At 72.2% G+C, this 48,270-nt stretch carries 33 protein-coding genes and 1 tRNA gene; 27 read left to right on the top strand and 7 right to left on the bottom strand.

Annotated features, from left to right (window positions below; genetic code table 11):
- Nucleotides 1-148: 148 nt before the first annotated feature.
- Nucleotides 149-2,626: a SulP family inorganic anion transporter gene (locus tag ACIQZO_RS38140; protein ID WP_403635683.1), complete on the bottom strand. Its 2,478-nt coding sequence runs from the start codon at nt 2,624-2,626 to the stop codon at nt 149-151.
- 235 nt (nt 2,627-2,861) lie between these two features.
- Here ACIQZO_RS38140 and ACIQZO_RS38135 point away from each other — a divergent pair, with 235 nt between their 5' ends.
- A complete protein-coding gene (locus ACIQZO_RS38135; protein ID WP_403635682.1) occupies nt 2,862-4,169 on the top strand; it encodes a hypothetical protein in 1,308 nt (435 codons plus the stop codon).
- On the opposite strand, the gene ACIQZO_RS38130 is transcribed toward ACIQZO_RS38135, so the two are convergent.
- On the bottom strand, nt 4,123-5,145 hold the full coding sequence (locus ACIQZO_RS38130; protein ID WP_403635680.1) for an ATP-binding protein: 1,023 nt from the start codon (nt 5,143-5,145) through the stop codon (nt 4,123-4,125). The two genes, ACIQZO_RS38135 and ACIQZO_RS38130, sit on opposite strands and share 47 nt — an antisense overlap.
- 109 nt (nt 5,146-5,254) lie before the next feature.
- Between ACIQZO_RS38130 and ACIQZO_RS38125 the strand changes: the two genes are divergently transcribed.
- A complete protein-coding gene (locus ACIQZO_RS38125) occupies nt 5,255-6,076 on the top strand; it encodes an oxidoreductase (protein ID WP_403635679.1) in 822 nt (273 codons plus the stop codon).
- Nucleotides 6,077-6,500: 424 nt separating this feature from the next.
- Here the strand turns inward: ACIQZO_RS38125 and ACIQZO_RS38120 are convergent, their stop codons facing one another.
- Complete coding sequence (locus tag ACIQZO_RS38120) at nt 6,501-7,376, bottom strand: HAD family hydrolase (protein WP_403635677.1); 876 nt, start codon at nt 7,374-7,376, stop codon at nt 6,501-6,503.
- A gap of 539 nt (nt 7,377-7,915) precedes the next feature.
- Between ACIQZO_RS38120 and ssd the strand changes: the two genes are divergently transcribed.
- The 7 genes from ssd to ACIQZO_RS38085 are packed head-to-tail and all read left to right on the top strand — an operon-like array spanning nt 7,916 to nt 12,833.
- Nucleotides 7,916-9,058 carry a septum site-determining protein Ssd gene (gene ssd, locus ACIQZO_RS38115; RefSeq protein ID WP_403635676.1) on the top strand — a complete coding sequence of 381 codons (1,143 nt, stop codon included), beginning with the start codon at nt 7,916-7,918 and terminating at the stop codon, nt 9,056-9,058.
- Entirely contained in the window at nt 9,055-10,203 is a 1,149-nt protein-coding gene (locus ACIQZO_RS38110; protein WP_403635675.1) for a TadA family conjugal transfer-associated ATPase, read from the top strand. Before ssd ends, ACIQZO_RS38110 begins: the two co-directional genes overlap by 4 nt.
- Nucleotides 10,200-11,084 (top strand): type II secretion system F family protein, encoded by an 885-nt coding sequence (locus ACIQZO_RS38105; protein WP_403635673.1) that lies wholly within the window; start codon nt 10,200-10,202, stop codon nt 11,082-11,084. Before ACIQZO_RS38110 ends, ACIQZO_RS38105 begins: the two co-directional genes overlap by 4 nt.
- A complete protein-coding gene (locus ACIQZO_RS38100; protein WP_403635672.1) occupies nt 11,084-11,866 on the top strand; it encodes a type II secretion system F family protein in 783 nt (260 codons plus the stop codon). The genes ACIQZO_RS38105 and ACIQZO_RS38100 overlap by 1 nt, the downstream gene beginning before the upstream one ends.
- A 49-nt stretch (nt 11,867-11,915) precedes the next feature.
- Nucleotides 11,916-12,113 carry a DUF4244 domain-containing protein gene (locus ACIQZO_RS38095; protein WP_403635670.1) on the top strand — a complete coding sequence of 66 codons (198 nt, stop codon included), beginning with the start codon at nt 11,916-11,918 and terminating at the stop codon, nt 12,111-12,113.
- Entirely contained in the window at nt 12,100-12,486 is a 387-nt protein-coding gene (locus ACIQZO_RS38090; RefSeq protein WP_403635668.1) for a TadE family type IV pilus minor pilin, read from the top strand. Before ACIQZO_RS38095 ends, ACIQZO_RS38090 begins: the two co-directional genes overlap by 14 nt.
- Entirely contained in the window at nt 12,483-12,833 is a 351-nt protein-coding gene (locus ACIQZO_RS38085; RefSeq protein ID WP_403635666.1) for an Rv3654c family TadE-like protein, read from the top strand. Before ACIQZO_RS38090 ends, ACIQZO_RS38085 begins: the two co-directional genes overlap by 4 nt.
- A 6-nt stretch (nt 12,834-12,839) precedes the next feature.
- Here the strand turns inward: ACIQZO_RS38085 and ACIQZO_RS38080 are convergent, their stop codons facing one another.
- Nucleotides 12,840-15,383 (bottom strand): DEAD/DEAH box helicase, encoded by a 2,544-nt coding sequence (locus tag ACIQZO_RS38080; RefSeq protein ID WP_403635664.1) that lies wholly within the window; start codon nt 15,381-15,383, stop codon nt 12,840-12,842.
- A gap of 70 nt (nt 15,384-15,453) precedes the next feature.
- Here ACIQZO_RS38080 and bldG point away from each other — a divergent pair, with 70 nt between their 5' ends.
- The 16 genes from bldG (at nt 15,454) to ACIQZO_RS38000 (ending at nt 43,474) form a co-directional block, all read left to right on the top strand.
- Entirely contained in the window at nt 15,454-15,795 is a 342-nt protein-coding gene (gene bldG / locus ACIQZO_RS38075; RefSeq protein WP_008743037.1) for an anti-sigma factor antagonist BldG, read from the top strand.
- 122 nt (nt 15,796-15,917) lie between these two features.
- Nucleotides 15,918-16,358: an ATP-binding protein gene (locus ACIQZO_RS38070; protein ID WP_403635663.1), complete on the top strand. Its 441-nt coding sequence runs from the start codon at nt 15,918-15,920 to the stop codon at nt 16,356-16,358.
- A 276-nt stretch (nt 16,359-16,634) separates the two neighbouring features.
- Entirely contained in the window at nt 16,635-19,037 is a 2,403-nt protein-coding gene (locus ACIQZO_RS38065) for a sodium-translocating pyrophosphatase (RefSeq protein WP_403635661.1), read from the top strand.
- A gap of 164 nt (nt 19,038-19,201) precedes the next feature.
- Entirely contained in the window at nt 19,202-19,762 is a 561-nt protein-coding gene (locus tag ACIQZO_RS38060) for a small secreted protein (RefSeq protein ID WP_403635660.1), read from the top strand.
- Nucleotides 19,763-19,904: 142 nt separating this feature from the next.
- The gene (locus ACIQZO_RS38055; protein WP_403635658.1) at nt 19,905-21,419 is read left to right on the top strand and encodes a methyltransferase; all 1,515 of its coding nucleotides are present in this window, start codon (nt 19,905-19,907) and stop codon (nt 21,417-21,419) included.
- Nucleotides 21,420-22,028: 609 nt separating this feature from the next.
- Nucleotides 22,029-24,833 (top strand): type I DNA topoisomerase, encoded by a 2,805-nt coding sequence (gene topA / locus ACIQZO_RS38050; RefSeq protein ID WP_403635656.1) that lies wholly within the window; start codon nt 22,029-22,031, stop codon nt 24,831-24,833.
- A 219-nt stretch (nt 24,834-25,052) separates the two neighbouring features.
- Complete coding sequence (tmk, locus tag ACIQZO_RS38045) at nt 25,053-28,298, top strand: dTMP kinase (RefSeq protein WP_403635655.1); 3,246 nt, start codon at nt 25,053-25,055, stop codon at nt 28,296-28,298.
- A gap of 113 nt (nt 28,299-28,411) precedes the next feature.
- Nucleotides 28,412-29,623 (top strand): DNA polymerase III subunit delta', encoded by a 1,212-nt coding sequence (locus ACIQZO_RS38040; protein WP_403635654.1) that lies wholly within the window; start codon nt 28,412-28,414, stop codon nt 29,621-29,623.
- Between the two features lie 173 nt (nt 29,624-29,796).
- Nucleotides 29,797-31,365, top strand: a complete 1,569-nt coding sequence (locus ACIQZO_RS38035; RefSeq protein ID WP_403635652.1) for an alpha/beta hydrolase — start codon at nt 29,797-29,799, stop codon at nt 31,363-31,365.
- A 486-nt stretch (nt 31,366-31,851) separates the two neighbouring features.
- Nucleotides 31,852-31,925 (top strand) — tRNA-Thr (locus ACIQZO_RS38030).
- Between the two features lie 394 nt (nt 31,926-32,319).
- On the top strand, nt 32,320-33,855 hold the full coding sequence (locus ACIQZO_RS38025; RefSeq protein ID WP_403635650.1) for a TIGR02677 family protein: 1,536 nt from the start codon (nt 32,320-32,322) through the stop codon (nt 33,853-33,855).
- The gene (locus ACIQZO_RS38020) at nt 33,852-35,327 is read left to right on the top strand and encodes a TIGR02678 family protein (protein ID WP_403635648.1); all 1,476 of its coding nucleotides are present in this window, start codon (nt 33,852-33,854) and stop codon (nt 35,325-35,327) included. Before ACIQZO_RS38025 ends, ACIQZO_RS38020 begins: the two co-directional genes overlap by 4 nt.
- Nucleotides 35,324-39,442 (top strand): TIGR02680 family protein, encoded by a 4,119-nt coding sequence (locus ACIQZO_RS38015; protein WP_403635646.1) that lies wholly within the window; start codon nt 35,324-35,326, stop codon nt 39,440-39,442. Before ACIQZO_RS38020 ends, ACIQZO_RS38015 begins: the two co-directional genes overlap by 4 nt.
- On the top strand, nt 39,432-40,706 hold the full coding sequence (locus ACIQZO_RS38010) for a TIGR02679 family protein (RefSeq protein WP_403635645.1): 1,275 nt from the start codon (nt 39,432-39,434) through the stop codon (nt 40,704-40,706). The genes ACIQZO_RS38015 and ACIQZO_RS38010 overlap by 11 nt, the downstream gene beginning before the upstream one ends.
- 127 nt (nt 40,707-40,833) lie before the next feature.
- Nucleotides 40,834-41,400 carry a Uma2 family endonuclease gene (locus tag ACIQZO_RS38005; RefSeq protein ID WP_403635643.1) on the top strand — a complete coding sequence of 189 codons (567 nt, stop codon included), beginning with the start codon at nt 40,834-40,836 and terminating at the stop codon, nt 41,398-41,400.
- Between the two features lie 805 nt (nt 41,401-42,205).
- Nucleotides 42,206-43,474, top strand: coding sequence for a hypothetical protein (locus tag ACIQZO_RS38000; protein ID WP_403635641.1), 1,269 nt, complete (start codon nt 42,206-42,208; stop codon nt 43,472-43,474).
- Between the two features lie 7 nt (nt 43,475-43,481).
- Here ACIQZO_RS38000 and ACIQZO_RS37995 read toward each other — a convergent pair whose 3' ends face one another.
- Nucleotides 43,482-44,180: a hypothetical protein gene (locus ACIQZO_RS37995; RefSeq protein WP_403635640.1), complete on the bottom strand. Its 699-nt coding sequence runs from the start codon at nt 44,178-44,180 to the stop codon at nt 43,482-43,484.
- A 135-nt stretch (nt 44,181-44,315) separates the two neighbouring features.
- Between ACIQZO_RS37995 and ACIQZO_RS37990 the strand changes: the two genes are divergently transcribed.
- Together ACIQZO_RS37990 and ACIQZO_RS37985 are read left to right on the top strand one after the other, a co-directional pair.
- A complete protein-coding gene (locus ACIQZO_RS37990) occupies nt 44,316-46,208 on the top strand; it encodes a 2OG-Fe(II) oxygenase (protein ID WP_403635638.1) in 1,893 nt (630 codons plus the stop codon).
- Nucleotides 46,193-46,633 carry a hypothetical protein gene (locus tag ACIQZO_RS37985; protein ID WP_403635637.1) on the top strand — a complete coding sequence of 147 codons (441 nt, stop codon included), beginning with the start codon at nt 46,193-46,195 and terminating at the stop codon, nt 46,631-46,633. Before ACIQZO_RS37990 ends, ACIQZO_RS37985 begins: the two co-directional genes overlap by 16 nt.
- 301 nt (nt 46,634-46,934) lie before the next feature.
- Here ACIQZO_RS37985 and ACIQZO_RS37980 read toward each other — a convergent pair whose 3' ends face one another.
- The gene (locus tag ACIQZO_RS37980; RefSeq protein WP_403635635.1) at nt 46,935-47,354 is read right to left on the bottom strand and encodes a PIN domain nuclease; all 420 of its coding nucleotides are present in this window, start codon (nt 47,352-47,354) and stop codon (nt 46,935-46,937) included.
- Nucleotides 47,354-47,596: a type II toxin-antitoxin system VapB family antitoxin gene (locus tag ACIQZO_RS37975; protein ID WP_214930449.1), complete on the bottom strand. Its 243-nt coding sequence runs from the start codon at nt 47,594-47,596 to the stop codon at nt 47,354-47,356. The genes ACIQZO_RS37980 and ACIQZO_RS37975 overlap by 1 nt, the downstream gene beginning before the upstream one ends.
- Nucleotides 47,597-48,270: the final 674 nt, after the last annotated feature.

Below are 48,270 nucleotides of genomic sequence, written 5' to 3'. Positions count from 1 at the left end.
CAACGCCTCGAAGAACCTCGCCTTCAACACCTCAAAATCCACGATCCCCGCAACTCCCTGAATCCAGGGTGTTGCGGGGATCGTTAGAACCCGCCCAGCGGGCGCGGGAAGGGGCCAAACGATTGCACGAATACGGGAGGGTATCGGTTCAGGCGTGCTGGCCGACGCTGTCGAAGACCCGGCAGTCGAAGAAGTCCTCGCCCTCGGACAGCAGATACGCCTGCGCCTCGCCCACGTGGAAGTACATCCCGTGCAGCTCCAGGGTGCCCTCGGCGAGTCGTCGGGCCACCGATTCGTGGGCCCGCAGGTGCTCCAGCTGCTGGACCACATTGGTCAGGCACAGCTGCTCCACGGCGTCCGCCGGGAGCCGGCCCGAGATCCGGGCCCAGGCACGGTGGCGGCTGGCCATCCGCTCCAGACTCGGCAGCCCGTGCTTCAGCCAGCGGCGCAGCGGGGTCATCGGGGCGCCGGGCGCGGAACTGAGCAGGGCCTGCATGGCCCCGCAGCCCGAGTGCCCGCACACGGTGATGCTGTCCACCTTCAGTACGTCCACGGCGTACTCGATGGCCGCGGCGACGGAGTCGTCAGTGGACTCCGCGCCGGGCAGCGGCACGAGATTGCCGACATTGCGGACCGTGAACAGGTCGCCGGGACCGCTGGCCGTGATCATGCTGGTCACCAGGCGGGAGTCCGCGCAGGTGAGGAAGAGCTGCGAGGGGCGCTGCCCCTCGCGGGCCAGCCGGGCCAGCTCGTCCCGCACGTGCGGTGCGGTGTCGCGCTGGAAGGCGCTGATCCCGCTCGCCAGTTGGCCCGCGCCGCGCCGCCGGGGCGCGGGAGAGGCGGCCTGCTCCGCGGCGGCCTCGGCCTCCGCCTCGGTGGCCACCGCGGCCGCCTTGGCCGCGGCCGAGGCCGTGACCGTACGGGCGCCCGAGGGGCGGTGGTCGCAGTGGTTCTGCCATGGCGTCCAGGGCCGGCAGCACTGGTGCACCCCGCGCTGCGGCGCGCGGCGGGACCGGTCGGCATGGTGGTTCCCGACGGCCGGACCGCCCGCGTCGGCCCCGTCGGCCTTGCCGGCTCCGTCGAACACGTCGAACACGTCGGACCCGTCGGCGGAAGTGGTGCCGGGCAGCCGCGCCGAGGATCCGGCCCGGCCGGTCACTTCCAGCGAACCCCCGTGCGCCAGGTGGGAGTCCTGCCAGTCGTGCAGCGTCTCGTAGGCCGCGTGGTCCATGAACGAGCCGTCCAGCTCGATCACCGCGTGCCCTTCGTGCGGAATCTGGTTCAGCACCCGGCTCAGCCGGGGTACGGCGAGGAAGGTCAACTGCCCGCGCGCCCGAACCCGGTGGACCCCGTCGTTCTGCTGCTCCACGGTGATCCGGGTGCGGGCGAGGCGGTGCAGGGCCAGTGCGACGGCCACCGCGATACCGATGGCCACACCCTCCAGGACCCCGCCGAGGACCACGGCCACGATGGTCGTGCCGTAGACCAGGATCTCCCGGTGCCGGGTGACGCTGCGCAGGTGCGTGATGCTGACCATCTGTACGCCGACCGCCATCACCAGGGCGGCCAGTGCGGCGAGCGGGATCAGGTCGAGGACCGGGACCAGCAGCCCTGCCGCGAGCAGCACCCAGAAGCCGTGCAGCATGGCTGATTTCCGGCTGACCGCACCGGACTTGACGTTCGCCACGCTGCGGACGGCCACGCCGGTGACGGGCAGTCCGCCCAGCGCTCCGGAGACGATGTTCGCCGCGCCCTGGCCCCGCAGCTCCCGGTTGAGGTCGGCGCGCGGCGGGCGGTAGCCCGTACGCCGCTCGGAGGCGATCAGCTTGTCGGTCGCGACGGCGGAGAGCAGCGACTCCACGCTGCCGACGAGGGTGATGGTCAGGACGGCGGCGATGAGGCCGAGTACCGGGCCCTCGGGCAGTTCCGGCAGGGCATGGCTGCGCCAGGACGGTAGGTCCACCCGGGGCAGGCTGAGCCCGGCCAGCGTGGCGACGGTGGTGGCCGTGGCCACGGCGGCGAGCGCCGCGGGCACCTTGCGCAGGCCGCGGCCCACCCGCCCGGGGAGCCGGGGCCAGCCGAGCAGGACGATCAGGGTCAGCACGCTGATGCCGAGTGCGACGGGGTGCAGGTCGGCCAACTGGCCGGGCAGCCCAAGGACGTTGGCCACGGCGTTGCTCTGGGGTGTGCCGCCGAGCACGATGTGCAGCTGAGCCAGCGCGATGGTCACGCCGATGCCCGCGAGCATGCCGTGCACGATGGCCGGGCTGACCATGAGCGCCGACCGCGCGGTGCGCAGTGCGGCGAGGCCGAGCTGGCACAGGCCGGCGAGCACCGTGATGGCGCAGGTGGTGCGCCAGCCGTAGTGCTGGATCAACTCCGCGGTGACCACGGTGAGTCCGGCGGCCGGCCCGCTCACTTGGAGCGGAGCGCCACCGAGCCGCCCGGCGACGATCCCGCCGACCGCCGCGGCCACCAGCCCGGCCTGGAGCGGGGCGCCGGTGGCCAGGGCGATGCCGAGCGAGAGCGGCAGGGCGATCAGGAAGACGGCGATGGAGGCGGAGAGGTCCGCCGGGAGGTCCTTGTGGATCTCCTTGGTCGTACGGGTGGGGGAGGTGACTGTCATGGGTTCCCGTCTCCTCGGGGGAGGGGTGAAGCGGCGGGAGTCTCAACACTCGGTAAATGGATGGTAATGGAGAGTAAAGGCAATCGGTGAATAATACGGGCAAATGGCCGACAAATTAGCACTCAAGAGTGATTAAGCATTTTGTCCGGCTTGTCATACCTTCCTTAAAGCGGACCGCATGGGACGTTGCGGCGCGGAAGTCCTGCGATGGAACTGCGAGGGAGAGGTGGGGCGGATGATCGCCGCCACGAAGAAGATCGCCGGCGGCCTGGTCGCCACGGCGCTGGTCCTGGGCGTCGCCGGGTGCAGCGCCTCGGAAACCGCCAAGTCCCCGGCTCCCGGGGCCCCGAACGCGCTGAAGGGGCCCGCCGCCCCGGAGGCGCCCGGCAGCGTGAACCGCCCCATCGGGGACGGCTCGACCGCGTACACCGGCATGCAACCGAACGTGCAGAAGCCGCAGAAGCTGAAGCCCGGCGAGAAGCCGCCGCAGTTCGTGGTGTTCTCGTGGGACGGGGCCGGCGAGGACAGCCAGAAGCTCTTCTCGCACTTTCGCGAGGTCGGCAAGAAGTACAACGCCCGCATGACGTACTTCCTCAGCGGCGTCTACATGCTCCCGGAGGAGAAGAGCTCGCTCTACACGGCGCCGCAGCACTCGCCCGGCCGCTCCGACATCGGCTTCGGCGACCTCCAGGGCATCAAGGACACCGCCACCCAGGTCCGTGCGGCCTGGCTGGAGGGCAATGAGATCGGCACCCACTTCAACGGGCATTTCTGCGGCCCCGACGGCGGTGTCGGCACCTGGTCCGTGGACGAGTGGAAGAGCGAGATCAACCAGGCGAAGTCCTTCGTCAAGAACTGGAAGACCAACTCCAGCCTGAAGGACATGCAGGCGCTGCCCTTCGACTACGACAAGGAACTCATCGGAGCCCGCACCCCCTGCCTCGAAGGCCAGAAGAACTTCATGCTGGCGGCGAAGGACATGGGCTTCCGCTACGACTCCAGCGGCATCAGCAAGCAGATCTGGCCCAAGAAGGCGGACGGTCTCTGGGACATCCCGCTCCAGCTGGTGCCCATGCCGGGGCGTGCCTTCGACACGCTGAGCATGGACTACAACTACATGGTCAACCAGTCCGGGACGACCTCCCAGGGCGACCCCTCGCAGCACGCGTACTGGGGCGAGCAGATGCGCGACGGCCTGAACCAGGCCTTCGACCGCGTGTACGAGGGCAACCGCGCGCCGCTGATCATCGGCAATCACTTCGAGTCCTGGAACGGCGGCACCTACATGCGCGCCGTCGAGGACTCCATCAAGACCATGTGCACCCAGAAGGAGGTCCGCTGCGTCCCGTTCCGCGAACTGGTGGACTGGCTGGACGCGCAGGACCCGAAGGCCCTGGAGTGGATGCGCACCCTCGACGTCGGTGAGACGCCGAAGGACGGCTGGTCGAAGTTCCTGACCGCGGGGCCGCCGGCGGCGCCGGCCGCCCCCACAGGCGTCAAGCCGGCTGCGGAGCCGGCACAGGAGAGTGCGGACGAGGGCTGACGAGCGCCTCGGCCCCTTCGCGCAGGACGAAATCGGGGTCGACCTGGTCCGCCAGGTCGACCCCGGTCTTGGTGTTGCCCCAGCTCTCCGCGTTCTTGAGGTGGAAGCTCACCATCTGCTCGGTGTAGCGGGCCCAGTCGCGGTGCGCGTACGAGTCGTCGGCCGCGTCCTGGAGCTCCTGGAGGGCGAACCGGTTGGACGCCTCCAGCAGCTCGAAGGGGGCCGGGCGCCCCTTCTCCATCGCCCGCACCCAGTCGGAGTGCCCCACGGTGACCAGCAGGTCCTCGCCCAGCTCGTCCTGGAGGAATTCGATGTCCTCGGGCCCCTGCACCTTGTTGCCGATGACCTTGAGCGTGACCCCGAAGTCCCGCGCGTACTCCTTGTACTGGCGGTAGACGGAGACGCCCTTGCGGGTCGGTTCGGCGACCAGGAAGGTCACGTCGAAGCGGGTGAACATGCCCGAGGCGAAAGAGTCCGAGCCGGCCGTCATATCGACCACCACGTACTCGTCCGGGCCGTCGACCAGGTGGTTGAGGCAGAGCTCGACCGCTCCGACCTTGGAGTGGTAGCAGGCCACACCCAGGTCGGCCTCGGTGAACGGGCCGGTGGCCATCAGGCGTACCGGCTCCCCGTCGAGCACGAGGGTGCGCGCGCAGGCCTCGTAGACCGGGTTGTCCTCGGTGACCCGCAGCAGCCGCGAGCCGCGGCCGGGTGGGGTCGTCTTGATCATCGTCTCGGCCGACGCGATGCGCGGATTGGAACCCCGCAGGTACTCCTTGATCAGGGGAAGCTGCGCGCCCAGGGCGGGCAGCTCGGCGGCCTCGTCCTCGGTGAGTCCGAGCGCGGCGCCCAGGTGCTGGTTGATGTCGGCGTCCACCGCGACGACAGGGGCTTCATTGGCTGCGAGGTGGCGGATGAAGAGGGAGGACAAGGTCGTCTTGCCGCTGCCGCCCTTTCCCACGAAAGCGATCTTCATGTTCACCAAGCGTAGTGGGTTGGTAGCAGGGTGTTGTCAAGGTGAGTGAAGAAGACCACCCCAAGGAGGGGTCGGTGCTATGGGTGAGCAGTGCGTAGGCTCCCTACTTATGAGTAGCGCTTCTGACCCGTTGGCCCCTTTGGCCGGTCTCCCGGGTGTCGCCGAGTCCGTGGATTCCGTACGCAAGGCCGTGGACCGGGTCTACGGGCACCGCGTGATGCGCCGTCGCAGCGGCGAGATCACCTCGGAGGCCGCCCTGCGCGGCGCCCGCGGGAGCGCGGCGCTCTCCGGCGCGGACTGGGCACTGGAGGAGGTGCGCCGCCGGACCGACTTCGGATCGGAGCCGGAGGCGCTCGCGGTGGGTGCGGCGCTGCGGCTCACGGCGGAGGCCGGACAACTGCTCAGCATCTGGCGCCAGTCGCCGCTGCGGGTCCTGGCGCGGCTGCACCTGGTGGCGTGCGGGTCGACGGCGGAGGGCGATGTGGTGGGCCGCCCCCGGCTGGCGGGCGAGCCGGTGGTGGAGCCCCTGGTGGAGCTGCCGCTGCCGAGTGCCGAGGAGGTCGCGGGCCGGCTGGACGGGCTCTCCCGGCTGATCATCGCGGGCGGCTCGGCCCCGGCCCTGATCACGGCGGCGGTGGTGCACGGCGAGCTGCTGGCCCTGCGCCCGTTCGCCTCGTACAACGGACTGGTCGCGCGGGCCGCCGAGCGGATCGTGTTGATCAACAGCGGTCTGGACCCGAAGGCGATCTGCCCGGCGGAGGTCGGCCACGCCGAGCAGGGCCGCGAGGCCTATCTCGCCGCCTTCGAGGGCTACGTCTCCGGGACCGCGGAGGGGATGGCCGCCTGGATCGCACACTGCGGCCGGGCGATCGGACTGGGTGCCCGCGAGTCGACGGCGGTCTGCGAGGCCCGGCAGCGCGGCGCGGCCTGAGCGGCCTGGTCGGCCCGGGTGGTCTGGTCGGCCCGGGTGGTCTGTCAGGGCCGCTGCCAGGGGTTTCGGGCCCCGGACATGGGTTGCGGCGACACCGTCTTGCTTTGGTGTCGCCGCTGGCACTTACGCCCAGTTACCAAGCGTCCTCGATATATGCCCATCAGGCCGGGGTCTTTGCCCGTTACCTGGTGCAGCTGGCCCGTAATCGACGGGTCGACGTCGCGTGGGTGCTCGGCGCTCATGCTTCGGTCCGTGGGCCTTACTGCGTTTTAAAGATGATCCTCTCGGATGTTCTTTGGTCTCGCGGGCCGTTGCTTTATTTGTACTCCGCTTCGGAGCCATGCGAAACCCCTGGCTCCAGTTTTTACTTTTCGGGACGACCGAGGGCGAATCGGACGGCCTTTATCCGTGCAGGTCAGGACAATCAGACCGAGCGTGTGGCGGCCAGCGCATGGGCGCGGCGCCGGCTCGCGTACCAGACCAGCCCCGCCGTGGCGGCTGCCGCGCCCACGGCCGCAGCGGCAACCAGGGCGGGCCGGGTCGGCATGGACAGCCCGGGGAGGCGCTGCTTGAGCCGCACGGGCCGGCTGAAGACGAGGACCGGCCACTCGCGCGCCACGGCTTCGCGGCGCAGTGCCCGGTCGGGGTTGACGGCGTGCGGGTGTCCGACCGCTTCGAGCATGGGGATGTCGGTCGCCGAGTCGCTGTAGGCGTAGCACCGGGTGAGGTCGTACCCCTCGGACTCGGCGAGTTCGCGTACGGCTTCCGCCTTGGTGGGTCCGTAGGCGTAGTACTCGATCTCACCGGTGAAGCAACCGTCCTCACCCACGACCATGCGGGTGGCGACGACCCGGTCCGCGCCGAGCATCTCGCCGATGGGCTCGACGACCTCTGCGCCGGAGGTGGACACGATCACCACGTCGCGGCCCGCGGTGTGGTGGGCCTCGATCAGGGAGGCGGCCTCGTCGTAGATGATCGGGTCGATGAGGTCGTGCAGGGTCTCCGCGACGATCTCCCGCACCTGCTGCACGTTCCACCCCTTGCACAGGGCGGACAGGTACTCCCGCATCCGTTCCATCTGATCGTGGTCGGCGCCGCCGGCCAGGAAGATGAACTGCGTGTACGCGGTGCGCAACACGGCTCGCCGGTTGATCAGGCCGCCTTGGTAGAAGGACTTGCTGAACGTCAAGGTGCTCGACTTCGCAATGACCGTCTTGTCCAGGTCGAAGAAGGCTGCGGTGCGAGGCGAGGAGTGCGGCAAGGGCTGATTTTCCACGCCCCGAGCATATGCGCCCACCATTCGGCGTAAGGTGTGGCGCGTGGGTTTGCCTGAGAAGGCTCTCGGGTACACCATGGAAGTCACGGATCGTTCGCGACCGTGCTAACCCGGTCTGGCTCCTCCCCCCCCGAGTCGGACCGTGGGGACGACCCCCGCTCTCCCCCCCGGCGGGGGTCGTCGCATGTCCGGACGCGGTTCGCGTCCCTGCCTTCGGCCCCAAGTGACCATCTCCCGGCCCTTCTTTTTGTGTGGGGCCGACGCGGCGAAGGCCCCCACCACGTCAGACTTGTGACGCTGCGTAGTGGTTCCGCGGCGCTCCGGAACTCACCTGTGAGGGTGACCGGGTTATTCACAATCGATGGGTTGTCCACAGTTATCGAGCAAGATCCACTTGTTTTTCCTGATCCCTGCACCGTGATTCCAGCCGCGAAGTCCGTGGCGGAAGCATTTGCAGTGAGAAGGGGGCGGAGATCGTGGCTCGATCGAAGTCGTGTGAAACGCCGGAGTCCGTGGTCGGCGGAAGGGGAACGACGGTCGGGGCGGGCATCAACCCCGGTTCTGTGGCCGGATCCGCGCCCGGATCGGCACCCGGTGGCGGGCGGCCGCTGATCATCACCGAGGACCCGCTGCTGCTCGACGATCTGCTGAGGCTGTGCGCCGCGGCCGGAGCCGAACCGCATGTGCACCACGCGCTTCCCGAACAGACCGGGGCGGACGGCGTGGACGGGGCGGCGGCGGACGGAGCCGCGGGGAGCGCGGGGTGGGACACCGCGCCGCTCGTGCTGGTCGGCGATGACGCCGCCCGGCGGGTGCGCGGAGCGCCGCGCAGGGCCGGGGTGTTCCTCGTCGGCCGGGAGCTGGACGATCCCCGGGTGTGGCAGCGGGCGGTGGAGATCGGCGCCGAGGAGGTGCTGCGGCTCCCGGACGCCGAGAGCCTGCTCGTCGACCGCATCGCCGATGTCGTGGAGGGAGCCGGCCGGCCCGCCCTCGCCGTGGGGGTGATCGGTGGCAGCGGCGGCGCCGGAGCCTCCACCCTCGCCTGCGCGCTCGCCGTGCGGGCCGCCCGCGCCGGGGAGCGGACCATCCTCATCGACGGAGACCCTCTGGGAGGGGGCATGGACGTCCTGCTCGGCGGCGAGAGCGCCGAAGGGCTGCGCTGGCCCGACTTCGCGGCCTCGCGCGGCCGGGTCGGCGCCGGAGCGCTGGAGGAGTCCCTGCCCGAGCTGCACGCCCTGCGGGTGCTCAGCTGGGACCGCGGGGACCGGGTGGTGGTGCCGCCCGCCGCGATCCGGTCCGTGGTCGCCGCCGCGCGCCGCCGGGGAGGGGTGGTGGTGGTCGACCTCCCGCGGCGGGTCGACGAAGCCGTGGCCGAGGTGCTGGCCCAGCTCGACCTGGTGTTGATGGTGGTCCCGGGCGAATTGCGGTCGGTGGCCGCCGCGGGCCGGGTCGCGGCCGGGGTGCGAATGGTGGCCCGGGACGTGCGTGTCGTCGTACGGGGTCGCTGCCCGGGCGGACTCGATCCGGAGACGGTGGCCGGGCTGTTGGGCGCGCCGCTGGCCGGGGAGGTGCCGGTCGAGGTGGGACTTCCGGGGCGGGTGGCCGAGGGGGAAGCGCCGGGGTCGCAGGGGCGCAGCGCACTGGCCCGCTTCTGCGACGGCTTCTGGCAGCGGGCCCTCGGCTCCACCCAGGGGGTGCCGGCATGAGCGCCGTACTCCTGGACGCGGTGCGCCGGCGCCTCGCCGAGAGCGGGGCGGAACCGACCCCGGCGCGGGTGGCGGCTGCTCTGCGGGCGCAGGGCAGGCTGCTCGGGGACGCCGAAGTGCTGGGGGTGGCCGCCGAGTTACGGTCCGAGCTGGTCGGCGCGGGCCCGCTGGAGGCGTTGCTCGCCGATCCCGGGGTCACCGACGTGCTGGTGGCGGCCCCCGACCGGGTGTGGGTGGACCGGGGCGGCGGGCTGGAACTGACCGGGGTGACCTTCGTGGACGCCGAGGCCGTGCGCAGGCTCGCCCAGCGGCTGGCTGCCGTGGCCGGGCGGCGCCTCGACGACGCACGGCCCTGGGTGGACGCCCGGATGCCCGACGGGACCAGGCTGCACGCCGTGCTGCCGCCGGTCTCCGTCGGGTCGGCCTGCCTCTCGCTGCGCGTGGTGCGTCCGAGGGCCTTCACGCTGGAGGAGCTCGTCGCCGCGGGAACCCTGCCACCGGGCGGCCACCGGTTGCTGCGGGACATGGTCGAGGCCCGGTTGTCGTTCCTCATCTCCGGCGGGACGGGCACGGGCAAGACGACCCTTCTCAGTGCCTTGTTGGGACTGGTCGGACCCGGCGAGCGGATCGTCCTGGCCGAGGACTCGGCCGAGCTGCGCCCCGACCATCCGCATGTGGTGCGGCTGGAGACCCGTCCGGCCAATCAGGAGGGGGCGGGTCTGGTCACCCTGGCGGACCTGGTCCGTCAGGCGCTGCGGATGCGGCCCGACCGGTTGGTGGTGGGCGAGGTGCGGGGCGCCGAGGTGGCGGACCTGCTCGCCGCCCTGAACACCGGGCACGAGGGTGGCTGTGGGACGGTCCACGCCAATGCCGCGGCCCATGTCCCGGCGCGGCTGGAGGCCCTCGGGACGGCCGCGGGGCTCGACCGGGCCGCTCTGCACAGCCAGTTGGCCGCGGCCTTGACCCTGGTGCTCCACCTGGTCCGTGACCGGGAGGGGCGGCGCCGGCTGGCCGAGCTGCACGTGCTGGAGCGGGACGCCGCCGGGCTGGTGGTCACCGTACCGGCGCTGCGCTGGTCCGCGCGGGGCTTCGCACGGGAGCGAGGCTGGGAACGGCTTCGCCCGCTGCTGCGAGGTGCCCGATGAACGCGGGGGCGGGGCTGTCGGTGCCGCTGTTCGCCGGGATGCTGTGCGCCGGCGCGGCCGTCTGGGGCCTGGCCGGAGGCGACCGGGTGTTGCGGCGGGCCCGGGTGGTGCTCGCCGCGGGTGCGCCGGTGGTGCAGGGCGGGCCGCCGCGCCGGGAGCGGCTGCTGATCGCCGTACAAGTGCGGGCGGCGCGGTGGCGGGAGTGGGCCTGCCTCGGGGCCGGGTTGGTGGTCGCCGTGCTCGGCGGGTCGGTGATTCCGCTGCTCGCCGGGGCGGCCGCGCTGCCGCTGGTGCGGCGGTGGCTGCGGGTACGGACGCGGGAGCGCGCCCGGGCCGCGCGGGCCGCCGAGGTGGTGGCCCTGTGCGGGGCCGTCGTGGGTGAGCTGCGGGCGGGAGCCCAGCCGGGCCAGGCCCTGACGGCGGCGATGCGGCGTACGGCCGTCGGGCCCGGCGCACCGGGCGCGGTGGAGACGGGTGTGCTGGCCGCCGCGGCCTTCGGCGGGGACGTGCCCGGCGCACTGCGCCAGGCGGCGCGGGAGTCCGGCGCGGAGGGGCTGGCCGGGATGGCGGCCTGCTGGCGGGTGTCGGTGGACGGCGGCGCGGGACTGGCCGTCGGGCTGGAGCGGCTGGAGGGGGCCCTGCGGGCCGAGCGGGACCGGCAGGAGTCGCTGCGGGCCCAGCTGGCGGGGGCGCGCTCGACCGTGGTGGTGCTGGCTCTGCTGCCACTGGTGGGACTGCTGATCGGCACGGGGCTGGGCGCGGATCCGCTGCGGGTGCTCCTGCACACGCCGATGGGGTGGGGGTGCCTGGTGGCGGGCGGCGTGCTGGAGGCGCTGGGGCTGCTGTGGTGCCGGCGGATCGTCCGGACGGGGGAACGGTGATGGGTGGGTACGCGGTCCACAGGCTGGGGATCGCCATCTGCCTGGCGGTGGTGGTGCTGTGGATGGGGCGGGCGGTGACCAGGTGGGTCCGGTCGCGGGCGGCCCGGCGCAGGACCGTGGCCCTGCTGGGGGTGGAACCGGGAGTGCGGGGGCCGCTGTTCGGCTTCGGTCCTGCGGTGCGCGGCGCGGTGGCGGCGTGGGCCGGGCCGGCCGGTGCGCTGCTGGCGGGCTGGGTGCTCGTAGGCGGGGCGGCGGGCGTGGCGGTCGGTGCGCTCGCTGCGCTCGGCGCGTGGCGGTGGCGGTTCAGGGCCAGGCCGCCTGCCGCGGTGGACCTGAAGGAGGCGGAGCGTCAGCTCCCGTTCGCCGCAGACCTTTTGGCCGCCTGCCTGGCGGCCGGAGCGGGCCCGGTGGAGGCCGCCGAGGTGGTGGGGGAATCGCTCGGCGGCCCGATGGGCGAGCGGCTGGCGAGGGCCGGGGCGGAGCTACGGCTCGGCGGTGAACCGGGCGCCGGGTGGGGGAGGTTGGCGGAGATACCCGGCGCCCGGCCCCTCGCGGAATGCCTGGAACGGGCCGCCCGGACGGGTGCGCCTGCGGCAGAACCGGTCTCCCGGCTCGCGTCCGGGCTGCGGGAGGACCGGGCCCGCAGTGCCGGAGCGCGGGCGCAGCGCGCGGCGGTCCTCGTCACGGCGCCGGTGGGGCTGTGTTTTCTCCCCGCTTTTCTCGCGATCGGGGTCGCGCCGGTGGTGATCGGTATGGCCTCGGGACTTCTCTCGAACACCTGAAGTCGCATTGACCACAGACATCAACAGCGAAAATCCACAGGAGGTTGTCATGAGGATCATCTGGTTTCGTGTGCGGAAGGTGCTGAGGGGTCGCGGGGGCGACGCGGGGATGTCCACCTCGGAATACGCCATGGGCACGATCGCAGCCTGCGCATTCGCGGCCGTCCTCTACAAGGTGGTGACGAGTGAAGTCGTCGCCACGGCCCTTCAGTCGACCATCGGAAAGGCGCTCGATGTGCCGTTCTGAGGGTGGGTCACGGGGCGTCCGGGGAAAGTCGGACCGGGGATATGTGACGGCGGAGGCCGCCCTGGTGATCCCGGCGCTGGTGCTGTTCGCGGCCCTGCTGGTGTGGGCGCTGATGGCGGCGGCCGCGCAGATCCGGTGTGTGGACGCGGCCAGGGCCGGTGCCCGGGCGGCGGCCAGGTCCGAACCGGCGGAGGTGGCGGAGGCGGCGGCCCGGGCGGCCGCCCCGCCGGGGGCACGGGTGGAGCTGGAGCGGGAGGGCGACCTCTGGCGGGTCCGGGTGGCTGCGCCGGCGCCGGGGCCGGGCGGGCTGCCGGTACGGCTCGGAGCGCAGGCGGTGGCCCTGGCGGAGGACAGCGTGGGGCCGCCGCCGTGAGCCGGGACCGGGGCTCGGCCACGGTCTGGGCGGCGCTGGTGGCGACGGTGCTGGGGGCGGTGTTCGGCGGTGTGCTGCTGCTCGGTCAGGCCGTGGTGGCCCGCCACCGGGCGGCGGCGGCCGCGGACCTGGCGGCGCTCGCGGCGGCGGCCACCTGGGCCCACGGGCCGGAGCGGGCGTGCGGGGCGGCTCTCCGGGTGGCCCGGGCGCAGGGTGCGGAGCTCGGCGGGTGCCTGCTCCGGGGCGAGGTCGCCGAGGTCACCGCTCGGGTCGCCGCAGGCCCCTTCACCCCCGCGATCCGGGCCCGTGCGGGGCCGCCCGGGCCGCCTCCCGGCCGGGATCCCTGAGCCCGGTCAGGCCTCAGGGGCCCCGGGACCCTCAAGGCCCTCAAGGCCCTCAAGGCCCTCAAGGCCCTCAAGGCCCTCAGGGGCCTCGGTGGCCGCGTCGGGCGGGGATTGGGACAGGAGGCGGGTGAGGAGGCGGATGGCGCCGCGCTTGTGGAGCGGCTCGTTGCCGTTGCCGCACTTGGGGGACTGGATACAGGACGGGCAGCCGGCCTCGCACTCGCAGGCGGCGATCGCGTCGCGCGTCGCCGTAAGCCAGTCCCGGGCCGTACGGAAGGCGCGCTCCGCGAAGCCGGCGCCGCCGGGGTGGCCGTCGTAGACGAAGACCGTGGGGAGGAGGGTGTCGGGATGCAGGGGCACGGAGACGCCGCCGATGTCCCAGCGGTCGCAGGTGGCGAAGAGCGGAAGCATGCCGATGGAGGCGTGTTCGGCGGCGTGCAGGGCGCCGCCGAGGATCTCCGGGTTGATCCGGGCCTCGTCGAGCTGCTCCTCGGTCACGGTCCACCACACGGCCCGGGTGCGCAGGGTGCGGGGCGGCAGGTCGAGCTTGGACTCGCCCAGCACCTCGCCGGTGATGAGCTTGCGGCGGAGATAGGAGACGACCTGGTTGGTGACCTCGACGGAGCCGAAGCAGAGCCGGGCCGAGCCCCACGGGATCTCGGTCTCGGTCTCCAGGATGGAAATGGAGGTGATGTCACGGGCCGTGGTGGAGAAGGGCGGGTCCGCCTGCTCCACGAGGGCCGCGGAGTCCTCCAGGTCCAGGTGCTTCACGAGGTACGTGCGGCCCTGGTGGAGGTGGACGGCCCCCTCGTGGACGGCGGTGTGGGCCGCCGACTCGTCGACCGTGCCCAGCAGCCGGCCGGTCGAGGCCTCGACGATCTGTACCGGGCGGCCGCCGCCGCCCCGGATGTCGGTGAGGTCCGAGGCCCGTTCCCGGCGGGTCCAGTGCCAGGCGGTCGCCCGCCGGCGCAGCAGCTTCGCCGCTTCGAGCTGGGGGAGGAGCTCCTTGGTCGCCGGGCCGAAGAGTTCCAGGTCCGCGTCGGTCAGCGGTAGCTCCGCCGCCGCCGCGCACAGGTGGGGGGCGAGGACGTACGGGTTGTCGGGATCCAGGACGGTGGCTTCCACCGGCTGGCGGAACAGCGCCTCGGGGTGGTGCACCAGGTAGGTGTCCAGCGGGTCGTCCCGGGCGATCAGCACGGCCAGGGCGCCCTGGCCCGAGCGCCCGGCGCGGCCGGCCTGCTGCCACAGGGAGGCCCTGGTGCCGGGGTAGCCGGTGATCAGGACGGCGTCCAGCCCCGAGACGTCCACGCCCAGCTCCAGGGCCGTCGTGGCGGCAAGCCCGAGGAGCTCGCCGGAGTGCAGGGCGCGCTCCAGGGCCCGGCGCTCCTCGGGGAGGTATCCGCCCCGGTAGGCGGCGACCCGCCGGGGCAGCGACCGGTCGACCGACGCGAGCCGTTCCTGGGTGATGACGGAGATCAGCTCGGCGCCGCGCCGGGAGCGCACGAAGGCGACCGTACGGACCCCCTGGACGACCAGGTCGGTCAGCAGGTCGGCGGTCTCCGCGGTGGCCGTACGGCGGACGGGAGCGCCCTTCTCGCCCCGCAGCTCGGTGAGGAGCGGCGGCTCCCACAGGGCGAAGACCACCTCGCCCCGCGGCGAGGCGTCGTCGGTGATCTCGATCACGCGTACGCCGGTCAGCCGGGACGCGGCCGCCGCCGGGTCGCTCGCGGTGGCGGAGGCCAGCAGGAAGACGGGGTCGGCGCCGTAGCGGGCGCACAGCCGCCGCAGCCGGCGCAGGACCTGGGCCACGTGGGAGCCGAAGACCCCGCGGTAGGTGTGGCACTCGTCGATGACGACGTAGCGCAGGGCCCGCAGGAAGGAGGACCAGCGCGGGTGGGCCGGCAGGATCCCGCGGTGCAGCATGTCGGGGTTGGTCAGGACGTAGTTCGCGTACTGGCGCACCCACTCGCGTTCCTCGACCGGCGTGTCCCCGTCGTAGGCCGCCGGGCGCACGGCGTTGCCCAGCGGGGCGGCCAGTTCCCGTACGGCGCGCCGCTGGTCGGCCGCCAGGGCCTTGGTGGGGGCCAGGTACAGGGCGGTCGCGCCCCGGCCGTTCGGGGCCTCGGCGCCGTCCGCGAGGGCGGAGAGCACGGGCGCGAGATAGGCCAGGGACTTGCCCGAGGCGGTGCCGGTGGCCACGACCACGGACGTTCCGTCGAGGGCGAGCTCGGCCGCCGCGGCCTGGTGTTCCCACGGATGGTCGATTCCGGCCGATCGGATCGCGGCTACGACGTCTGTTCGGATGCGGTCGGGCCAGACTGCATGACGACCCGCCCGAGGGGGCAAGTGCTCCGTATGGGTGATGCGCGCAGCACGAGAAGGCCCCCGTGACAGGCGGTCCAGGACCGTGTCGGGGGTGGGTCGAGGGTCCGCATGTGCCCTGGGCTGTCCGGGACCGTGAGTGTTGGCCATCGGAACCGAGTGTGTCACCGGCGTGCGGGACAATGGTCCGAAGGCGTCGTGCGCGCCTGCCGGTAAGTGATTGAATGCCATCGCGGCAGCCAATCCCTCGCCTACCTTCGGGTGAGGGGGCGTCGCTCGATAGCAAGGTGCTGGAGGATCCGTGGACCTGTCCCTGTCGACTCGCACTGTCGGCGACCGTACGGTCGTGGAGGTCGGTGGCGAGATTGATGTGTATACCGCGCCCAAGCTGCGCGAGCAGTTGGTCGAGTTGGTGAACGACGGCAGCTACCACCTGGTTGTCGACATGGAGCGAGTGGACTTCCTCGACTCCACCGGCCTTGGTGTGCTGGTGGGAGGCCTCAAGCGCGTGCGTGCGCACGAGGGCTCGCTCCGTCTGGTGTGCAACCAGGAGCGCATCCTGAAGATCTTCCGCATCACCGGTCTGACCAAGGTGTTTCCGATCCACACCACTGTGGAAGACGCCGTCAACGCCACTGACTGACGGCTCCGAGCGGCTCCCCGCGGCCTCCGGGCGGCAGGGAGCCGACAAGGAGAGCGGGGGTACCGGGCCATGGTTGGCCCGGGCCCCTGTCAAGGCACGCCCGTAGTCCGAGGGGGACGCGCATGGCCACCGTTGAACTGCGCTTCAGCGCCCAGCCCGAACACGTCCGGACGGCCCGCCTGGTCGCGGCCGCCGTGGCGCGAAGGGTCGGTGTGGAGGAAGCCGTCCTCGACGAGGTCCGCCTCGCCGTGGGTGAGGCCTGTTCGCGTGCCGTCGGACTCCATCGGCTCAACGGGCTGACTGCGCCGGTCCGGGTCGTGCTGACCGAGGACGAGAAGGTGTTCTCCATCGAGGTCGGCGACGAGGTCCCCGGCCCGTCCGGCGGCTCCTCCGACTCGGTGTCCGGCATCACCGCCGTCCTGGAGTCCGACGGCGAGGCCGAGGACGAGATGGGGCTCGCGGTGATCAGCGGGCTCGTCGACGACGTCGAGGTGAGCAGTGGGGAATCGGGCGGAACCATCCGGATGAGCTGGCCCGTCTCCGGCGTCTCCGAGCTTCCCTGAGATCCATCGCGGTTCGCGTGATCCACCGCGCGCGTAATCCTTCATATCTTCGGATCTTATCCAAGGCCCTGCTGAGCAGGGCCTTTTCCATTTCCCTTGATCAATGATCAGGCGTCAATGCCTTTGCCCCATTACCACTTTCGAGGGTAATGGAGTGACGCGATCTATTGCTGAGGAGCAGGAGCACGCCAATTACGTTTCCTGCGCACTGTTTTGATCGGGTCGCGCTCCCTACAATCCGTCCACATCTTGAGCTCATCACGTCAAGGAGGACGAATGACGGGGCTCTTCACCCCTATCGCGCCGGGTCGCACCACAGATCTGGCATCCGCAGTACTCACCGATGACAATCGGCTCATCGTGATCGTCATTGCGGCCGTGGCACTCGCCGCTCTCGTCGTCGCGCAGATCCTGGTCCGCCAGGTCCTCGCCGCCGACGAGGGAACCGACAGCATGAAGGAGATCGCAGCGGCCGTCCAGGAAGGCGCCAACGCCTACCTCGGCCGGCAGTTGCGCACCCTCGGCGTCTTCGCCGTCGTGGTCTTCTTCCTGCTCTTCCTGCTCCCCGCCGACGACTGGGCGCAGCGCAGCGGGCGGTCCGCCTTCTTCCTCGTGGGCGCCCTCTTCTCGGCCGCCACCGGCTACATCGGCATGCGCCTGGCGGTCCGCGCCAACGTCCGCGTCGCCGCCGCCGCACGCGAGGCCACCCCGGCCGAGGGGGAGCCCGCCAAGGACCTGACCGAGGTCTCCCACAAGGCGATGAAGATCGCCTTCCGCACGGGTGGCGTCGTCGGCATGTTCACCGTCGGACTCGGCCTGTTCGGCGCGTCCTGCGTCGTCCTGGTCTACGCCGCCGACGCCCCCAAGGTCCTGGAGGGCTTCGGCCTCGGCGCCGCCCTGATCGCGATGTTCATGCGCGTGGGCGGCGGAATCTTCACCAAGGCCGCCGACGTCGGCGCCGACCTGGTCGGCAAGGTCGAGCAGGGCATTCCGGAGGACGACCCGCGCAATGCCGCGACCATCGCCGACAACGTGGGCGACAACGTCGGAGACTGCGCCGGAATGGCGGCCGACCTCTTCGAGTCCTACGCCGTCACCCTCGTGGCCGCGCTCATCCTCGGCAAGGCCGCCTTCGGCGACCTGGGCCTGGCCTTCCCGCTGATCGTGCCCGCGATCGGCGTCATCACCGCGATGATCGGCATCTTCGCGGTCTCCCCGCGCCGCTCCGACCGCAGTGGCATGACCGCCATCAACCGCGGCTTCTTCATCTCGGCCGTGATCTCGCTGGTGCTGGTCGCGATCGCCGTCTACGCCTACCTGCCCGCCACCTACGCGGAGCTGGTCGGCGTCGAGAACCCGGCGATCACCAACCACTCCGGGGACCCGCGCATCCTGGCCGTCGTCGCCGTCGCCATCGGCATCGTGCTCGCGGCCCTGATCCAGCAGCTGACCGGCTACTTCACGGAGACCAACCGGCGCCCCGTCCGGGACATCGGCAAGTCCTCCCTGACCGGCGCGGCCACCGTCATCCTCGCCGGCATCTCCGTCGGCCTGGAGTCCGCCGTCTACACGGCGCTGCTCATCGGCCTCGGCGTCTACGGCGCGTTCCTGCTCGGCGGTACGTCGATCCTGCTCGCGCTCTTCGCGGTGGCCCTGGCCGGCACCGGCCTGCTCACCACCGTCGGCGTCATCGTCGCCATGGACACCTTCGGCCCCGTCTCCGACAACGCCCAGGGCATCGCCGAGATGTCCGGCGACGTCGAGGGCGCCGGTGCGCAGGTCCTGACCGACCTGGACGCCGTGGGCAACACCACCAAGGCCATCACCAAGGGCATCGCCATCGCCACGGCCGTGCTCGCTGCGGCGGCGCTCTTCGGCTCGTACAACGACGCGATCGCCACCGCGGTCAGGGAAGTCGGCGCCAAGGCCGGGGAGATGAACCTCAGCCTGGACATCGCGCAGCCCAACAACCTTGTCGGGCTGATCCTGGGCGCGGCCGTCGTGTTCCTGTTCTCCGGCCTCGCCATCAACGCCGTCTCCCGCTCCGCGGGCGCCGTCGTCTACGAGGTGCGCCGCCAGTTCCGCGAGCACCCCGGGATCATGGACTACACCGAGAAGCCCGAGTACGGGCGCGTCGTCGACATCTGCACCAAGGACGCGCTGCGCGAGCTCGCCACACCCGGCCTGCTCGCCGTGCTCACCCCCATCGCCGTGGGCTTCTCCCTCGGTGTGGGCGCCCTCGGCTCCTTCCTCGCCGGAGCCATCGGCACGGGCACCCTGATGGCGGTCTTCCTCGCCAACTCCGGTGGCGCCTGGGACAACGCGAAGAAGCTCGTCGAGGACGGCCATCACGGCGGCAAGGGCAGTGAGGCCCATGCCGCGGTCGTCATCGGAGACACGGTCGGCGACCCGTTCAAGGACACCGCCGGTCCGGCGATCAACCCGCTGCTCAAGGTCATGAACCTGGTGGCACTGCTGATCGCTCCCGCCGTCGTGCAGTTCAGCTACGGCGCGGACAGCAGCCCGACCGTGCGGGCGGTCGTCGCGGTCCTCTCGATCGGCGTCATCATCGGCGCCGTGTACATCTCCAAGCGCCGCGGCATCGCCGTCGGCGACGAGACCGAGGGCGGAGCCGCCGAGCGGGTGGCCCAGTCGGCCGACCCCGCGACGGTCTCCTGACCCGAGGTTCGGCCAGCGGGACGGGCAGGGCCGGGCAGGGCCGGCCGGTACGCCCGAACGGCGGACGGGCGGCGCGGACTCACGCGCCGTCTGTCCGCCTTTGTGCGTCCCCGTACGGGAGGCGTGTATCTTCCGGGCCGAGAGCCTTCGAAGGGACCAATCCGGTGAACAAGAAGCTTGCGGCCGCAATGTCGGGCGGTGCGGTGCTGATGCTCGTCCTGTCCGGCTGCGGCGGGGACGAGACCGACGAGAAGGCCAGCGCCTGGGCCAAGAAGGTCTGTGACCAGTGGCAGCCCGAACTCAAGAAGATCGAGACCGCCAACGCCGACATCAAGCGGGTGGCCTCGGAGAGCAGTAAGCCCGAGGACGTCCAGAAGACCGATTCGGCGGCCTTCGCGACCATGTCCGAGTCCTACAAGACGATGGGGGCCGCCCTGCAATCGGCCGGTGTCCCGCCCGTCAAGGACGGCGCCGCGACCCAGGCGGCGGCCGCCAAGGGCTTCGAGGCGACCTCCAAGGGCTACGCCGACCTGAAGGCGAAGATGGACGCCCTCGACCCCAAGGACCAGCCGAAGTTCGCCGACGGCCTCAAGGAGGTCGCGGGCGGCCTCCAGGAGGCGACGAAGGGCGGCCAGGACGCGCTCGCCCAGCTCAATGCGGGCGGCCTGGACAAGGCGATCAACAGCCAGAAGGGCTGCCAGGTCGCGACGGCGTCGCCGCAGTAGCGCGGACGGCCCTCGGGGGCCGCGTTCGGCGCGGTACGTCGATCAGGGCGGCCGGGGTCCCGCAAGGGAGCCGCGGCCGCCCTTTCGCGTCTGAGGGCCCGGTGCGATCGGCAGGACGGGTCCCAGCGGACACAATGGACGCGTGAGTACCACCAGCCTTCCCACGCCCGACCGCGCCGCCGAGCTCCGCGCAGCCTTCCTCTACGCCGGTTTCACCGCCGACGGGCTGCTCGACCTGCTCGGCGCCCCCGCCTACGCCGCGCTGGCCCGCAGCGAGACCGTCCCGGCCCTGCGCGCCACCCGCGGCCCCGGCGACGGGGCGCTCGCGAGCCTGGTCCGGTTGTTCCTGCTCCAGCAGCCGGAACCGTACGTGCACGCCGCCGCGGCGCTGCCCGTCGAGGCGGCCCTGGCCGACGGCTGGCTGCGGCTGGAGGGCGACGAGGTGCACGCCACGGTCGACGTACGCCCTTACGGCGGCCCGGACGGCGAGGACTGGTTCATCGTCTCCGACCTCGGCTGTTCCGTCGGCGGGGCCGGCGGGATCGGCAGCCGCGAGGAGGGCGTGGTCCTCGGTGTGGGCGGCGCCTCCACCACGCTGGCCGGGATCACCGTGCGCACCCCGGTCGGCTCCGCCCTCGACGTCGGCACCGGATCCGGAATCCAGGCGCTGCACGCCTCCCGGCACGCCACCCGGGTGACCGCCACCGACGTCAACCCCAGGGCGCTGGAATTCACCCGTCTGACGCTGGCCCTGTCGGGGGCCCCGGAAGCCGAGCTGCTCACCGGGTCGCTCTTCGAGCCGGTCGGCGGGGCCACGTACGACCTGATCGTGTCGAACCCGCCGTTCGTGATCTCTCCTGGCGCCCGGCTGACGTACCGGGACGGCGGCATGGGCGGCGACGACCTGTGCCGGACCCTGGTCCAGGAGGCCGGCGCACGGCTCAATCCCGGCGGGTACGCGCAGTTCCTCGGGAACTGGCAGCACGTGGAGGGCGAGGACTGGCACGACCGGCTGCGCTCCTGGGTGCCGCGCGGCTGTGACGCCTGGATCGTGCAGCGTGATGTGCAGGACGTGACGCAGTACGCGGAGCTGTGGCTGCGCGACGCGGGCGACCACCGGACGGACCCGGCCGAGTACGCGCGCCGGTACGAGGACTGGCTGGACGAGTTCGAGGCCCGCGGGACCAAGTCCGTCGGCTTCGGGTGGATCACCTTGCGCCGGACGGACGCGGCCGAGCCCTCGATCGTGGTCGAGGAGTGGCCGCACACGGTCGAGCAGCCGCTCGGCGAGGCCGTGCTGGCCCATTTCGCGCGGCAGGACTACCTGCGCCGGCACGACGACGCGGCCTTGCTGGAGGCCCATTTCGCCCTGGCCGAGGAAGTGGTCCAGGAGCAGGTCGGCGCGCCCGGAGCGGAGGATCCGGAACACGTCGTGCTTCGGCAGAACCGCGGAATGCGCCGCGCGACCAAGGTCGACACGGTCGGTGCCGGGTTCGCCGGAGTGTGTGACGGCTCACTGAGCGCGGGCCGGATCCTGGACGCGATCGCGCAGCTGATGCAGGAGGACCCGATCGTGCTGCGGGACCGCACTCCGGAGGCCATCCGGCTGCTGGTCGAGCAGGGTTTCCTGGACCCCGTGGCGGGTCCCGCGCAGTAGCGCCCCTGGATGTAACCCGGGGTTCGCCCGCCGTATCCCCGGGGCTGCCAGTCTGCCGGGCAGAGGGATCCGGGGGGATCCCGAGGGCGGCCCGGGGGTACAGGGGGAGGGGCGCGGAGCACGGTCCGGCGATCTTCGCGCGGCCGTGTTCCCGCTGTTCGGGGCGGCTCTGCAGGCCTGGACAGGGCGCGCCCTGTGCCACCGTGCGTCGGTGGCGGAAGGCGCGCGCCCCGTCGTGGTCGTACCGCCGCTCCGGCTTGCCGACGCGGCGCCGCAGGCCCTCGGACCCGGGCGCCTCGCGCGGCTGCGAGAACGAGATCGCGGGGCTCCGGCGGACGCGGAGCGGAATCTGTCTCCGGAGGCAAAACCCGATGTCGGAGCGGGCTCGGACGCGGGTGTGAAGGCGCGGCCAGACGGCCCCTCGGCCACCCCGGCCGGTGATCGGCAACGCCCCGGCGCGGCATCCGGGCGGCAGAAACGGCACTTGTCGGGTTACCGTTCGAGTGGCCGTTGCGGGCTTCTGCCGTTTGACACGGGGGCGGGTTGTACCGTCACACTCCGCAGCGTCGCCGTACCGCGACCGAGTGCCGACCGGAGAGAAGAGCCAAGTTGTCCCCGACTAGCGAGACCGCAAAGGGCGGCCGCCGACTCGTCATCGTCGAGTCCCCAGCCAAGGCGAAGACGATCAAGGGCTACCTCGGCCCCGGATACGTCGTCGAGGCGAGCGTCGGGCACATCCGCGACCTCCCCAGCGGCGCGGCCGAGGTCCCCGACAAGTACACCGGCGAGGTGCGCCGCCTCGGTGTGGACGTCGAGCACGACTTCGCGCCGATCTACGTCGTCAATGCCGATAAGAAGGCCCAGGTCAGGAAGCTCAAGGAGCTGCTGGCCGAGTCCGACGAACTCTTCCTCGCCACCGATGAGGACCGCGAGGGCGAAGCCATCGCGTGGCACCTGCAGGAAGTCCTCAAGCCCAAGGTTCCCGTCCACCGGATGGTCTTCCACGAGATCACCAAGGACGCGATCCGCGACGCCGTCGCCAACCCGCGCGAGCTGAACCAGCGCATGGTCGACGCCCAGGAGACCCGCCGCATCCTCGACCGCCTCTACGGCTACGAGGTCTCGCCGGTCCTGTGGAAGAAGGTCATGCCGAAGCTGTCGGCGGGCCGCGTCCAGTCGGTGGCCACCCGCCTCGTCGTCGAGCGGGAGCGCGAGCGCATCGCCTTCCGCTCCGCCGAGTACTGGGACCTGACCGGGACCTTCTCCACCGGCCGGGTCGGTGACGCCACCGACCCGTCGACGCTGGTCGCCCGCCTGAACACGGTGAACGGCAAGCGCGTCGCGCAGGGCCGCGACTTCGGCTCGACCGGGCAGCTCAAGAGCGAGGTCCTGCACCTCGACGAGGCCAATGCCCGGGCGCTCGCCGCCGCGCTGGCGGACACGTCGTTCGCCGTCCGCTCGGTCGAGTCCAAGCCGTACCGCCGTTCCCCGTACGCCCCCTTCCGTACGACGACGCTCCAGCAGGAGGCCTCGCGCAAGCTGGGCTTCGGTGCGAAGGCGACGATGCAGGTGGCGCAGAAGCTGTACGAGAACGGCTTCATCACCTATATGCGTACGGACTCCACCACGCTGTCCGAGACCGCGGTGTCGGCGGCGCGGGCGCAGGTCACCCAGCTCTACGGGGCCGACTACCTGCCGGAGAAGCCGCGCGTCTACGCCGGCAAGGTCAAGAACGCGCAGGAGGCGCACGAGGCGATTCGCCCTTCGGGTGATCGTTTCCGCACCCCCGCCGAGACGGGCCTGACCGGCGACCAGTTCCGCCTGTACGAGCTGATCTGGAAGCGGACCGTCGCCTCCCAGATGAAGGACGCGGTCGGCAACAGCGTCACCGTGAAGATCGGCGGACGTGCCTCGGACGGGCGCGACGCCGAGTTCACCGCCTCCGGCAAGACGATCACCTTCCACGGCTTCATGAAGGCGTACGTCGAGGGCGCGGACGACCCGAACGCCGAGCTCGACGACCGCGAGAAGCGGCTGCCGCAGGTCGCGGAGGGCGACGCGCTCGCCGCCGAGGAGATCACGGCGGACGGGCACTCGACCAAGCCGCCGGCCCGCTACACCGAGGCCTCGCTGGTCAAGGAGCTCGAAGAGCGCGAGATCGGCCGCCCGTCGACGTACGCGTCGATCATCGGAACGATCCTCGACCGCGGATACGTCTTCAAGAAGGGCACGGCGCTCGTGCCGTCCTTCCTGTCGTTCGCCGTGGTCAACCTGCTGGAGACGCACTTCGGGCGGCTCGTCGACTACGACTTCACCGCGAAGATGGAGGACGACCTCGACCGCATCGCGCGGGGCGAGGCCCAGTCCGTGCCGTGGCTGAAGCGGTTCTACTTCGGCTCGGAGGACGCGACCGAGGTCGTGCCGGCCAACGGGGACCACCTCGGCGGTCTGAAGGAGCTGGTCACGGACCTCGGCGCGATCGACGCCCGGGAGATCTCCTCCTTCCCGGTCGGCGAGGGCGTCGTGCTGCGCGTCGGCCGCTACGGGCCGTACGTGGAGCGGGGCGAGAAGGACACGGAGGGCCACCAGCGGGCCGACGTACCGGACGACATGGCTCCGGACGAGCTGACGGTCGCCTACGCGGAGGAGCTGTTCGCCAAGCCGAGCGGCGAGTTCGAGCTCGGCAAGGACCCGGTCAGCGGCAACGAGATCGTCGCCAAGGACGGCCGCTACGGGCCGTACGTGACGGAGATCCTCCCCGAGGGCACGCCGAAGACGGGCAAGAACGCGGTCAAGCCGCGGACGGCCTCGCTCTTCAAGTCCATGACCCTGGACACGGTCACCCTCGACGAGGCGCTGAAGCTGATGTCGCTGCCGCGCGTGGTCGGCGCGGACGCGGAGGGCGTGGAGATCACGGCCCAGAACGGCCGTTACGGCCCGTACCTGAAGAAGGGCACGGACTCGCGCTCGCTGGAGACCGAGGACCAGCTCTTCTCGATCACGCTGGACGAGGCCTTCGCGATCTACGCGCAGCCCAAGCAGCGGGGCCGGGCCGCGGCCAAGCCGCCGCTGAAGGAGCTGGGCACGGACCCGGTCAGCGAGAAGCCGGTCGTGGTCAAGGACGGCCGCTTCGGGCCGTACGTGACGGACGGCGAGACGAACGCGACGCTGCGGCGGGACGACGACGTCGAGACGATCACGCCGGAGCGGGGCTACGAGCTGCTCGCGGAGAAGCGGGCCAAGGGCCCCGCCAAGAAGGTGGCGAAGAAGGCCCCCGCCAAGAAGGCACCGGCCAAGAAGGCGACGGCGACGAAGGCCGCCGCCGCGAAGAAGACGACGACGGCGGCCAAGAAGACGACCGCCAAGAAGGCGACGGCGAAGAAGACGGCCGCCGCACCGGCCGCGGACGAGTAGTCGCTCCAAGAGCCCCGCGCCCTGGGCGCGGGGCTCTTGTGCGTGTGCCCCGGCGGCGGGTGAAGCGCCGGGTCCGGGGCTGAGGCGCCGGGTCCGGGGCTGAGGCGCCGGGTCTGGGGCAGCGGCACCGGGCGGTTCCCGCGAAGGTGGGTCCGGGGTCACACCCGGCCTTGTCCACAGGCTTCCGCACCTGCACAGTGCAGCGGATAGGCTGGGCGGATGACGCGAGCCGAGCAGCCGGCGGTCGTTACCGCCCCGGCGAACCCCACTTACGACGAAGCCCTAGCCGCGGATTCCCGCGAGCGTGCGGTGCGCGCACTGCTGCGCACTCCCAGGCTGCGCCGGCTGTGGAGCGCCCAGTTGGTGAGTGGCATCGGTGATGCCCTGGCCCTCTTGGTGCTGGTGCTGCTGGCCCTTCAGGCCGCCGCCTCGGAAGGGGCCTTCGGCGGCGGGTACCGCGGCGCGGCCCTCGCCGTCGCCGCCGTGTTCGGGGTCCGCATCCTCGCCACCCTGCTCTTCGGCGCGGTCCTCCTCGGCCCGCTGGCCGGGCTGTTGGGCGCCGGCGGCAAGCTGGACCGCCGCTGGACCATGATCGGAGCCGACGGCATCCGCCTCGCGCTCTTCGTCGTCGCCCCGCTGTGGCTCGACTGGATCCCGGCGAACGCGCTCACCGCGCTGCTGGCCACCGTGTTCGTATCCGGCGCAGCCGAGCGGCTGTGGACGCTGGCGAAGGAGAGCGCGGCGCCCGCCCTGCTCCCCGCGCCGCCGCCGGAGGGGGCCACCGTACGGCCGCTCCCGGACCACCTGGACGCGCTGCGCCGGCTGACCCTGCGTACCGCCTTCGCCGCGCTGCCCGTCGCCGCGGCCGCGCTGCTCGCCGCGACCCTGGTCGGCAAGGCGCTGGGCCTCGGTATCGACTGGTTCGCCGCGAACCAGGCCGCGCTCGGCTCGTACGTGGCCTCCGGCCTCTTCGCCGCCTCCGTCTCGCTGCTGCTGCCGCTGATCCTGCCCGGCGGGGCGACCCCGCGGCCGCGTTCCCCGCTGGAGGGGCTGCGCGCCCCCAAGTCGGGCGACCGGCCCGACAAGGGCCGTACGGGCGCCATCCCCCTGCTGGTCCTGAGCTGCGGCGCGGTCGCCGGAGCGGTGTCCAGCGCCGTGGCCGTCGCCGTCCTGCACGCCTTCGACCTGGGCGGCGGCCCGGCGGCCTTCGCGCTCTTCGTCCTGGCGCTCGTCGGCGGCACCGCCGCCGGTATCCGCGCCACCCAGGCCGGCAAGGTGCTGCCCGCCCTGTCCCGGCGCCGGCTGCTGGCCCTCGCCATAGCGGTGACCGGGCTCGCGCTGCTGCTGACCGGGCTCGTCCCCGACATGGCGACCGTGCTGTTCCTGTCGCTGCTCGCCGGTACCGCCGCGGGCGTCGCGGCCAACACCGGCCACACCCTGCTGGACCAGGAGACCGAGGAGTTCCGCCGGGCCCGGGTCACCGAGCACCTCCAGGCGACCGTCCGCGTGGCCGTGGCGCTCGGCGCCGTCCTCGCGCCCGTCCTGGCCGCGGCGATCGGCCCGCACCGGCTGACCGGCGCCGAGATCGTCTTCGCCCACGGCGGCGCCGCTTTCACTCTGATGCTGGTCGGCGCCCTGCTGCTGCCCGTCGCCGTGGTGGTGCTCACCAAGGCCGACGACCGCCGCGGCGTGCCGCTGCGGCGGGACCTGCGTGAGGCGCTGCGCGGCGGGGAGCCCGTCCAGGCGGCGTCCGCCACCGGCTTCTTCATCGCCCTGGAGGGCGGCGACGGGGCCGGCAAGTCCACCCAGGTCGAGGCGCTGGCCGACTGGATACGGGGCAAGGGCCACGAGGTCGTCGTGACCCGGGAGCCCGGGGCGACCCCCGTCGGAAAGCGGCTCCGTTCGATCCTGCTCGACATCTCCTCCGCCGGTCTGTCGAACCGCGCCGAGGCCCTGCTCTACGCCGCCGACCGCGCGGAACACGTGGACACCGTGGTGCGCCCGGCCCTGGAGCGCGGCGCGGTCGTCATCTCGGACCGCTACATCGACTCCTCTGTGGCCTACCAGGGCGCGGGCCGCGACCTGTCCCCGACGGAGATCGCCCGGATCTCGCGCTGGGCCACCGACGGACTCGTACCGAACCTGACCGTGCTGCTCGACGTATCGCCGGAGGCGGCGCGCGAGCGGTTCACGGAGGCGCCGGACCGGCTGGAGTCGGAGCCGGCGGAGTTCCACCAGCGGGTGCGGTCCGGGTTCCTGACCCTCGCCGCGTCCGACCCCGGCCGCTACCTCGTGGTCGACGCCGGCCAGGACCCGGATTCGGTGACCACGGTCGTACGGCACCGCCTGGACCGGATGCTTCCGCTCTCGGAGGCCGAAGTGGCCGCCCAGGCGGAGGCGCGGCGTCTCGCCGAGGAGGAAGCCCGGCGCAGGGCCGAGGAAGAGGCCGCGCGCAAGGTGGAGGAAGCGCGGCTGCGCGCCGAGGAAGAGGCCCGCAAGGCCCGCGAGGCCGAGGAAGCGCGGATCAAGGCCGAGGCGGAGGCCGCCCGCAGGGCCGAGGAGGAGCGGCTGCGCGCCGAGGAGGAGGCCCGGGCCCGGGCCGAGGCCGAGCGGCTGCGCGCGGAGGCCGAGGAGAAGGCGCGCGCGGCGGAGGCCGAGCGGCTGCGCCGGCAGGCCGAGGAGGAGGCCCGGCTGCGGGCCGAGGCCGAGGCGCGGCGGCTGGAGAAGCAGCGCAGGGCCGAGGAGGCCCTGCTGAAGGCCGAGGAGGCACGCCGGCTGGTGGAGGCCGAGGCGGCGGCGAAGGCCGCTGCTGTGGCGGCGGCTGCGGCCGCGGAGGCCGCTGCGGCCGCGGCCGCGGCGGCGACGCCCGCGCCCGCACCTGCGCCCGCTCCTGCTCCGGTTGCGCCCAAGGTCGGCATGACCAAGAAGCCGGAGCCAGAGTCGGAGCCGCACCCGGACGACGCGGTGACGGTGGAGACCCCGATGGCCGCGCCGCCGGTCAAGCGGGTCGTCCAGCCGGACGACGTCACCCAGACCGTCCCGGTGCCGAAGGCCGACCCGGTGTCCGCCGAGGAGACCGCGGTGCTGCCGCCGGTCCGCGCGACGGACGAGACGGCGGTGCTGCCGCCCGTACGGCCGACCGCGGCGAAGGCCCCGCGGGCCCCGCAGGCTCCGCGGGACAGCGGTACCGGTCAGGCCCGCTCCGCCACCCGGCCGACGGCCCAGCGTCCCGAGGAGAACCCGGCCGACCGGGTCCCGTCGGGCATCTTCCGGGACTCCGGCAACGACCGGACCCGGGAGCTCCCCGTCGTCGACGACGAGGGCCGGCCGCGCCGCGCGCGTTCGGACTGGGCCGAGGAGACCCCGCTGGACGATCTGCCGACGCTGGCGGACGAACTGCTGGGCCGCCACCGGGACGGCGAGGACGGCGACGAGGGCGAACGCGCACCGCGCCGCGGCCGCTGATCCGACCGGGTCCGGGTCCGGGATCGGGTCCGGGTCCGGGTCCGGGTCCGGGGCCGGATTGTCAGTCGCGCCCGCCACAATGGGTGCACGGAGAGTGAAAGGTGGTGGGCGGGATGCCCGTATGGGACGACCTGGTGGGACAGGAGCGGGTCCAGACGCAGCTGGCCGCCGCCGCCCGCGACGCCGACGCACTGGTCACGGCCATCATGGACAGGACCCCGCCGCCCGCGGCGTCCAAGATGACCCACGCCTGGCTGTTCACCGGCCCGCCCGGATCCGGGCGGGCCACGGCCGCCCGGGCCTTCGCGGCCGCCCTGCAGTGCACCAGCCCCGACCGCGCCCTCGGGGGTGAGCCGGGCTGCGGGTTCTGCGACGGCTGCCACACCACCGTCATCGGTACGCACTCCGACGTGCAGATCGTCCGCACCGATCTGCTGTCGATCGGTGTGAAGGAGACCCGCGACCTGGTCCGCCGGGCCCAGCTCTCGCCGGCCGTGGGCCGCTGGCAGGTCATCGTCCTGGAGGACGCCGACCGGCTCACCGAGGGCGCCGGCAACGTCCTCCTCAAGGCGGTGGAGGAACCCGCTCCGCGGACGGTGTGGCTGCTGTGCGCGCCCTCGCTGGAGGACGTGCTGCCCACCATCCGCTCCCGCTGCCGGCACCTGACACTGCGCACCCCGACCGTCGACGCCGTCGCCGATGTGCTCGTGCGGCGCGACGGCATCGAGCCCGCCGCGGCCGCGGCCGCCGCCCGGGCGACCCAGGGGCACATCGACCGGGCCCGACGGCTCGCCACCGACGAGTCTGCTCGCACCCGCCGGGCCGCCGTGCTGAAGCTCCCGCTGCGCGTCGACGACGTGGGCGACTGTCTCAAGGCCGCGCAGGAGCTGGTCGACGCCGCCGCCGAGGACGCCAAACAGGTCGCGGAGGAAGTCGACACCAAGGAGACCGAGGAGCTGCGGACCGCGCTCGGCGCCGGAGCAGGCGCCGGGAGCCGGATGCCGCGCGGTACGGCGGGTGTGATGAAGGAGCTGGAGGACCGGCAGAAGCGTCGCCGCACCCGTACCCAGCGCGACACCCTCGACCTGGCGCTCACGGACCTCACCGGCTTCTACCGGGATGTGCTGGCCCTGCAGCTCGGCTCGTCCGTGGCCATCGCGAATGAGGAGATACGGCCCGACCTGGACCGCATCGCGCGCGCCTCGGGTCCGGAGCGGACCCTGCGCCGGATCGAGGCGATCATCGCCTGCCGGGACGCCCTCGACCGCAACGTCGCCCCGCTCCTCGCGGTCGAGGCGATGACGATGTCGCTGCGCGCGGGCTGAGCGCCGGTCGGCGGTCCACACCCGGTTGACGGCTTCACCCGTACGGGCGGACCGGCCGCCGGGGCCGGGCAGCGCCCGGTCCGTGGCCCGCCCGGCGCGGGCCACGGAAGGCGCGCGGCCGTCCGGTCCCGGGGAGCCCGCTGACCTCCTCGGGCAGGACGTACGCTCCGTGGATGGACACCAGTCGCCTGCTGCGCACCACCGGGACCGTGATCGCAGCCGCCGGGCTGCTGCTCTCCGGGTGCACCTCGGGCGGGTCGGGGGAACCCCGGGCCGCCGCGTCCTCCACACCGGAGGCCGCCCCGCCGTCGGCGCAGCCGTCCCCGGACGCGGCCGCGCTGCGCCCGTACTACGAGCAGAAGCTGACCTGGCGCGCGTGCGGTGTCCCCGAATTCGAGTGCTCCACGATGAAGGCCCCGCTGGACTACGCGGACCCGGGCTCCGGCCAGGACGTGGACATCGCGGTGGCGCGCCGCAAGGCCACCGGTCCCGGCAAGCGCCTCGGCTCGCTGCTGGTCAACCCGGGCGGCCCCGGCGGCTCCGGCATCGGCTACCTCCAGGCATACGCGGGCATCGGCTACCCCGCGGCGGTCCGGGCCCAGTACGACATGGTGTCCTTCGACCCGCGCGGGGTGGAGCGCAGCAGCCCGGTCAAGTGCCTGGACGGCCCGGCCATGGACAAGTACACCCAGGTGGACCAGACGCCGGACGACGAGGCCGAGCGGGCCGAGCTGGTGGCGGCGTTCAAGGAGTTCGCGGACGGCTGCCGGACGAACTCGCAGCGGGTCCTGCCGCACGTTTCCACCGTCGACGCCGCCCGGGACATGGACCTGCTGCGCGGGGTGCTGGGCGACGGGAAGCTCAACTACGTCGGAGCCTCGTACGGCACCTTCCTCGGGGCGACGTACGCGGACCTCTTCCCGTCCCGGGTCGGCCGGCTGGTCCTGGACGGGGCGATGGACCCCGCCCGGCCTGCGCTCGAACTGAACCGGGACCAGACCGAGGGCTTCGAGACGGCCTTCACCTCCTTCGCCAAGGACTGCGCGAAGCAGCCCGACTGCCCGCTCGGCAAGGGCGACCCGGACGCGGTGGCGGCGCGGCTGAAGGACTTCTTCCGCAAGGCCGACGCGCAGCCCGTGCCGTCCGGCGATCCGGCCCGCCCGCTGGGCGAGTCCCTGGCGACGACCGGGGTGATCGCGGCGCTGTACGACGAGAGCGCCTGGCCGCAGCTGCGCGAGGCGCTCTCCTCGGCGATGGACGGTGACGGATCGGGCCTGCTGAGCCTGGCCGACAGCTACTACGAGCGCGACGCGGACGGAAAGTACGCCAACCTGATGTTCGCGAACGCCGCCGTCAACTGCCTCGACCAGCCCCCGGCCTTCAGTGGCCCGGAGGCCGTCGACAGCGCCCTGCCCTCCTTCGCGAAGGCCTCCCCGGTCTTCGGCGCGGGCCTGGCCTGGGCCTCGCTGAACTGCGCGTACTGGCCGGTGAAGGCCACGGGCAGGGCGAAGGAGCTGAAGGCGAAGGGCGCCCCGCCGATCGTGGTCGTCGGCACCACCCGCGACCCGGCGACCCCGTACAAGTGGGCCAAGGCCCTGGCCGGCCAGCTCGACTCGGGCACCCTCCTCACCTACGACGGCGACGGCCACACGGCGTACGGCCGCGGCAGCGACTGCATCGACACCGCGATCAACCGCTACCTCCTGGAGGGCAAGGCCCCGGCGGACGGCAAGAAGTGCTGAGACCGCAGCCCCGGTAGACCGCTTGCCGCGGGTGGGCCGGGCGCGATGGCATCCGGCCATGAGCGCAATGGCGCAGGCCATCGTGATGCCGCGGTACGAGGATGAGGCGATGCAGCCGCTGACGCGGGACGACGACGCCCGCACCTGGCGCGGCCGCTTCGAGCGGATCCCGGGCTGGTTCGTCGGCGGCTGGTACATCGAGTTCCACGAGCCGGCCCCGCCGACGCAGGAATTCCCCCGAGCCCCGGCTCCCTGTGGCGCTCGGATGCCGGCCACACCTGGCTGCCGGAACAGACTCCGCCGCACTTGCGGGACCCGCGTCCGGCTTGGTGGCAACGCGTGCCGCAAACGCACCGAACACCCGCCTTTGTGACCTGTACCTCGTCCGAGCGAAACCTGGTTCGGGGCACCCGTCCACACCCTGTAGACTTGGCGCCGCTGCTGATGAGAGCACCTCTCCGAGGGAATACTTGTCTGACCAGCGGTGCCGCCTTAGCTCAGCTGGCCAGAGCAACGCACTCGTAATGCGTAGGTCTCGGGTTCGAATCCCGAAGGCGGCTCGGATTAGCCCCAGGACTCACTCGCCGTGACCTGGGGCTTTTTCATGCCCTTTACCCATGCGGGCGTGCGGTGGCCGGGGTTCGGAACCCCGTGGGTGAGCGCGCCTGAGCGCCGGATGCGGGAACCGTGTCGGGATCAACGGCGCGAAGAGCGGCGGCCGGCTCCGGGAGGCCGTCTCGCTCCAGGCGGTCAAGCGGTTCCGCGGCGAGGGGAAGGATCTGGACGGGCGCGCAGTTTACCTGCGCTGATGGATGCGTTGGGCGGGGTTTCCCACTCTGGTGGCCAGGCGGCAGACTGAGGTGAGATCTGGTCCTGTCCCGTCGTACGAGGAAGCCGCTGACGCTCGTGAGTGACGATTCCGTGGCCCCACCCCCGGCTGTGCCGGCAGGCTCTGTGCCTCCGGGCCCGACGCCCCCGGAGGACGGAGACGGGGATGCGTTCGGGATCGATGCCTTCACCCTCGACGACCGGCTGCGGCTCTTCCACTTCGCGGCTGCCGAGAAGCGTCACGAGTACCTGTGGCTGCTGCGTGCCTTCGAGAGGGGCCGGGCCAACTACCAGGTGCTGCTTCACGCTTCCGACGTGGCCGCCCTGGTGGGCAGGATGGTCGCGGACCATCCAGGGGCGGCCGTGGGCGACGTGCAGCCGCTGCTGGACGCGCTCGCCGAGTGGCAGGTCCTGGAACGCAGTTACGACGGGACGCGGGCGGCGAACCTGGCGGAGTACCGCAACCGGCACTACGTGTACCAGTTCACCCAGGCCGGATACCGGGCCTACCGGGCGGTGGAGGACGTGCTCGGTGCCTCCCTTGAGGACGCACAGCTCTCCCGGCTCGTCTTCCCCGACATCCTCGCCGACCTGGCCGCGCTTGCCGAGGCGAACGCCGCGGGCGACGCCGAGGAGGTCTATCGGAAGCTGGGCCGCCTGGACTCCGTGCTGAACGAGATGGCGCAGCGGGCTGCCCGCTTCTATCTGATGCTCGGCGACCTGGCGCGGACCAACGACACCCGGCCCGAGGTGTTCCTCGCGCACAAGGACGCGCTGCTCGCGCACATGCGGGATTTCACCGCCGAACTCGGGCGCTACGCCCCGCTGCTCGCCGAGGCGGTGGAGAAGGCCGCGGCCGGCGGTGTGGACCGGATGGTCGAGTACGCGGCGGAAGCCGACGAGCGGCTCTTCCGTACCCCGGCCGCCCGTCTGGACGACTGGCGGCAGCGGTGGGGCGGCATCGTGCACTGGTTCGGGGAGCGTGAGCACAGCGAGGCCGAGCGGCTACAGGACGCCACGGTCACCGCGATCCGCTCGGTCCTCGCGCTGCTTCGGCGGGTCACCGAAGCGCGGCGCGGCGGAGTCAGCCGGGAGAGCCAGCTGCGCCACCTCGCCCAGTGGTTCACATCATGTGTCAGCGACGACGACGCGCATGCCCTGTTCCAGGCGGTGTTCGGGCTCGGTGCGCCCCGGCACATCGCCGTCCCCTATCCGGACCCCGAGCTGATTTCCGGGCGTACCTCGTGGTGGGAGGCCGAGCCGGTGGAGCTGGCCCGCACCCTGGTGCAGTCCGGCCGCACCCCTGCCCTCAAGGGGCCGGGACGGATCGAGCGCAACGAACCCGAGAGGGCTAGGCTGCGGGCCGCGCAGATCAAGGAGCAGGCCGAGCGCCGGGGGGCGGCGCTCTCGCTGGCCCGCGACGGCGCGTACGGCAGGGTCCTGGACGAGGCCGAGACCCGCGCGCTGCTCTCCCTGATGGACGTGGCGCTCGCCGCGCGGGTGCCGGTCACCCGGGGTGTCGCGGGGCCGACGGCCTCCGGCACGGCGCATGGGGTGCGGCTCACCCTCCTTCCGACGGGGCCCGAAGAGGCGTTCACCACGGTGCGTACCGTGCGCGGCGACCTGCACCTGGACGGACTGCGCCTGGAGGTCACCGGATGAGTACCCGCGTCGCCGAGAACGTATCGGCCCTGGAACTGGCCGATTACCAGAAGGCCGTACGTCTCGTCCTGCGGCATCCGCTGATCACACCGGTGTACCCGGACGGCGGCGCGCTGGCGACCGTGCGGCGCTGGGCCGAGCAGTTGCGTACCGATCTGATGGAGGTACTCGGCTACCGGCTGATCACCACCGCCGACACCGCCCGCCTCCAGCGCGCACAGGACCAACTGGACTCCACCCGGCCCGCGCTCAGCCGGTCCGGTCGCCCCTTCGACCGGCGCCGCTACGCCTACCTCGCCCTCACCTCGGCCGCGCTGGGCCGGCACGGCACTCAGGTCGCGCTGGGCGAACTCGCCGACGCCGTTGCCGCCGACGCCGCCCGCATCGACGGGCTCGGCCTGGACACCGGCCGCAAGCACGACCGGGACGCCTTCGTCGACGCCGTCAGCTGGCTCACCGAACGTGGCGCGCTGCGACTGGCCGACGGCTCGGCCGCCTCCTGGGTCTCCGATCCGGAGCGGGCCGAGGCGCTGTACGACATCGACCGGGAGGTGCTCACCGCCGTCCACCAGCCCACCCGCGTCCTCCAGCACGTCACGTCGGTGACCGCGCTGCTGGACTCCGCGGGTGCGCGGAGCCTGTCCGAGGGGCGCCGGGCCCAGCGCCTCTCCGCGTCCCGGCGGGCGAGGCGCCTGGTCCTGGAGCACCCGGTCGCGTACTACGCCGACGCCGACCCCGAGCTGACCGGCCAGCTGCGTGCCCCCGCGCTCGCCGAGGACCTCACCCGCCTCACCGGCCTCACCGTCGAGCGGCGCGCGGAGGGCATCGCCCTGGTGGACACCTCGGGACGCCTCTCCGATACGCGGTTCCCCGGCGGCGGCACCGTCGCGCAGGCCGCCCTGCTGCTCGGCGCGCGGATCAGCGAGGCCGCGGCGCGCACCGGTCGGCACGCGCCCGATTTGCTGCCCGCGCCGAGTGCCGCCGAGCGCCTCGCGGACCGGGCCGGCCGGATCGACCTCGCTCTCCCCGCGCAGGGTGTGTTCGAACAGGCCACGGCAGACCTGGAGGATACGGAGGAAGAGGCGGAGGGGGAGGACGAGGCGTCGGCCGCCCCGGAGGTCCGCTACCCCTTCGTAACCACCTCCTGGCTGCGCGCCCGGACCAAGGAGATCACCGAGCAGTACGGTGCCGGGTTCGCCGCCGACCTGCGCGGCGACCCCGACCGACTCCTCGACCAGGCCCTGGACCTGCTGGCCGCCATGTCGCTCGTCGTGCGGGGGGTGGGCGGGGTTCTCGCGCTGCCGCTGCTGGCCCGCTACCGCGGGGTGACGGCTGAGGTGAAGGCGCGCCCCCGCGTTCGTGCCACCCAAAGCCCTGGGAGCCCTGGGAGCCCTGGGAGCACGGACAGCCCCGAAGCAGGGGTCCCCGACGCCCTGTTCCCCGTAGACGACGTGAAGGACCCCGCCGAGTGAGCACCCCGCCTACCGACCTCCAGCCCCGGTTCGTGCCCACCCGCGCCGGGATCGTCAACCTGTGGGACTACCGCGACGAGGAGTTCTCCTTCGCCGGTGGTTGGCTGGTGCTGCGCGGCCCCAACGGATCAGGCAAGACCAAGGCCCTTGAGGTGCTCTTCCCGTTCGTCATGGACGGGCGGATCGACCCCAAGCGGCTCAACCCGTTCGCCGCCGAGGACCGCACGATGAAGTCCAACCTGCTCTTTCGCGGTCAGGAGGGCGCGCTCGGCTACGTATGGATCGAGTTCACCCACCGCGCCACCGGGCAGGCCGTCACCTGCGGCATCGGCCTGCACGCCCAGAAGCACCGGGACACCCCCGCCCGCTGGCACTTCGTCGCCGACGGCCGCGTCGGCGAGGACTTCTCACTGCTCACCGACGACGACCGGCCGCTGACGAAGAAGCAGCTGGCAGCCGAACTAGCCCCGCTGAGCACCGAGGTGATCGCCTCGGCCACGGACTACCGCACCGCCGTCGACCAGCGCCTGTTCGGCCTCGGCCGGGAGCGCTACGAACAGCTGCTCACCCTCATCCTCACGCTGCGCCGCCCGCAGCTCGCCAAGAACCTCGACCCGGCCAAGCTCTCCGACACTCTCACCGAAGGCCTGCGCCCGCTGGACGAGGACCTGATCGGTGAGGCCGCCCGCTCCTTCGACGACATGGAGTCCGTGCAGCGCACCCTGGAGGGGCTGGTCGCCGCGGACGATGCCACCCGGTCCTTCCTCGCCGCGTACTCGACGTACCTGCGGGTCAACGCCCGCGTCTCCGCCGACAGGCTCAGCGCCCGGCGGGCCGAGAGCGGCGAGCGCGAACGCGCCCACGCCACGTCGGAAACGGAGCTCGACGAGGCCCGCGAGCAGCGCGAGGCGGCCGGAGTGCGGGCCGACGAGGCCGAGTCCGCGCTCGCCGCGCTGCGCGCCCGCCTGGAGCAGTTGCGTTCCTCGGCCGCCTACCAGGCCGTCGAGCAACTCGCGGATCTGGAACGCCTGGTCCGCACGTGCGAACAGACCGCCCGGCAGGCCGCATCCGAGCGCGAACGCCGCACCGCCGCCACCGGCCGGGCCCGCGCCGAGGCCGAACGTGCCGGGCAGCTTGCCGCCGAACTCGCCACCGCCGTCAGCGGCTCGGCCGCCGCCCTCGCCGACCACGCGCACGGCGCCGGCATTCCCTGGACCCCTGCCGACGCCGTCCCCTCCGCTCTCGCCGAACGCGCCTCGGCCCGCGCCGCCGCCCGCCACGAAGGTGTACGGGCGGTACGGGCCGTCGCGGTACACCTGCGGGACACCGAGCGCGGCCGGGACGCGGCCCGCGCCGGACAAGAGCGCGCCCAGGACGCGGCCCGGGCCGCCGAGACGGAGGAGCGAGCGGCCCAGGACGCGCTCGGCGCCGCCCACACGCGGGCCCGGGAGGAACTCGGACGGTGGCAGGACCAGTACGGGCAGCTGCTGCCCGAAGGCGCCGCCGAGCTGCTCGCGCAGGCCCTCGACGCCGCCGCCGGACCGGATGGCCCGGAAGCCGGCACCCCCGCGCTCACCGACCTGTTCACCGAGGCCACCGCCCCCGCCGTCCAGGGGCTGCGCGACCGGCTCGCCGCCCTGCGCGGCGAACTCGGCGCGCTGGAGGCCCGCCGGGCCGAGACCGAGGCCGAACGGACACGGATCGCCGCCGAACACGACGACGCACCGCCTGCCGCCCGCGGCCGCACCGCCGACCGTGACAGCCTGGAAGGCGCTCTCCCCCTGTGGCAGCTGGTCGACTTCGCCGACGGCCTCGACGACACGGAACGCGCGGGCGTGGAGGCGTCCCTGGAGGCCTCCGGCCTGCTTGACGCACTCGTCACCGCCGATGAGTCACCCACCGGTGACGGCGACGGATACCTGCGTGCCACCGCCCCGTTCTCCCCTGTCGACGGGCCCAGCCTCGCCGACCTGCTGCGTCCCGAGACCGGTACGGCCATCCCGGCCGCCCGGATCACCGCCGTACTCAGGTCGGTCGCCGTCACCGATACGGCAGGCGCGGCCACCACCGTCTGCACGGACGGCCGCTACGCCGCCGGAATCCTCGTCGGCTCCCACAGCAAACCGCACGCCGAGTACGTCGGAGCCACCGCCCGGATGCGCCGCCGCGCCGCGCGCATCGCTGCCTGCGATGTGCTCCTGTCCGAACTGACCTTCCAATTGGAGGAGTTGACGCAGGCCAGGTCCGGCTGTGGGCAAGGTCTTCAGGAGTACGACACCGCCCGCGCCGCCCTGCCCCGCACCGCCGCCCTCGCCCCGCACCTGCGCGCCCTGGATCGCGCCGTCGCAGCCCTGCGCGCCACCCGCGCAGCCGCCGGTGCCGCCCAGTCCGTCTACGACGAGACGCAGGCCGCCTGCGCGGTCGCCGCACGCGCCCTGCACCGCGCCGAGTCCGAGCACGGCGTCATCGTCCAGGACGCCGACGACACCGAGTCCGCCACTCGCGCCTTCGAACGGGAGGCGGGCGAACTGGCCACCCGGCGTCGAGAGCACACCAGGCAGACCGAGACCGCCACCGCCGCCGTGGACCGGCTCACGGCCGCCGCCGAGGACGAGGAGGCCGCCGCCGAGGCCGAACGCGCCGCCCGCCGCCGCCACGCCGAGGAGGCCGCCGGGCTTCAGGCGCTGCGCGAGGCGGTCGGCGCCGAGGCGCAGCAGGTCATGGCCCGCGTAGAGGAGACCGAGAACGGCCTGGAGAGCGCCGCGCGGGAGACGGACGCCGCCCGCGGTGCCAAGGATGAGGCGATCGGCCGACTGGCCGCCGCAGAGGCTCGCCGCACCGCCGCGGCCGAAGCGCTGCGGGTCGCGGTCACCGAGGAGAAGGACACCGCCCGCGGCCTGGCCCCGTACGCGGCCCGCGAGCTCCTCGACCTCCTGCGCTGCCCGCCCGGCCTGGCCTGGCCCGCCCAGGAGGCCGACTGGACGGCGGAGCGTCTGCCGCCCGCCGCCGTCACCGTCCACGAGGCGATCCTGACCGCCACCCGTGAACTCGCGCCCACCGAGTCCAGCGTCAAGCAGTCCGTCACCCGCCTCACCACGGCTCTGGAGGACCTGCACGCCCATCTCGCCGCCGCCGGGCAGGACTACCAGCCGGCCTGGGACAGCTCCAGTGGCGTCATCACCGTCACCGTCGCCGACGAACAGGGCCCGCTGCCCATCGCCTCCTTCGCCGAGAAGATCGCCTCCCACCGCCGCGACCAGGCTGAACTCCTCTCCGACTCCGAGCAGCGCATCCTTGAGGACGCCCTGCTCACTCGCCTCGCCCAGCAGATCCACGACCGCACCGTCGACGCCCGCGACCTGATCCGCCGTATGAACAGCGACATGCGCGAGCGCCGCATGTCCTCGGGTACCACGGTCGGCGTCAGCTGGCTGCTCGCCGACGGCCTCGACGACGAACAGCGCGCCGTCTGTGCCCTCCTGGACGCCGACGCCGCCCGCCTCGGCCCCGAGAAGCTGGCCCGCATGCGCACCCACTTCGCCGCGCAGATCAAGAACGCCCGCGCCCGGCAGCGCGAGACCCCCTACCGGCAGCTGCTCGCCGAGGTCCTGGACTACCGGCGCTGGCGCCAGTTCGCCTTCCAGCTGGTACGCCCCGGCGGCGCCGAGGAACGCCTCACCCGGGCCCGGCACAGCCGCCTCTCCGGCGGCGAGCAGTCCGTCTCCCTGCACCTGCCGCTGTTCGCCGCCGCACACGCCATGCTCAACTCCGCCCACCCCGACGCCCCGCGTCTGCTCGCCCTCGACGAGGCGTTCGCCGGCGTCGACGACACCGGGCGCGGCGAACTCATGTCACTGGCCGCCCAGTTCGATCTCGACCTGTTCATGACCGGGTACGACCTGTGGGCCGTGCACGGCGCGGTGCGTGCCGCCGCCCACTACGACCTCGCGCACTCGGCCATCGACCACACCGTCTCCGCGCTCTTGCTCCTGTGGGACGGCGAACGCCTGCACGCCGACGACACCGGCACCCTGAGCAGCGTGCTCGGCTCACCGAGCACCCGCTCCGTACGCCGACAGGACCAGCGGGAACAGGAGGCCCGACTTGTCGACTGACCAGCCGTCCCCGCCGACGTACACCGAACTCCACGAAGAAGGCTGGCGCCGCCTGCTCGCCGCCGCCCGCCGCCGCCTGGAGCGCACCGGCGGCGCCCTCCACGGCGACATCGGCCTCACCGCCCCCACCGAAGCCGAACGCCGCACCGTCATCGGCGTCACCGGCCGATATCGACCCGAAACCGTCAAACGCCTCACCGTCCCCCTCGCCGACCTCGACGCCTACCTTCACGGACGCTACGGAACCGGTCTGCTCAAGACCCTGGGTGGGCTGCACGGACCCCTGCGCGACCGGCCGGCCGAGCGCGCCGACGAGGTGTCCGCCCGCGCTCAGGCCCTCGAAGCCGCCCACGCCTCACCCCTCGCCGCCCTGGACTGGTACCCGGCCTGGCTGGAACAGGTCGCCGCCGACGGCACCCTCACCCGCCTCCTGCGGCGCGGTGACGGCTCCCTGCTCCAGGCAGCCGTCCGCGTCCTGGAGAAACTCCCCGGGGTATGCGGTGACGCCGACCGGGGCCTGCTCCCGCTGCCCGTCCTCGCGGAATGGGCCACCGGAGACACCAAGGCCCTGCTGCCGGGCGGCCCCCTCGAACAGCTTGTCCTGCGTGCCGTCGCCCAGCGCGCCTCGGCAGGCGGAGCCGAACCGGGCCGTGTCCCCCGCGACCGGGCCGGACGCCGCACCCTGTGGGAGAGCGCCGGAGCCGTCGCCGACGATCTCGCCAGCCAGGTCCTCGTCCTCAACATCGGTGCCCGCGGCGACGACGTGGTGTGCGACTGGCTGCGCGATGCCACCGGCTTCGGCATCCCCTTCCGCCTCACCCTGCACCAGCTGACAGCCGCCGACGTCGTCCCCGCCGCCCGCGAGATCCACGTCTGCGAGAACCCGGCCGTGCTGCGCGCGGCCGCCGCCGAGCTCGAAAACCGCGCGGCGGCCCTGGTCTGCACCGAAGGAATCCCCTCCGCCGCCTGTCACAAGCTCCTTGCCGACGCCGCCCGGTCCGGCGCCCGCCTGCACTGGCGCGCCGACTTCGACTGGACCGGCCTGCGGATCACCGCCGCCGCCGTGGAGCGCCACGGCGCCCGGCCCTGGCGTATGACCACCGCCGACTACCGCAGCGCTCTGGCGGGCGGCGAGTCCACTCCGCTGACCGGACCGCCCGCCGCCAGCCCCTGGGACCCTGCCCTCGCTTCCGCCCTGAGGGCGTCGGGCCAGGCGGTCATGGAGGAACGACTGCTGACCGAACTCCTCTCGGACCTCGGCTGACGCGCGTGGTAACGGCAGCGCGCCGGCGAAGCCGGGCCCCGGCAGGTCCAGCGTGCCGGACGCGCAGGGACAGTACGCTGAACTCGGCGGGATCCGGCCCGCCCGCATGGTGTCCGGGAGGTGCGTCATGACTGCCGAAATGGCAGCCCCTGCGTGGATGCACGAGCAGATCACGGCGGAGCAGTACGACTCCTGGTCCGAGGAGCAGTGTGCGGGAATCGAGATCGTGGACGGGATGGTCGTTGTGAGTCCCAGCGCGTCCAAGCGCCACAACCGACTGGCTCGGATCCTGGCGAACGTCCTGGACGCCGCCGCGGGGCCGGACTGGAACGCCGATACTGACTTCGACGTCCGGCTTCAGGACGTCCCGCTCACCAATCGACGTCCCGATGTCGTCGTGTATCGCGCGGACACGATCGACATCACACCCACCCGGCCGGAGCACGTGCTGCTGGTCGTCGAGGTTGTCTCACCGGGCTCGGAGACCACCGATCGGATCGTGAAGACGGACCAGTACGCCAAGTCCGGCATTGCCTTCTACTGGCGGGTGGAGCAGGCCGCGACCGGCGTCCCCCTCGTGTACACCCATGTTCTCGACCCTGCGACCAGGGCCTACCGGGACGGGGACGTGTTCACCGGCGTCGTCAAGGTTTCGGCTCCCTTCCCGGTGCAGGTCGACCTCGGTCAGATCTGAGGAAGCCCTGCTTGCGTGAGCGGTGCGTGAGCGGACGGGGTGGCACGGGGTGGATTGGGCGGCAGGCGGGGGCCGGGCCGTACCTTCCTGACCTGGGGAAACAGGATTCCGTGGCACGGCCCGGCACATGCTGGGATGATCTTGTGGGGCCTCGTAATGCGTAGGTCTCGGGTTCGAATCCCGAAGGCGGCTCTGTAGAAGCCCCAGGACTCACTCGCCGTGACCTGGGGCTTTTGCTATGTCCGGGGCCGGTCGGCGCACACCGCAGCTGGGGTACGGGACCCCGTGCGTGAGCGCCGGATGCGGGAATTGTGTCGGGATCACCGGCCGGCGCGGAGAGGGGGCGGCCGACTCCAGGAGGCCGTCTCGCTCCAGGCGGTCAAGCGCGTCCCCGCGGTGCCGGGTGGCTTTTGCCAGGAGTCGGCGATCTGTTGGGCGGCGGCGAAGACCCGCTGTCGATCGAGATTGATCTGGGCCAGAACGAAGTCGTCGGCGGAGACGGCTTCGAGGTTCCGTGCCTCCAGTGTCGCGTTGGGAAGCGCCACCCCGCCCCTGGATGCACGGTCAGTGCGTATGCCGGCGGACTGCGTCGAGGAGATGGTCGAGGTCGGCGAGGGTGTGGGAGAAGGAGGTGACCGGACGGTTCCCGGCTTCCAGCGGTCGTGGTGCAAGGGGCAGCCCTCTGAGCGGAGGTGTTCGGTGACGACCAAAGGCCTTGCCGGCGGCCTGATGCCGGTCGTCGTAGCGTCGCCCACGGACGGGAACCCCCGTCTGTGGGAGGATCGGCCAGTAGATTCAGAGCGCGGTGGAGGTGACGGTGCTGGCGGCGGACGAGGCGATGGCACAGCGCCTGCTGCGTTGGCTGGTGCCGGACGGCGACTCGCCCGTCGCGCTCCCGGTGGCTGCGGTCGAACGATTCTGCTGGTATGAGCTGCCTCACAAGTGGCCTGCGGACACATCTGAGCAGCAGCGGGCCGTCGCTGTCCTGACGGACCTGCTGGCGGGGGTCGGTCGCTTTCGGGCCGTCGCGGTGTGCACGAGCGCGACCACCGCTCAGGTGCTGGCGGCCTGGCAGCGCTCCGAGGAGGCGGGCTTCGCAGTTTACCGAAAGGCTGCGGCTGCCTCGCCCACGAGCCCGCCGGACGTGGCCGAGCTGAGCTGGGGGGAGGTCATGGGCATCCAGGAAGCGTTGGCCCGTGCCAACCTCGAACGCCGACTGGAGCAGGCCCTGGACGAGGGCGACCTCGACTTGGACGCACGTACGTTCCCGGCCGCGCGTCGACGTCTCGTCCAGCACTGGCTCACCACCGCGCAGCCCGTGTTCGGGGGCCGTGCCCCGCTGGAGGCAGTCCGCAGCGAGCGGCGCGAGTTGTGGGCCGCGGCGCCCCCGACTGAACGTCGCGTCCTACTCGCCGCCGTCCTGCCTGCCTTGGCGGTGTCTTCTGCGGCGCCCGTGGACACGGCTGAGCCGCTGCGGTGGCTGCTGGAGCAGATCGGTGACGGCGTCACCTTGACGCAGGCCGGCTACCTGCCGCGGGAACTGGTGGCTGCCGCGTTTGCCCGCTACCCGCACTGGTACCCGATCGGCAAGGGGCCGCGCTCGGAGGCGGACCTCTACCAGCTGGCTGATCTGCATGAACTCGCCCGCACTCACCGACTGGTGACCAAGCGCCATCGTGTGCTCAAGCTGTCGGCTGCCGGCCGTGTTCAGCTGACGGATCCTCGCCTGCGCGAGCACACGGCCGCGCTGGCGTGGCTGGGCACCACGGCAGCTGAGCGGCAGGTAACCGAGTCCGCCCTGTGCGCCTTGTGGGCGGAGCCCCGGCTCCGCGAGGACCTGCGCGACGTTGTACATCCGGTGCTCGCTGCGGGTTTCACCCATGGCGACGGCACCGCGATGGAGGGGACGGAAACCGAGCGGCTGCTGTGGAGGTTCTGGCACACCGGCCGCGAACTCGGTTACCTCGAGCCGGAGCGGTCCAGCGGCGCTCCGATCTCCCTGTCCGCCACGGGCCGCCCGGCAGCCCTCGCCGCCCTCCGCCTTCTGGCCGAGGGCCCAAGCGGCCGCATCTGAGCGCGGCTCAGCGGGCTGTCAGCCCGGAGTCGGTGAGGCGCCGCATCAGTGAGGGCTTGCCGCGGTGCTGCTCGCGCAGGTCGTGCAGGCGCCGCGCGAAGTCCTCGGGGGTGCCGGCCCGGTCGTGGACCTCGCGGAGATCTTTCAGGAGGGTGACGGCGGCGTTGTAGGGGCCGGGCTGCTTCTGCCCGATCAGGTCGGCGATGTCCTGCCAGGATCGCTCGGCGTTCTCGGCCAGGTGGTCCAGGTGGCTCTCCCGGGCCTGCTGTTGGGCCCGGCGGGCCTGGGCGCGGGCCTGTTCCTGCTGCTGGGTGTGCTCGTTGCGCACCCCGTGGGCGGCGTCGAGGAGCTCCGCGGCTGAGCGGCGCCGGGTGGTGGTGGAGGGTTCGGCTGTGCCGTGGGACGCGGCGCGGTGGCGGGCCAGCAGCGCGGGGCCCGGCTGTGGGGCGCTGCCCAGGGCGGCGTTGAGCAGCAGGGTGTCCTTGTCGCGCTCGGGCAGGGCGCGGATCCAGGCGGCGAGTGCGTCCTTGTCGACTGCCTGGGAAGGTGCGGCACCGCTGGCGCGGGCAGCCGCGGTGAGCAGGTGCGGGTCGACGTGCAGGAAGTCAGCCAAGATCTTTTGCGCACCGGTGAGTTGGGCAAGGCCGGCGGGTACGGGCGGCTCGATGGCGGCGGTGTACTCGTCCTCGTCGACGTCCTCCTCCAACTCCCATCGGGTGAGCGCGGAGAGCTGGTACGCGACGTTCAGGTGAGCCCGTGCACGGTCGTGGTCCGGTGGCGCCGTCGGGTTCGTAGGATTCGGGCCGTGGACGGCAGGTCCGTAGGGGCGGAGGGCAGGGGCGTGGTGGTTGCACCGAGGGAACGACTGGCTGGGCTGCTCGGCGGGGCGAAGGCAGCGGGGGCTTTCAGCGCCCGGCTGGAAGCGCCTGCGGCCGGCCTGAATCTTGAGGTGGCCGGGGTCGGGCCGGTGCGCCTTCCGTTGCGGGCGGCCCAGGCGAAGCGGCTGATCTCGGTGGCACGGCCGGCGTTGTTCGGAAAGGGCGAGGAGACGCTGGACGACACCAGCGTGCGGGACACCTGGCAGATCCCGCCGGATCAGCTCGGCCTTGGCGATCCTTCCTGGTCGTCGCTGCTGAGTGGCGCACTGGAGCATTTCCGGGACGCCCTCGGTCTCCCGGCGGCGACCCGGCTGTGGGCTGAGCCGCACGCGATGCCGGTGTACGGGAAGGGACAGTTCTTCCTTCCGCACCAGGATTCGGAGAAGGACGACGCCATGGTGGGCACGCTGGTGCTGTCCCTGCCTTCGGCGCACACGGGGGGAGAGCTGGTCATCGAGCACGCTGGGCAGGAATGTGCCTACCGTGCCTCGAAGACGGATCTGACCCTTGTCGTCTTCTACGCCGACTGCCGGCACGAGGTCACTCCGGTCCGATCCGGGTACCGGGTGACGCTCACCTTCAACCTGATGGCGGCGCCGGGGACTTCGACAGAGCTGTCCGGACCGGCGGCGGAGCCGGCACACAGTTTGGGGCAGCACTTCGGGTCGCCCGTCACGCCGCGCTACGGCAGCCTCGAGTCCGATCCGCCGAACCGGCTCGTATACCTGCTCGATCACGAGTACACCCAGCGGGGTCTGAGCTGGGAACGGCTCAAGGGCGCAGACGCGGGACGTGCAGCGCTGCTGCGCGCCGCCGCCGAGCAGGCCGGGTGCGAGTCGGTGCTCGCCCTGGCCGAGGTGAAGGAGACCTGGGACGCCTATCCCGAAGGGGACGATCCCTGGGACGACTACGGGTACGACGACGAGGACGACGGTGAGGGCGGTGACGCGGGCGCGGAGGGGGACGGGGACTACGTTCTCCAAGAGCTGGTCGACGACGAGATCACCCTGGGCTGGTGGACCGGTCCGGACGGCACCGGCGGCGAGCAGATCTCCCTGCGGGTTGACGACTACGAGGTGTGCGCGAGTACCGCGAGCGCGGACCTGACGCCCTACGACTCCCAGTACGAGGGTTACATGGGCAACTACGGCAACTACGGCAACTACGGCAACTACGGCAACACGCTGGACCGGTGGTACCGGCGGGCCGCGGTCGTCGTGTGGCCGCGTGAGCGGGCCTTCGCGGCACGCGGCGAGGCCGGATCGGGGTGGGCACTGGAGGAACTGCGCGTCGGCATCGCCCGGGGCGACCTGCACCGGGCGCGTGAGCGGGCCCTGTCCCTCGCCCCGTTCTGGAAGCACATCCGTCCACAACGCGAGTTGCTGGGCTGCGCGCTGCAGGTGGCTGCGGGCCTGGAGGCGGCCGAGACCGCGGCGATGCTTCTGGAGCCGTTCCAACAAGCGCGCTCGGCCCGGAGTGCGCGGGCGCACTGTCGGCGGCAGCCGAGCGGTAAGGAATCGCGTGGACGCGCCGGGTCGTCGAGGTCTGGTTCGCGTCGGCCCACCGCCTCGACTCGCAGCATTACCAGTGGACGGAGCGGTTGCCGGAACTGTGTACGGCGCTGCGTGCCCGTCGCACGCCAGCGGTGGCGCGGCTGCTGGCCGATGAGGTCTGGGCTGCGGTGGACCGAGACCTGCGGCTGTGGACCACGACCGGGTCGGCCGACATCCGCCGTGCGCAGCTGCGGCAGCTGGCCCTGCCGCTGCGATGCGTCCTGGCGGCGGCCGGAGCAGAGCAGCGGGACGGGATCGCGGCAGCACTGCGCGAGTACCGGGACACGGTGCTCGAGTGCCTGATGCCGATGCTGCGCAGCGCCGAGGAGGCGTTGCCGGCGGCCGAGTGGGGCGCAGCGGGTCTCGACGTGATCGCGCGGGACAGCGCGGACCGGCTCCGCGTGGTGTGCGAGCGGGCGCCGCGCGCTGCTGACGACTGGTCCGTGGCCTGGACCGGATGCGGCTGCGAGCTGTGCGGTGCCCTCGGCGCATTCCTCGGCTCCCGGTCGCGGCGGGTCCTGGAATGGCCGCTGGCGAAGGAGGGGCGGCGCCATGTGCACACGGGGATCGACTCGGCCGAGCTGCCGGTCTTTCATCAGACGAGGCGGGAGGGACGCCCGTACACGCTGGTGCTGACGAAGACAGAGGACCTGTTCACCGGTGAGCGGACGGTCCGCCGCCAGGCCGCGGCGGACCTGGCATGGCTGATGCCGCCGCGGAACGGATGACTGCGGATTCCCGGCGCAGTGGCCTTATCGCGCTACGGAGCGGCATGCCGGCGACGCGGCCGCGTCGCTGTCCCGAGCAGGAAGAGAGGGTCGAGGGGTGTTTGCGATCGGAATCAGGAAGAAGACGGCGAGGGCCAATTCGAGGCGGTGCCTCCGTCGGCCCCGCCCAGGACCTGCAGGGATCCGCGCAGAGCCAGGCTCTACAGGGCGACGAGTGCGCTGACGCAGGCCGGCTGCACCCCCGCGACCACTCGATGGGGGACACCAGACGACTCGTCGGGGTCGGGGAGGATCGGCATTCTCATCGGTCGGCGCTGCCGGGCGGGACGACCCATTCGGTGGGCTGGTCGGTGAGGGAGGCGATCATGTCGAAGTCTCCGTCGTAGTGGAGGACTGTTCGCCGGTTCAGTTCCGCTGTGGCGGCGATGAGAAGGTCGGGGAGCGACAGGGCGCGGTGGAAACCTGCGTTGAGGGCGTGGCGCTGGATTTCCAGTGCGCGAGTGAAGGTGTCGTCGCCGCCGTGCAGGTAGTCGAAGGCGCGGAGCCAGGTGCTCATGCGTGTCGCCTCCGCGTTGTCCCGGGCCGAGTGGATCATCTCGTACTCGGTGGGTTGGCAGACGGCGAGGAGGTACCGCTCGTGGAGCGGCTTGAGTACCTCTCTGACGCTGGGTTTCGTCCAGCGGGCGAGGGCGGACTTGTCGATCAGGTAGCGGTCCTGCATCAGGCGGCCCGGCCGCCGTCGCGCTTGAGGGTTCCGTCGGCGTTGCGGGGGCCGGTGTTCTCGACGATCTCGCTGAAGTCGAGTTCGCCGGCGTCCATGGCGTCGAAGAACTCCTGCCGCAGGTGCCTCTTGACGGCGTCCTCCATGGCGAGGCGGACGGCTTTGGCCTTCGTTTTGGTGCCGAAGATGCGCATGGCCTCGGTGACCATGTCTTCGTCGAGGTCGATGACAGTTCTGGCCATGTAGATGGTCCCTCCACAGACGCCCTTGCCAACGAAACGATAGCATTTGTTTGCTATGGGAGATATCGTTTTGGTCGCAGCTCTCGTCAGGAATGGAGGCGGCGTCGAAGCTGGCCAGGCGGCTCCGCACCCTCCTTGATACAGGTCGACCTTGGCCAGATTTGAACCCACGGCGCGCTTGAGCCCCTCAGGCGCCCCGGGCGGGCGGCCTGGCATGCGTGAGCGGTGCGTGAGCGGTGCGTGAGCGGACGAGGTGGCACAGGGTGGATTGGGCGGCATGTCGGGGCCGGGCCGCACCGCCCTGGCCTGGGGAATCAGGATTTGGTGGCACGGCCCGGTACTACCCGGGATGATCTTTTGGGGCCTCGTAATGCGTAGGTCTCGGGTTCGAATCCCGAAGGCGGCTCTGTAGAACCCCCAGGACTCACTCGCCGTGACCTGGGGGTTTTGCTGTTTCCCGGATCTTGCGACGCTGCCGTGCCCGAGCCACACGGGTGCTCTCGGTCTCAGTTCTGGTCTCAGATGCAGGATTCGGGCCAGGCACGAACGTCTCGCCCATCCGGCGCATGGCCTCCTGCGGATGGTGTCCCGTGGAGTGGTGTAGCTGATCTTGGCTGGGAAGTGCGCCGTCTGGGTGCTCCCGCGTGCATCGGCTGTGGGGGAATGCTCCCTGA

Source organism: Streptomyces sp. NPDC097617, assembly GCF_044761485.1.
Classification (GTDB): Bacteria; Actinomycetota; Actinomycetes; order Streptomycetales; family Streptomycetaceae; genus Streptomyces.
The sequence above is the reverse complement of the archived record's forward strand: the minus strand, read 5'-3'. Positions and strand labels throughout refer to the sequence as shown.

Coding starts and splice junctions, on each gene's coding strand:
- ACIQZO_RS38140 (WP_403635683.1), bottom strand. CDS start 2,626: ATGACAGTCACCTCCCCCACCCGTACGACCAAGGAGATCCACAAGGAC.
- ACIQZO_RS38135 (WP_403635682.1), top strand. CDS start 2,862: ATGATCGCCGCCACGAAGAAGATCGCCGGCGGCCTGGTCGCCACGGCG.
- ACIQZO_RS38130 (WP_403635680.1), bottom strand. CDS start 5,145: ATGAAGATCGCTTTCGTGGGAAAGGGCGGCAGCGGCAAGACGACCTTG.
- ACIQZO_RS38125 (WP_403635679.1), top strand. CDS start 5,255: ATGAGTAGCGCTTCTGACCCGTTGGCCCCTTTGGCCGGTCTCCCGGGT.
- ACIQZO_RS38120 (WP_403635677.1), bottom strand. CDS start 7,376: ATGGTGGGCGCATATGCTCGGGGCGTGGAAAATCAGCCCTTGCCGCAC.
- ACIQZO_RS38110 (WP_403635675.1), top strand. CDS start 9,055: ATGAGCGCCGTACTCCTGGACGCGGTGCGCCGGCGCCTCGCCGAGAGC.
- ACIQZO_RS38105 (WP_403635673.1), top strand. CDS start 10,200: ATGAACGCGGGGGCGGGGCTGTCGGTGCCGCTGTTCGCCGGGATGCTG.
- ACIQZO_RS38100 (WP_403635672.1), top strand. CDS start 11,084: ATGGGTGGGTACGCGGTCCACAGGCTGGGGATCGCCATCTGCCTGGCG.
- ACIQZO_RS38095 (WP_403635670.1), top strand. CDS start 11,916: ATGAGGATCATCTGGTTTCGTGTGCGGAAGGTGCTGAGGGGTCGCGGG.
- ACIQZO_RS38090 (WP_403635668.1), top strand. CDS start 12,100: ATGTGCCGTTCTGAGGGTGGGTCACGGGGCGTCCGGGGAAAGTCGGAC.
- ACIQZO_RS38080 (WP_403635664.1), bottom strand. CDS start 15,383: ATGGCATTCAATCACTTACCGGCAGGCGCGCACGACGCCTTCGGACCA.
- ACIQZO_RS38070 (WP_403635663.1), top strand. CDS start 15,918: ATGGCCACCGTTGAACTGCGCTTCAGCGCCCAGCCCGAACACGTCCGG.
- ACIQZO_RS38065 (WP_403635661.1), top strand. CDS start 16,635: ATGACGGGGCTCTTCACCCCTATCGCGCCGGGTCGCACCACAGATCTG.
- tmk (WP_403635655.1), top strand. CDS start 25,053: ATGACGCGAGCCGAGCAGCCGGCGGTCGTTACCGCCCCGGCGAACCCC.
- ACIQZO_RS38040 (WP_403635654.1), top strand. CDS start 28,412: ATGCCCGTATGGGACGACCTGGTGGGACAGGAGCGGGTCCAGACGCAG.
- ACIQZO_RS38035 (WP_403635652.1), top strand. CDS start 29,797: ATGGACACCAGTCGCCTGCTGCGCACCACCGGGACCGTGATCGCAGCC.
- ACIQZO_RS38020 (WP_403635648.1), top strand. CDS start 33,852: ATGAGTACCCGCGTCGCCGAGAACGTATCGGCCCTGGAACTGGCCGAT.
- ACIQZO_RS38005 (WP_403635643.1), top strand. CDS start 40,834: ATGACTGCCGAAATGGCAGCCCCTGCGTGGATGCACGAGCAGATCACG.
- ACIQZO_RS37980 (WP_403635635.1), bottom strand. CDS start 47,354: ATGCAGGACCGCTACCTGATCGACAAGTCCGCCCTCGCCCGCTGGACG.
- ACIQZO_RS37975 (WP_214930449.1), bottom strand. CDS start 47,596: ATGGCCAGAACTGTCATCGACCTCGACGAAGACATGGTCACCGAGGCC.